The 57,671-nt window shown below is 55.8% G+C and carries 52 protein-coding genes and 1 pseudogene (2 of these 53 cut by a window edge); 21 read left to right on the top strand and 32 right to left on the bottom strand.

Going from position 1 to position 57,671, the window contains the following annotated elements:
* From K6958_RS10735 to K6958_RS10755, 5 genes are all read right to left on the bottom strand, one after another.
* A protein-coding gene (locus K6958_RS10735; RefSeq protein ID WP_249891107.1) for a LacI family DNA-binding transcriptional regulator crosses the window boundary here: on the bottom strand, positions 1–44 show its 5' portion. The gene continues 880 nt to the left of window position 1, outside the view; the window shows 44 of its 924 coding nt (coding positions 1–44); the start codon lies at positions 42–44; its stop codon lies off the left edge, out of view.
* Positions 45–64: 20 nt separating this feature from the next.
* Entirely contained in the window at positions 65–1,459 is a 1,395-nt protein-coding gene (locus tag K6958_RS10740) for a glycoside hydrolase family 1 protein (RefSeq protein ID WP_249891108.1), read from the bottom strand.
* An 11-nt stretch (positions 1,460–1,470) separates the two neighbouring features.
* Positions 1,471–2,799, bottom strand: coding sequence for a PTS sugar transporter subunit IIC (locus tag K6958_RS10745; RefSeq protein ID WP_249894665.1), 1,329 nt, complete (start codon positions 2,797–2,799; stop codon positions 1,471–1,473).
* Positions 2,799–3,119, bottom strand: coding sequence for a PTS sugar transporter subunit IIB (locus K6958_RS10750; protein WP_249891109.1), 321 nt, complete (start codon positions 3,117–3,119; stop codon positions 2,799–2,801). The genes K6958_RS10745 and K6958_RS10750 overlap by 1 nt, the downstream gene beginning before the upstream one ends.
* Before the next feature lie 271 nt (positions 3,120–3,390).
* Positions 3,391–4,977, bottom strand: a complete 1,587-nt coding sequence (locus K6958_RS10755) for an ABC transporter substrate-binding protein (RefSeq protein ID WP_249891110.1) — start codon at positions 4,975–4,977, stop codon at positions 3,391–3,393.
* Between the two features lie 124 nt (positions 4,978–5,101).
* Here K6958_RS10755 and pepT point away from each other — a divergent pair, with 124 nt between their 5' ends.
* Entirely contained in the window at positions 5,102–6,328 is a 1,227-nt protein-coding gene (gene pepT, locus K6958_RS10760; RefSeq protein ID WP_249891111.1) for a peptidase T, read from the top strand.
* A gap of 75 nt (positions 6,329–6,403) precedes the next feature.
* Here the strand turns inward: pepT and K6958_RS10765 are convergent, their stop codons facing one another.
* Together K6958_RS10765 and K6958_RS10770 are read right to left on the bottom strand one after the other, a co-directional pair.
* The gene (locus tag K6958_RS10765) at positions 6,404–7,186 is read right to left on the bottom strand and encodes a transporter substrate-binding domain-containing protein (protein WP_249891112.1); all 783 of its coding nucleotides are present in this window, start codon (positions 7,184–7,186) and stop codon (positions 6,404–6,406) included.
* An 18-nt stretch (positions 7,187–7,204) separates the two neighbouring features.
* Positions 7,205–8,374 carry a methionine aminotransferase gene (locus K6958_RS10770; protein ID WP_249891113.1) on the bottom strand — a complete coding sequence of 390 codons (1,170 nt, stop codon included), beginning with the start codon at positions 8,372–8,374 and terminating at the stop codon, positions 7,205–7,207.
* A 122-nt stretch (positions 8,375–8,496) separates the two neighbouring features.
* Here K6958_RS10770 and K6958_RS10775 point away from each other — a divergent pair, with 122 nt between their 5' ends.
* On the top strand, positions 8,497–9,348 hold the full coding sequence (locus K6958_RS10775) for a LysR substrate-binding domain-containing protein (protein WP_249891114.1): 852 nt from the start codon (positions 8,497–8,499) through the stop codon (positions 9,346–9,348).
* Positions 9,349–9,365: 17 nt separating this feature from the next.
* On the opposite strand, the gene K6958_RS10780 is transcribed toward K6958_RS10775, so the two are convergent.
* From K6958_RS10780 to K6958_RS10795, 4 genes are all read right to left on the bottom strand, one after another.
* Complete coding sequence (locus tag K6958_RS10780) at positions 9,366–11,033, bottom strand: methyl-accepting chemotaxis protein (RefSeq protein ID WP_249891115.1); 1,668 nt, start codon at positions 11,031–11,033, stop codon at positions 9,366–9,368.
* A gap of 238 nt (positions 11,034–11,271) precedes the next feature.
* A complete protein-coding gene (locus K6958_RS10785; protein ID WP_249891116.1) occupies positions 11,272–12,789 on the bottom strand; it encodes a carboxylesterase/lipase family protein in 1,518 nt (505 codons plus the stop codon).
* 287 nt (positions 12,790–13,076) lie between these two features.
* The gene (gene hglS / locus K6958_RS10790) at positions 13,077–14,414 is read right to left on the bottom strand and encodes a 2-oxoadipate dioxygenase/decarboxylase HglS (RefSeq protein ID WP_249891117.1); all 1,338 of its coding nucleotides are present in this window, start codon (positions 14,412–14,414) and stop codon (positions 13,077–13,079) included.
* Between the two features lie 142 nt (positions 14,415–14,556).
* Positions 14,557–15,867 carry an MFS transporter gene (locus tag K6958_RS10795; protein WP_249894666.1) on the bottom strand — a complete coding sequence of 437 codons (1,311 nt, stop codon included), beginning with the start codon at positions 15,865–15,867 and terminating at the stop codon, positions 14,557–14,559.
* A gap of 322 nt (positions 15,868–16,189) precedes the next feature.
* Here K6958_RS10795 and K6958_RS10800 point away from each other — a divergent pair, with 322 nt between their 5' ends.
* Positions 16,190–17,113 (top strand): LysR substrate-binding domain-containing protein, encoded by a 924-nt coding sequence (locus K6958_RS10800; RefSeq protein ID WP_249891118.1) that lies wholly within the window; start codon positions 16,190–16,192, stop codon positions 17,111–17,113.
* 63 nt (positions 17,114–17,176) lie between these two features.
* Here the strand turns inward: K6958_RS10800 and smrA are convergent, their stop codons facing one another.
* Positions 17,177–17,740: a DNA endonuclease SmrA gene (smrA, locus tag K6958_RS10805; protein ID WP_249891119.1), complete on the bottom strand. Its 564-nt coding sequence runs from the start codon at positions 17,738–17,740 to the stop codon at positions 17,177–17,179.
* A gap of 397 nt (positions 17,741–18,137) precedes the next feature.
* On the opposite strand from smrA, the gene fnr reads away from it, so the two are divergent.
* Entirely contained in the window at positions 18,138–18,890 is a 753-nt protein-coding gene (fnr, locus tag K6958_RS10810; RefSeq protein ID WP_038626046.1) for a fumarate/nitrate reduction transcriptional regulator Fnr, read from the top strand.
* Positions 18,891–19,008: 118 nt separating this feature from the next.
* On the top strand, positions 19,009–19,959 hold the full coding sequence (gene uspE / locus K6958_RS10815) for a universal stress protein UspE (RefSeq protein ID WP_249891120.1): 951 nt from the start codon (positions 19,009–19,011) through the stop codon (positions 19,957–19,959).
* Positions 19,960–20,042: 83 nt separating this feature from the next.
* Here the strand turns inward: uspE and pntB are convergent, their stop codons facing one another.
* Together pntB and pntA are read right to left on the bottom strand one after the other, a co-directional pair.
* On the bottom strand, positions 20,043–21,434 hold the full coding sequence (gene pntB / locus K6958_RS10820) for a Re/Si-specific NAD(P)(+) transhydrogenase subunit beta (RefSeq protein WP_249891121.1): 1,392 nt from the start codon (positions 21,432–21,434) through the stop codon (positions 20,043–20,045).
* Between the two features lie 11 nt (positions 21,435–21,445).
* Positions 21,446–22,975, bottom strand: a complete 1,530-nt coding sequence (pntA, locus tag K6958_RS10825) for a Re/Si-specific NAD(P)(+) transhydrogenase subunit alpha (protein ID WP_249891122.1) — start codon at positions 22,973–22,975, stop codon at positions 21,446–21,448.
* A 513-nt stretch (positions 22,976–23,488) separates the two neighbouring features.
* Here pntA and ydgH point away from each other — a divergent pair.
* Both ydgH and K6958_RS10835 read left to right on the top strand, forming a co-directional pair.
* Positions 23,489–24,442 (top strand): DUF1471 family protein YdgH, encoded by a 954-nt coding sequence (ydgH, locus tag K6958_RS10830; RefSeq protein WP_249891123.1) that lies wholly within the window; start codon positions 23,489–23,491, stop codon positions 24,440–24,442.
* 211 nt (positions 24,443–24,653) lie between these two features.
* Positions 24,654–26,045 carry a basic amino acid/polyamine antiporter gene (locus tag K6958_RS10835; protein ID WP_249891124.1) on the top strand — a complete coding sequence of 464 codons (1,392 nt, stop codon included), beginning with the start codon at positions 24,654–24,656 and terminating at the stop codon, positions 26,043–26,045.
* Here the strand turns inward: K6958_RS10835 and K6958_RS10840 are convergent, their stop codons facing one another.
* Positions 26,046–26,459 (bottom strand): hypothetical protein, encoded by a 414-nt coding sequence (locus K6958_RS10840; protein WP_249891125.1) that lies wholly within the window; start codon positions 26,457–26,459, stop codon positions 26,046–26,048. It lies immediately after the preceding gene.
* Between the two features lie 178 nt (positions 26,460–26,637).
* Between K6958_RS10840 and rstA the strand changes: the two genes are divergently transcribed.
* From rstA to K6958_RS10865, 6 genes and pseudogenes are all read left to right on the top strand, one after another.
* Positions 26,638–27,363 carry a two-component system response regulator RstA gene (gene rstA / locus K6958_RS10845; protein WP_249891126.1) on the top strand — a complete coding sequence of 242 codons (726 nt, stop codon included), beginning with the start codon at positions 26,638–26,640 and terminating at the stop codon, positions 27,361–27,363.
* Positions 27,360–28,664, top strand: a complete 1,305-nt coding sequence (rstB, locus tag K6958_RS10850; RefSeq protein ID WP_249891127.1) for a two-component system sensor histidine kinase RstB — start codon at positions 27,360–27,362, stop codon at positions 28,662–28,664. The genes rstA and rstB overlap by 4 nt, the downstream gene beginning before the upstream one ends.
* An 18-nt stretch (positions 28,665–28,682) precedes the next feature.
* Positions 28,683–30,173 (top strand): carboxypeptidase M32, encoded by a 1,491-nt coding sequence (locus K6958_RS10855; RefSeq protein ID WP_249891128.1) that lies wholly within the window; start codon positions 28,683–28,685, stop codon positions 30,171–30,173.
* 953 nt (positions 30,174–31,126) lie between these two features.
* Positions 31,127–31,405: pseudogene (gene asr / locus K6958_RS10860) on the top strand (acid resistance repetitive basic protein Asr); the annotation flags it as partial.
* Positions 31,406–31,545: 140 nt separating this feature from the next.
* Entirely contained in the window at positions 31,546–31,626 is an 81-nt protein-coding gene (ydgU, locus tag K6958_RS21375; protein ID WP_457920508.1) for a small membrane protein YdgU, read from the top strand.
* Between the two features lie 121 nt (positions 31,627–31,747).
* Complete coding sequence (locus K6958_RS10865) at positions 31,748–32,563, top strand: trypsin-like serine peptidase (RefSeq protein ID WP_249891129.1); 816 nt, start codon at positions 31,748–31,750, stop codon at positions 32,561–32,563.
* A gap of 18 nt (positions 32,564–32,581) precedes the next feature.
* Here K6958_RS10865 and hrpA read toward each other — a convergent pair whose 3' ends face one another.
* On the bottom strand, positions 32,582–36,484 hold the full coding sequence (hrpA, locus tag K6958_RS10870; RefSeq protein WP_249891130.1) for an ATP-dependent RNA helicase HrpA: 3,903 nt from the start codon (positions 36,482–36,484) through the stop codon (positions 32,582–32,584).
* 253 nt (positions 36,485–36,737) lie between these two features.
* On the opposite strand from hrpA, the gene azoR reads away from it, so the two are divergent.
* The gene (azoR, locus tag K6958_RS10875) at positions 36,738–37,337 is read left to right on the top strand and encodes an FMN-dependent NADH-azoreductase (protein WP_249891131.1); all 600 of its coding nucleotides are present in this window, start codon (positions 36,738–36,740) and stop codon (positions 37,335–37,337) included.
* Positions 37,338–37,387: 50 nt separating this feature from the next.
* Here the strand turns inward: azoR and K6958_RS10880 are convergent, their stop codons facing one another.
* The 3 genes from K6958_RS10880 to K6958_RS10890 are packed head-to-tail and all read right to left on the bottom strand — an operon-like array spanning position 37,388 to position 40,531.
* Positions 37,388–37,711, bottom strand: coding sequence for a YdbL family probable chaperone protein (locus K6958_RS10880; RefSeq protein ID WP_249894667.1), 324 nt, complete (start codon positions 37,709–37,711; stop codon positions 37,388–37,390).
* Positions 37,712–37,722: 11 nt separating this feature from the next.
* Complete coding sequence (locus K6958_RS10885; protein ID WP_249891132.1) at positions 37,723–37,908, bottom strand: YnbE family lipoprotein; 186 nt, start codon at positions 37,906–37,908, stop codon at positions 37,723–37,725.
* The gene (locus K6958_RS10890) at positions 37,898–40,531 is read right to left on the bottom strand and encodes a YdbH family protein (protein WP_249891133.1); all 2,634 of its coding nucleotides are present in this window, start codon (positions 40,529–40,531) and stop codon (positions 37,898–37,900) included. Before K6958_RS10890 ends, K6958_RS10885 begins: the two co-directional genes overlap by 11 nt.
* A 144-nt stretch (positions 40,532–40,675) precedes the next feature.
* On the opposite strand from K6958_RS10890, the gene K6958_RS10895 reads away from it, so the two are divergent.
* Entirely contained in the window at positions 40,676–41,668 is a 993-nt protein-coding gene (locus K6958_RS10895) for a 2-hydroxyacid dehydrogenase (RefSeq protein WP_249891134.1), read from the top strand.
* A 36-nt stretch (positions 41,669–41,704) separates the two neighbouring features.
* On the opposite strand, the gene K6958_RS10900 is transcribed toward K6958_RS10895, so the two are convergent.
* Both K6958_RS10900 and K6958_RS10905 read right to left on the bottom strand, forming a co-directional pair.
* On the bottom strand, positions 41,705–41,977 hold the full coding sequence (locus K6958_RS10900) for a putative hemolysin (RefSeq protein WP_249891135.1): 273 nt from the start codon (positions 41,975–41,977) through the stop codon (positions 41,705–41,707).
* Positions 41,978–42,118: 141 nt separating this feature from the next.
* Positions 42,119–43,462, bottom strand: a complete 1,344-nt coding sequence (locus tag K6958_RS10905) for a sensor domain-containing diguanylate cyclase (RefSeq protein WP_350355790.1) — start codon at positions 43,460–43,462, stop codon at positions 42,119–42,121.
* 292 nt (positions 43,463–43,754) lie between these two features.
* Between K6958_RS10905 and K6958_RS10910 the strand changes: the two genes are divergently transcribed.
* Both K6958_RS10910 and ttcA read left to right on the top strand, forming a co-directional pair.
* The gene (locus K6958_RS10910) at positions 43,755–44,084 is read left to right on the top strand and encodes a tyrosine-type recombinase/integrase (RefSeq protein WP_249891136.1); all 330 of its coding nucleotides are present in this window, start codon (positions 43,755–43,757) and stop codon (positions 44,082–44,084) included.
* A gap of 54 nt (positions 44,085–44,138) precedes the next feature.
* Complete coding sequence (gene ttcA / locus K6958_RS10915; RefSeq protein WP_249891137.1) at positions 44,139–45,074, top strand: tRNA 2-thiocytidine(32) synthetase TtcA; 936 nt, start codon at positions 44,139–44,141, stop codon at positions 45,072–45,074.
* Positions 45,075–45,127: 53 nt separating this feature from the next.
* Here the strand turns inward: ttcA and ynaL are convergent, their stop codons facing one another.
* From ynaL to K6958_RS10930, 3 genes are all read right to left on the bottom strand, one after another.
* Positions 45,128–45,283, bottom strand: a complete 156-nt coding sequence (gene ynaL, locus K6958_RS10920; protein ID WP_249891138.1) for a proline-rich small protein YnaL — start codon at positions 45,281–45,283, stop codon at positions 45,128–45,130.
* 274 nt (positions 45,284–45,557) lie between these two features.
* Positions 45,558–46,541, bottom strand: a complete 984-nt coding sequence (zntB, locus tag K6958_RS10925) for a zinc transporter ZntB (protein WP_249891139.1) — start codon at positions 46,539–46,541, stop codon at positions 45,558–45,560.
* A 179-nt stretch (positions 46,542–46,720) separates the two neighbouring features.
* Positions 46,721–48,337: a peptide ABC transporter substrate-binding protein gene (locus K6958_RS10930; protein ID WP_249891140.1), complete on the bottom strand. Its 1,617-nt coding sequence runs from the start codon at positions 48,335–48,337 to the stop codon at positions 46,721–46,723.
* 154 nt (positions 48,338–48,491) lie between these two features.
* Here K6958_RS10930 and mpaA point away from each other — a divergent pair, with 154 nt between their 5' ends.
* On the top strand, positions 48,492–49,199 hold the full coding sequence (mpaA, locus tag K6958_RS10935) for a murein tripeptide amidase MpaA (RefSeq protein WP_249894668.1): 708 nt from the start codon (positions 48,492–48,494) through the stop codon (positions 49,197–49,199).
* 27 nt (positions 49,200–49,226) lie between these two features.
* Here mpaA and ycjG read toward each other — a convergent pair whose 3' ends face one another.
* Complete coding sequence (gene ycjG, locus K6958_RS10940) at positions 49,227–50,204, bottom strand: L-Ala-D/L-Glu epimerase (protein WP_249891141.1); 978 nt, start codon at positions 50,202–50,204, stop codon at positions 49,227–49,229.
* Positions 50,205–50,369: 165 nt separating this feature from the next.
* On the opposite strand from ycjG, the gene tpx reads away from it, so the two are divergent.
* The 3 genes from tpx (at position 50,370) to K6958_RS10955 (ending at position 51,747) form a co-directional block, all read left to right on the top strand.
* Positions 50,370–50,873: a thiol peroxidase gene (tpx, locus tag K6958_RS10945; protein WP_249891142.1), complete on the top strand. Its 504-nt coding sequence runs from the start codon at positions 50,370–50,372 to the stop codon at positions 50,871–50,873.
* Between the two features lie 196 nt (positions 50,874–51,069).
* The gene (locus K6958_RS10950; RefSeq protein ID WP_434085215.1) at positions 51,070–51,363 is read left to right on the top strand and encodes a DUF3289 family protein; all 294 of its coding nucleotides are present in this window, start codon (positions 51,070–51,072) and stop codon (positions 51,361–51,363) included.
* A 60-nt stretch (positions 51,364–51,423) separates the two neighbouring features.
* Positions 51,424–51,747 carry a DUF943 family protein gene (locus K6958_RS10955; RefSeq protein WP_249891143.1) on the top strand — a complete coding sequence of 108 codons (324 nt, stop codon included), beginning with the start codon at positions 51,424–51,426 and terminating at the stop codon, positions 51,745–51,747.
* Between the two features lie 147 nt (positions 51,748–51,894).
* Here the strand turns inward: K6958_RS10955 and tyrR are convergent, their stop codons facing one another.
* The 7 genes from tyrR to pspA form a co-directional block, all read right to left on the bottom strand.
* On the bottom strand, positions 51,895–53,460 hold the full coding sequence (tyrR, locus tag K6958_RS10960; protein ID WP_249891144.1) for a transcriptional regulator TyrR: 1,566 nt from the start codon (positions 53,458–53,460) through the stop codon (positions 51,895–51,897).
* A 271-nt stretch (positions 53,461–53,731) separates the two neighbouring features.
* Complete coding sequence (locus K6958_RS10965; protein ID WP_249891145.1) at positions 53,732–54,763, bottom strand: YcjF family protein; 1,032 nt, start codon at positions 54,761–54,763, stop codon at positions 53,732–53,734.
* Positions 54,760–56,157, bottom strand: a complete 1,398-nt coding sequence (locus K6958_RS10970) for a YcjX family GTP-binding protein (RefSeq protein WP_249891146.1) — start codon at positions 56,155–56,157, stop codon at positions 54,760–54,762. The genes K6958_RS10965 and K6958_RS10970 overlap by 4 nt, the downstream gene beginning before the upstream one ends.
* 113 nt (positions 56,158–56,270) lie before the next feature.
* Positions 56,271–56,486 carry a phage shock protein PspD gene (locus K6958_RS10975; protein ID WP_249891147.1) on the bottom strand — a complete coding sequence of 72 codons (216 nt, stop codon included), beginning with the start codon at positions 56,484–56,486 and terminating at the stop codon, positions 56,271–56,273.
* Between the two features lie 55 nt (positions 56,487–56,541).
* Entirely contained in the window at positions 56,542–56,901 is a 360-nt protein-coding gene (gene pspC / locus K6958_RS10980) for an envelope stress response membrane protein PspC (RefSeq protein ID WP_249891148.1), read from the bottom strand.
* On the bottom strand, positions 56,898–57,122 hold the full coding sequence (gene pspB, locus K6958_RS10985; protein ID WP_249891149.1) for an envelope stress response membrane protein PspB: 225 nt from the start codon (positions 57,120–57,122) through the stop codon (positions 56,898–56,900). Before pspB ends, pspC begins: the two co-directional genes overlap by 4 nt.
* Before the next feature lie 90 nt (positions 57,123–57,212).
* On the bottom strand, positions 57,213–57,671 hold the 3' portion of the coding sequence (pspA, locus tag K6958_RS10990; protein ID WP_249891150.1) for a phage shock protein PspA. 207 nt of this gene lie beyond the right edge of the window; only the last 459 of its 666 coding nucleotides appear in the window; its start codon lies off the right edge, out of view; the stop codon is at positions 57,213–57,215.

Consider the following 57,671-nt stretch of genomic DNA (forward strand, 5'->3'; position numbering starts at 1 on the left):
TTTGATACTTTAGCCAGGCGCGAAACATCATTAATACTCGCCATAGGGGTACTTATCTCTCCGCTCAATCGCTGTTTTGCGTAAACCCACGCTCGCTGGCTACGCGTGCAAACCACTCACCGCTTTTTTTCACGCGGCGCTGCTGACTGTCAAGGTCAAGCTGCACAAAACCATAGCGGTTTTTATAAGCGTTGCTCCATGACCAGTTATCGATAAAGGTCCACATATGATACCCCAGGCAGTGCGATCCCTCCTGTAGCGCCCGATGCAGCCAAATTAAATGCTCGCGCACAAAGTCGATGCGATAGTCATCCTGAATCTGGCCGTTCTGCTCAAAGCGCTGTTCATCCTCCACGCCCATGCCGTTTTCAGAGATGAAACAGCGCGGGTTGCCATAATGCTGGCGTAGATTGCTGAGAATGTCATAGATGCCCTTTTCATAGATTTCCCAGCCGCGATACGGATTCATTTTGCGCCCCGGCATCGCATAGTGATCGAAAAACCACTCGGGCATAAACGGGCTGTGCGGATTGACCAGCGCATCGCGGCATTTTACCCGCCGCGGCTGATAGTAGTTGACGCCGAGCACATCGACACGCCCTTCCGCCAGTAACGCGCTATCACCGGGCTGGCTGACGGGCAACTGCTGATGCTCTTCCAGCAGCGCCACCAGCTCGGCCGGATAGTGGCCCAGCAGCGCCGGATCGAGGAAGCTGCGGTTAAAAAAGAGGTCGGCGATGTGCGCAGCCTGTTGATCGGCCGGATGCGTCGAGCGTGGATAAGAAGGCGTCAGATTAAGAATAATGCCGATTTCACCCGCATACTCCCCCTCGCGGAATAACTGTACTGCCCGCGCGTGCGCCAGCATCGTATGAAAAGCCACCGTGGCCGCCCGGCGAAAATCCACCACACAAGGGTAATGGAAATCATACAGGTAGCCGCCCTCTACCGGCACAATCGGCTCATTAAAGGTAAACCAGTGTTTTACCCGATCGCCAAACAGCCGGAAGCAGGTTTGCGCATATTGCGCGTACGCCTCCACCACCTCGCGATTTTCCCAGCCGCCTATTTGCTGCATCGCCATCGGCATATCGAAATGGAACAGATTGATAAAGGGCGTGATGCCCTGGCTGAGCATTTCGTCAATGACCTGATTATAAAAGCGTACCGCCTCCGGGTTCACTGCGCCGCGTCCGTCGGGAATCAAGCGCGACCAGGCTATTGAGGTACGAAAGGTGTTATGCCGCAACTGTTTTAGCAGCGCGATATCTTCACGCCAGTGCTGGTAGAACCCCGAGGTGTGCGCAGGTCCAACCTGACGATGAAAGCGGGTCGGTGATTCGGCAAACCAGCGATCCCAGATGGTTTCACTTTTGCCAAATTGCAGGCTGGCGCCCTCGGTTTGGGGCGCGCTGCTGGCGCTGCCCCACCAGAAGTCTGCGGGAAACTGATAATGCATGAAGTGGCTCCTCAGGGGGTTTGCAATCCGGCGCCGGGCGCCGCTGCGCTTTCATTCGCCTGCGCTTCCTGCTGCAACAGGCTGCGCTCCCACGCTTTCACGAATGGCAGATAGATCAGAGCGGAAAGCGCCATACAGAACAAACACATAATCACCGGACTGAACGCCCAGTTTGCCGCCCATGACGCGCCAATCGGCGCTGGCGTGGTCCAGGGGGCCATTGAGACCACCTGCGCCACCCAGCCCAGCTTGGTTGCGGTCCAGGCGAAGACGGCGTTAATCATCGGCACCAGGATAAACGGCAGGAAAAATAGCGGGTTCATAATGATTGGCATACCGAAAAGAATCGGTTCATTGATGTTAAAACAGCTCGGCACGATGCCCATTTTGCCGATGGTGCGCAGGTGCGCCGCCCGACTGCGCAGCAGCAGGAATGCCAGCGGCAGCGTAGAGCCAACGCCGCCAATTAACAGATAGAAATCCCAGAAGCCCATCAGATAGGTATGCGGCAAAACCTGCCCCGCTTCCAGCGCCGCCTGGTTGGCGGCCAGGTTGGTCAGCCAGAACGGATTCATAATGCCGGTGACGATCAGCGCGCCATGGATGCCGGCAAACCAGAGGATCTGGCAAATCAGCACTGAAAGCAGTACCGCCGGTAAGGAATCCGAAGCGGATACCAGCGGCTGCAGCAGATGCATAATCGCCTGTGGGATGATCATCCCGGTCCAGGAGGCGACCAGCAAATTCAGCGGATGCAGCGTGGCGACAATTACTATCACCGGGATCAAAATTTCAAACGAGCGCGCCACGCCGGTGGGCACCTCTTTCGGCAGGCGAATAGTGATATTTTTCCGCTTCAGCAGCGCATAGATTTCGCTGGTGTAGATAGCGGTGAGGATCGCGGTAAAAATGCCCTGGCCGGAGAAATAATCGGTAGCGATTTTACCGTCCTGATAAGGCGCGGCCACCAGCAGGAAGCCCATAAAGGCCAGCAGGCCGGTCATTACCGGATCGAGCTTATAGTGCCGCCCCAGGCTGGCGCCGATGCCAACCGAGATGAAAAAGGTCATCACGCCCATGCTGAGATAGTACGGCAGCATCAGCTGGTCACGATGACGCAGGGAAAAATCGAGCCAGCCGCGCGCGAAAGCCCACTGGCTGTCTGCGGCAAACGGCGGGAAGATAAATACCAGCATAAACGAGCCGATGATCATAAACGGCAATGCTGAGACAAAACCGTCGCGGATAGCGATAACATGCCGCTGCTGGCCGACAGCGCCGGCCAGCGGCGTAATTTTCCGCTCAATGATGTCAATTAAGCCCTGATAAAGTGATGCCATCATGCCCCCCCTTTCTGCTCAATCAGCTGTAGCGCATAATCCAGCACCTTATCGCCGCGCATGGTGCCGTAATCCATCATATTGATGGTGGCGACCGGAATGCCGATGCTGGCAGTTTTCGCCGCCAGACTCGCCTGCATATATTTCACCTGCGGCCCCAGCAGCACCACCTGGTAATCGGCAAAGCGCTCATCAAATTCGGTGGCGCTGAAAGCGGCGATTTCCGCTTCCAGCCCGCGACTGGCGGCTTCATCCTGCATTTTCTTTACCAGCATGCTGGTAGACATTCCGGCGGAACAGCAAAGCATTATTTTATACATGACCTTTACCTTCTCACGGTTTCGACCTGCCTATAGGAAACAATATGGAAACCGGTTTCCATAGCGAGCATATTATTTTGCGAGAGAGTTCATGAATTGCGGCAGGGAAAAAAGAGGCGCTGTGAGATTGTTCACGAATATTAATCAAACATCGCTGGTTGCGGCGCCGTAAAATCCTTTTTCCACAAGCCGAAGCCTGTTGCTGATCGTTTTCAAGGCGGCGCGGGCCTGGCCCGCGCCTGGCTTTAATCAATCTGATGCGGCCTGCCGGTCAGGGTTTAACATCCACCTGATAAAAGATGTGTTTGCCGAAAGGATCGATTTGGTAACCCGTCACTTCCTTACGCACCGGTTCAAACAGGGTTGAATGGGCGATCATGACCGCCGGCGCCTGATCATGCATGATCTGCTGCGCCTGCTGGTATAGCTGAATGCGCTGGTTGTGATCCTGCTCGGTGCGCGCCTGATTAATCAGCTTTTCAAACGGTTGATAACACCATTTAGACGAGTTGGAACCGCCGTTGGCGGCGGTGCAGCTAAACAGCGGGCTAAAGAAATTATCCGGATCGCCGGTGGCGGTGGTCCAGCCCATCAGCGCCGCCTGATGCTCGCCGTTTTTCACCCGCTTCAGGTACTCTCCCCACTCATAGCTGACAATGCGCGCCTTAATGCCCACTTTCGCCCAGTCCGACTGGATCATCTCTGCCATGCGCCGCGCGTTGGGATTATAAGGACGCTGCACCGGCATCGCCCAGAGATCGATGGTGGTACCCGGCGTAATGCCGGCCTGCGTCAGCAGCTGTTTCGCCTGTTCCGGGTCCCATGCATAGTCCTGCAATGCGCTGTCGGCACTCCAGACATCGGGCGGTAACAGATTTTTCGCCGCGCTGCCGGTGCCATGGAAGATCGCCTCAATAATAGCTGGCTTATTGATCGCCATGGTCAGCGCCTGACGCACTTTGACATTATCCAGCGGCGGCTTTTGCGTATTAAAGGCAAGGAAGCCGGTATTCAGACCCGACTTTTGCATCAGCACCAGATCGGGGTTTTGCCGCATTCGCGGCAGATCGGCCGGATTGGGAAACGGCATCACCTGGCATTCATTCTTTTCCAGCTTGGCATAGCGTACCGAGGCGTCAGGCGTAATGGTAAAAACCAGTCGATCCAACTTCGCTTTGCCCTGCCAGTAGCCGGGAAAGGCTTTATAGAGAATGCGCGAATCTTTTTGATACTGCATCAGTTGGAAAGGCCCAGTACCGATAGGCTCCTGGTCGACGCGCTCCGGCGTGCCCGCCTTCAACATCTTATCGGCATATTCAGCGGAATGAATAGAGGCGAAGTACCACGCCAAATCGGCCAGGAACGGCGCTTCAGCATGCGCCAGGGTGAAGCGCACCGTGTGATCGTCCACTTTTTCAATCTTCTTGATCAGCGTGCTGAATTCCAGACTTTCAAAATTGGCGTAGGTGCCGCCAGAGACGGTGTGGTAAGGGTTTTTACTGTCCATCTGTCGCATAAAGGAAAAAATCACGTCGTCAGCGTTCAGGTCGCGCGTCGGCTTAAAATATTTGTTGCTGTGGAAATGCACGCCCTGGCGCAGATGGAAGGTGTAAACCGTGCCGTCGGGGCTGATATCCCAGTGTTGCGCCAGGCTGGGTTCCAGTTCCGTGGTGCCGGTTTTAAACTCTACCAGCCGGTTAAAAATGGGCACGGCGCTGGCGTCAACGCTGGTGCCGGACGTATAGAGCTGGGGGTTAAAATTTTCTGGCGATCCCTCTGCGCAGTAAACCAGCGTTTTCGCCGCTGCCGCCGTGCTCAACAGCATCATTAGCGCCACGCCCGTTACGGTTTTTTTCATCTCCGTCCTCGCTTTTAGTTGACTTAATCCGCTGGCAATGTGTAAAACAATTTAACATCTGGTTAATAAATAACATGTTTTCTCCGTTCCCTGAACACTTAATCATCATGAATAAGGAAGCGCTATGAATGACAGGCTGGCCCGCCAGTTAACCGACCGCTTTTACCGCTATCTTGCCGTCAGCAGTCAGAGCAATGCCGCTGTGCAAACCCTGCCCAGCACGCCGGAACAGCATCAGATGGCGCGCCTGCTGGCGTCGGAGCTGGAGGCGCTTGGCCTGCAGCAGGTCACCATCGATCAGCACGCCACGGTCACCGCCGTGAAGCCCGGCAAGCGAGCCGGTGCGCCGCGCATTGGCTTTATCACCCATATCGATACCGTAGATGTCGGTCTGTCGCCGCATATTCATCCGCAGACGCTACGCTTTACCGGCGAGGATCTCTGTTTGAATACGCAGCAGGATATCTGGCTGCGCGTTAGCGAACATCCGGAGATCCTGCCCTACCGTGGCCAGGAAATTATTTTTAGCGACGGCACCAGCGTGCTGGGCGCCGACAATAAAGCGGCGGTTAGCGTGGTCATGACACTGATGGAAAACCTTAACGGCGATCATGGCGACGTGGTGGTGGCCTTTGTGCCGGATGAGGAGATTGGCCTGCGCGGCGCCAAAGCGTTGGATCTGGAAACGCGTTTCAACGTTGATTTTGCCTGGACTATCGACTGCTGTGAGCTGGGCGAAGTGGTGTATGAAAACTTTAACGGCGCGGCGGCGGAAATTATCTTTACCGGCGTGCCGGCCCACCCGATGTCGGCAAAAGGCGTGCTGGTGAATCCGTTGCTGATGGCGCACGACTTTATCGCCCTTTTCGATCGCCAGCAGACGCCGGAGCAGACCGCCGGGCGCGAAGGCTATATCTGGTTTAATGAAATCACCGCCAATGCCAGCGAGGCGCGGTTAAAAGCCTCAATTCGCGATTTTGATTTGGCGAGCTTCAATCAGCGCAAGCAGCAGATTCGCGACGCCGCGCAGCAGATTGCCGCGCGCTATTCCACCGGTAAGGTGGCGGTGACGCTGAGCGATATTTACAGCAATATCAGCAACGCCATTGGCGATGACCGCCGCGCTATCGATCTGATTTTTACCGCGCTGGCTGAACTGGATATTGAGCCGAAAGTGGTGCCGATGCGCGGCGGCACCGACGGCGCGGCGCTGTCGGCAAAGGGTTTGCTAACCCCCAACTTTTTTACCGGCGCGCATAACTTCCATTCGCGTTTTGAGTTTCTGCCGGTTCCCTCATTTGTGAAATCTTATCTGGTGGCGGAAAAGCTCTGCTACCTGGCGGCGCAATAAACAAAGGGTCACCCGCGGGTGACCCTTTCTGCTCTCTGACACGCCAGGTTAACGTCTGCAGCCTTCCATGGGCGCTTAAGGTTGAGTCACGCTGACATCGATGCCGGGAAAATATTTCTCCGCCAGTTTTTGCAGCGTGCCATCCTGCTGAACCTTAACGATCGCCGCATCCAGCTCGCTTTTCAGCTGCGCATCATCCTTACGCAGGCCAAAGCCGATACCGGAGCCGAGGATTTTATCATCCTCCACCGCCTTGCCGATAAAAGCGTATCCTTTGCCCTGAGGCTTATTCAGAAAGCCAGACTGGCCGGCGGCCGACATCACCAGCGTTCCGTCCAGGCGTCCGGCCAGCATATCGTTATACACCTGGTTTTGATCCTGATAAGCCGTCACGGTTACGCCGTTCGGCTCCCAGTGCCGCTTGGCGTAGGTTTCCTGAATCGAGCCCTGCAGCACGCCGATAGTTTTCCCCTTCAGCCCGGCGGCATCCGCCTGCAAGCCGGCATCTGCCTTGCCCACCAGCATGCTGGGAATGCGGTAGATCGGCTGGGTAAAGGCGATGCTTTTCATCCGTGCCTCGGTGATATTCATTGCTGAATTGATCGCGTCGAATTTTTTCGCCATCAGACCAGGGATCAGCGCGTCAAAGCTACTTTCCACCCAGCTGCAGGAGAAGCGCCCCGCCTGACAAATCGCCTGACCCAGTTCAATATCGAACCCTTCCAGCTCGCCCTGCGCGTTGCGACTCTCAAACGGCGGATATTGCGACTCTACACCAAAGCGCAGCGTACCCTGCGCCGCGACCTGCGTGGCGCTAAACAGGCCGAATGCCAGCCAAAGCCAGGCGTGTTTTTTCATGGTTTTTCCTCATGGTAATTAGCGTGCTTTAAGCAGACAGAGCGCCTGCGCGCCCGCCTGTAACGTCGTCTCATCTTTGGCGAATGAGAGCCGGATTAAACGGTTATCCGTTCCGTCGCTATAAAAGGCAGAGAGTGGGATGGTGGCCACGCCATGCTCGATGATCAGCCGTTTCACCATCTCGCTGTCGCTTTCGTCGCTAAAGTGGCGATAGCTTGCCAGCATAAAAAAGGAACCGGCGGTCGGCAGCAGTTCGAACGGCGATTCCTGCAGCAGCGACGCCAGCAGATCGCGCTTCTGCTGATAGAACCCCGCCAGCGAATGATAGTGAGACGGCTCGCGCAGCCAGTCGGCAAAAGCAACCTGCATGGGCGTGTCGGCGGCATACATTAAAAACTGATGCACCTTGAGCACCTCCTTCATCAGCTCGGCGGGCGCCAGACAATAGCCGACGCGCCAGCCAGTAACGTGAAAGGTTTTGCCGAAGGATGAGACAATAACGCTGCGCTGCGCCAGCTCAGGATGAGTCGCCATACTATGATGGCGGCGCCCGTCGAACAGGATATGCTCATACACCTCGTCGGAAAGTACGATAATGTCGCTGTTGCGCGTCAGCGCGGCGAGCTGCGCCAGATCGTCGGCGCTAAGCGCCTGCCCGCTGGGGTTATGCGGCGTATTGATAATGATCATGCGGGTACGCGGCGTTATAGCTGCGCGTACTTCATCCCAGTCGATAGCAAACTGCGGCACCTTGAGCTTTAATCCTACCGGCGTCGCACCCTGCAAACGGACTACCGGCGCATAGCTGTCAAAGGCCGGTTCAAAAAAGATCACCTCATCACCGGCATGCACCAGCCCGGCGATCGCCGCATAGAGTCCTTCGCTGGCGCTGGCGGTAATCAGCACTTCGCTGGCAACGTCATAAGCCTGGCCATACAGCGTGTGAACTTTTTCCGCCAGCGCCTCTTTTAACGCCGGGAGCCCGGTCATCGGGGCATACTGATTATGACCGGCGCGCATCGCCTGATTCACGCTGGCGATTAGCGCCTCATCACAGGGAAAGTCGGGGGCGCCCTGCGCCAGATTAATGGCGTGATGCTGTGCGGAAAGCTGTCCGATGACGCTAAAGATAGTGGTGCCGACATCCGGCAGTTTTGAGCGCAGCGTTACCGTCGAAGACAAAGTCATCCCATACCTCAGTGAATAAATATACATATTAATTATATATCCATTCAAACCGAGCCCACTTGTGACGGCAAGCGAATTGTTGTCATAATAGCTATGCGTAAAACTCATAGCTCAGGATGCTTATGGTTCATCAACCGCTGCCGCTGAATGCCGTTTATGCTTTTCTGGTTACCGCGCGCCACCTTAATTTAACCCGTGCCGCCGATGAGCTCTGTCTGACGCAGGGCGCGGTAAGCCGTAAAATCGCCGCGCTGGAAAAATGGCTGGGCTTTGCCCTGTTCGATCGTCACGCACGCGGCCTGCATTTGACCGCGCGCGGCGCGGCTATGCTGCCGCAGCTGAAACAGGGCTATGAATTGATGCTGAACGCGGCTGAACAGGCGCGTCAGCCCGATAATGCCCTGAGCCTGCGCGCGCCCAGCTGCGTTATGCGCTGGCTACTGCCGAAGCTGGTGCAGCTGGAGCAGCAGCATCCCGAGCTGCACGTTAAGCTGACGACCACCCTGGCGCATAATTATCAGCTGGAAAATTTCGATGCGGCCATCGTCTACGGCATCGCCCCAGTGGGCAGCCATCTATTGTTTGAGGAACGGCTGACGCCGGTAATGGCAGAGAGCCTGCTGGATAACCCGCCGCTAACCATCGCCGATCTCGCCCGCTTTACTTTTTTGCATCCCACCAATGACGAGCGCGACTGGCAGCTGTGGCTAAAGGCGCAAAAGGTTGAACTGCCTATGCGGCGTAATCAGCACTTCGCCACTATGGATCTGGCTATCGGCGCGGCGATTCAGGGATTTGGCGTGACCGTTGCGGATATCAAACTGGTGAAAAGCGACCTGGCGGCACAGCGGCTGATCGCCCCGTTCGCCCCTGCGGTGAAAACCGGCGCGGCTTATAGCTTAATCAGCCGCGAAGGAAAAGAAACGCCACCACATCTCGCGACGCTGGTGGCGTGGCTCTGTCAGCCCGACTGACAGCCGGGCGCGGACGCTTAGAAGGAGACCCACTCATCCGCCGCGCCGCTGGCTACCGGAGCAGGCTGGCGAGCGGGCGTGTTTTTCAGTACCGGCGTTTTTACCGGCTCCGGCTGCTGCCGATCGTTAGCAGAAAGGCGGAAGCGGGCGACCGAACGCTGTAAATCTTCGGTTTGACGCTCCAGCGCGGCAGCAGCGGCGGAAACCTCTTCCACCAGCGAGGCGTTTTGCTGCGTGACGCTGTCCATCTCTGCGACGGCGGTCCCTACCTGCTCGATGCCTTTGCTCTGCTCTTCTGAGGCGGCGGCAATCTGCTTCATGATTTCAGTTACGTCGCTGACCGCTCTGACGATGGCGCTCATGGTGCTGCCCGCTTCGTTCACCAGCTTCGAGCCGCTATCGACTCGCGCCACGGAATCGCCAATCAGAGATTCGATCTCTTTCGCGGCTCCGGCGCTGCGCTGCGCCAGATTACGCACTTCGCTGGCCACCACCGCAAAGCCGCGGCCCTGCTCGCCTGCACGCGCCGCTTCTACCGCCGCGTTCAACGCCAGGATATTAGTCTGGAATGCGATGCTGTTGATCACGCTGGTAATCTCAGCGATTTTTTTCGAACTGTCGGAGATGCCGGACATGGTCTGCACCACATCGTTCACCAGCTTGCCGCCCTGGCCTGCGGTCAGCGAGGCGTTATCCGCCAGATCGCTTGCCTGGCGCGCGTTATCGGCGTTCAGCTTCACGGTGGCGGTAAGCTGTTCCATGCTGGCTGCGGTCTGCTCCAGCGCGGCCGCCTGCTGCTCGGTGCGAGAAGAAAGGTCATTATTTCCCATCGAAATTTCTGCGGCGCCGCGATAGATATTTTCCGTACCGCTACGAATGGCGCTGACCGCCTCACGCAGGTTCTCCTGCATGGCGCGCAGCAACGGCACCAGTTTACCCACGCAGTTGCGGCCAATGTCATCAATCGGCTGGCTTAAGTCGCCCTCGGCTATTTTCCCGAAATGGCCGCGCAGCATTTCCAGCGGGCGTACCAGCATGGTCACCAAATAGCGATCGGTAAACAGCAGAATCAGCAGACCGCAGATCACGGCAACAATAATGGTTATCCGGGTGATAACGGTAATACGGTCAACGGTGACGCGGGTTTGATCCAGCATCAGGCCCGCCGCCGCGTTATATTTTTCCGCCACCGCGCCAAATTCGCGGCTGAGCGTCGGGGTTATGCTGTTGGCATGACGACGATAATCTTCCAGTGGCGCCTGCTGCTGCGCCAGCGCCATCTGCGGCTTAACGCCCTGCTCCAGCAGCTGGCTCCACTTTTCTTCTACGGCAGTTGAAATCTCAGCGTCCATCGGACCGGGCGCGGCGGCCTTAAACTGCGCCAGCTGCTCCGCCATACCATCCAACGCTTTTTGCACGTTGGCAAAGGCTGCCGCATCCGGCGTACCGCCGGTAGCGCGCACTTCCATCACCCGCGATAAGCGCGTAACGAAGCGAAAGTATTGATCGTTGCCTTTGCTCAGGATATTCATCTGCGACACCAGTTGTCGATCGACAGTGTTACCTTCGCTCAGCGCATTTAACGAGTGAACGCTGTACATGCCAACCGCAGACCAAAGCAAACAAAACAGGCCAAGGATGGAAAGCATGACGGCGCGTATGGTGTAGTTCTTTAATAGCTGCATAGCTGCCTCAGTTCGGTCAATAACCGTAGGATATTCCGCCAACTCTGGCGGGCTTATCGACGGTTATCGGCAGCAGCGGCGGAAATTATACTGTTTTATAACATCCGCCCCGCCCGATTTTCTGAAGCTACAGGAAAGGCAGTAAATATAACCTTTTGATAATGGTGGTTATTGCTGACACGTAGCGGTAAAAAAAGCCCAACAAACAATCACTAACGGTGACGGTTTTGTTAAGCAATTACTGAAGTTTTACCATTGCTCGCATTAACAAACGCAGCAAACGCAGGCGTACGCGCATAAAACGGTGCTGCAGAATAACCGCCGCCTCGCCTTTGACGCCAAAGCGCAGCGTGACATCATTGCCGGGATGCCAGGCAGGCCAGGTTGTTTCGCCCGCCAGTTGATGCGAGAACTCTGTCGCGTCATGAGCGAAACGCAGCCAGTATTCGCTGATGCGGCGAGCAAATTGACGATCGCCATCGGTAAACGGGCGATCCGCCAGCTGTGGGTTTTCCGCATTCATGGTCTCCATGACGTAAGGAATCTCGTTGCCGTGCCAGCTGCCGTAACGGCAGAGGTCGCGTGAATTTTCCGATACGTAATCAAAATAGTAGCGCCAGCCCGGTACGCCGCGTCGATGCTGCGCCTGTACCGCCAGCCAGGTAATGGTACCGAAAGCCATATCCCGCGCCACTTTGCGCCCCAGCCGATGGTCATCATGTTCGTCATACAGCGATTTGATCAGCTTTAACAACAGCGGACGGCGCTGGCGTAAACGGGTAATGGTGCTGGTGGCATCAACGCCAAAATATTCCAGCACGCTGGCTTCATCGCTGTTGTAACCGATCATCAACGGATGCCGATGCTGGCGAGCGGCGGCAAACACCTCGACCACCGGCTTCGGCAGCACCCGATCGCCGGCAATTGCGACCGGGCCGTTGCCCAGATGCGGTGGCAATGACCAAAAACTGTCGGCGGGCAACGCGCGCAGATCTGCCGCGCTGGCCTGTTCCAGCCCCAGATGATGCGCCACCGCCACGCCGTTGTTCAGCGCCTCATCACGCTTTTTATCCGGCAGGCTGTAAGCGCTTTGCACGATCCCTTTATGAAACAGCCCGTCCGCCAGCGGCGAGGCGAACAGCGACAGGACGCTGCGCCCGCCGGAGGATTCGCCGAAAAGGGTCACGTTGCGTCGATCGCCGCCAAACGAGGCGATATTGCGCTGCACCCACTGCAGCGCGGCGATCTGATCGAGCAGCGCGAAATTATTGATCGCTTCGCCAGGCGGAAACTCGGCATCCAGTGCCGGATGGGCAAAAAATCCCAGGTGGCCGAGGCGATAATTAAGCGTGACCACCACTACGCCGCGCGCCGCTAACGCTTTACCGTTGTAGGGGGTCAGGCTGCCAGCGCCGATGGTAAAGCCGCCGCCGTGGATCCAGACCATCACCGGCAGCGGGCTCGACGGTTGCACGTCGGGCGACCAGACATTGAGATAAAGGCAATCTTCGCTCAGGTTGCCTGGATCGCCGCCGCCCGCCAGTACGCAATATTCACGCTGCTGCCAGCTGGCGTTGCCCCACTGCGTGGCGTCCCGCACCTCCTTCCACGGAATGGCGGGTTTGGGCGCGCGCCAACGCAGCGGACCAACCGGCGGCGCCGCATAAGGAATACCTTTGAAAACAAAAATGCCGTCATCAACTGCGCCGCGCAATGCACCTTCTGCCGTGTGTATTCTTAAAGATTCATTCTTCATTATTTTTTCCAACGTGAAGCTCGGGCTTATTATTCGCAGGCGCGAATTTATTGTCTATGCTGACGGCGATTTTGCAGATTATGCCGAGGGTAAATTGGCTTTATAAGGTGAAATTCAGATAAACAGAGGGTTTTACCGCTGCGAATGAAGCGACGAGAGCGGTAAAAATAAGCGTATGCGGTAAGATGCTTGCCGTGTGCAGGCCTGGCAAAAGGCACCGGAATGATAAGAAATATGATTTCTTTGGCGCTGGACATTAACGTTCGCCAGCGCCACAGATTAATTATTTACCTTAATCCACAGCGTTGCAGGCTGGCGCTCTGCCGCGCCTCATACAAGGCCATTTCATCAATCACGGCGCTGCCCAATGCCGTTTCAAAGCTGGCCCGGCTGGCTAGCGCTGAAAAGGCTTCCTGCGGCTGACCGCCGAGATTGGACTGGAAGATACCGGCGGCGCTGACCGGCAAAAAATCCTCATAAACCTGCGGATCGGCAATCAGCAGTCCCTGGTCAATCAGGGATTCTTTATCAGCAGCGGGCGAGAACCCTTGCCGTTTGCCCTTTTCCGTTAACCGATACTCAAACCAGGCAAGCTGCTGCTGACGCAACAGCCGTTCATTATCGGGAAAGTCATGGAACACCTCGGCCAGATGCTGTTGATGCTGCTGGTTACTGACGCCGCTGCCCGCCAGCGCTAAAAGGCTATCGTAACGCTGCTGCCCCGCCGGCGTGAGCGCAACGCCACGCTGTTCGATCTCGCCAAAGCGTGCCGTGTGGCTGCCTTCGCCGCCATCGCAAAAGATAACCGGCTCTTCCAGCGCTTTAAAACTGGTCTGACGCAATAAAATCGGCACCTGACGGCGCGGCGGCCCCTCAATTATCGCTTTTGGCACTATCCCTCGCTCCGGCATCAGCGTCTGCACCCGATCGATATCCAGCGTGCGCGGCGTAAGATGATTGATATGACAACCGGGAAAACAGACCACGTCGGCAATCAGGCGATGCTGCTGATGCAGCGCCTGATAAGTGGCGCGATCGACGGTGGTCTGGCGATGCCAGCGAAAGGTCTCCAGCGCCTCGCGCACGAATTCGGCGGCAGTTGGCTCGTCAAAGCCCCCCTGCTGCTGGTGCTGCCTGATTAACGCCAGGCAGCGCGGAGTAAAAATCTGTCGGGCCGCCAGTATCGCCTGCGCTTTTTGTCGTAGCGCAGCATCCTCAATCAATTCCAGCCGCAGCAATGAGGTGAAGAGCCGAAACGGGTTACGGCGCAGAGCGTCGGCCGCTATCGGCCGAAAAGCCGTGGAGTGAACCGGTACGCCCGCCGGCGCCAGATCGTAATAGCCCACCGGATGCATACCCATAATGGCAAAAAGCTGCCGTAGCGTGTTCAGCTCCTGCGCGCTGCCAACGCGGATCGCGCCATGCCGCTCTACGCTCAAACGCGACAGCTCATCCGCCGCCGTTAGCCGCTCGGCCAGCACGCGATCCTGCGCCAGCACCTGCTGATTGACCTCCGCCACCAGCGTTAATAGAGTGCCGTACTGCGGCACTTCCTGCTGATACATCACGGACATTGCCTGAGAAAAACGTTCCCGCAGCGCGTCCGCGCTAACAAACTTTTGCATAACACCGCCTTTTTTTGCGTTTCTCTGCTGCCACTGTAGAGCAAGCAAAAAACGGGCGGAAAAAAGGTATTAAATTTGTGATCGCGATGGTGAAAGCGGCACGACGCTGGCTGTCACGCCCTCTTTACAAGCGCTACGCCTCTCAGCCCCAGCGCTGTTTCGCCAGCAGCATCAGCGAAGTAACAACCGCAGGCAAAGCCAGCAGCATAAAAATGTGGCTGAAGTGCCAGCCCAGCGCCAGCATTTCCGCCCCGGCAAAGGCGCTAAGGATAGCGCCGATGCGGCCGATGCCGTGCATCCAGCTGGAGCCGGTCGCGCGTGCCGCTGTGGGATAGTAACTGGCGGCCAGCGCATTCATTCCGGTATTGGCACCGTTAAAACAGAAGCCGCAGCAAAAAGCGATGATAGCCATCAGCAGCGGCTGGGCCGGCGCGCAGCCCAGCAGAATCGTCGCCAGCGCGCCGCCAAAATAGATGGCCGCCAGCGCCAGGTTGGCATTGACCCGATCCATTAACCAGCCGGCAAACAGCGATCCCAACGTGCCGCCCGCCTGATACATGGCGGTAATCAGCGCGGCGGCGGTGACGCCTAATCCCAGATCGCCTATCAGCGCAGGCATCCAACTGCCGATCAGATAGACCAGAAACAGGCCCATAAAGTAGCCGCCCCACAGCATCAGGCTGCCAAAGCGGTATTGCCCGGAAAGCACGGTGCGGATACCGCCCGCGCCCGGCAGCGGCGTGGGATAGACAAAGGTACTGCCGGGCGAAGTGCTGCCCGGCCACATTTTTTCTACGATAGCGCGAATGCGCCAGTGCGGCGCCTGCTGCGCCAGCAAAAAGCGCACCGATTCCGGCAGATAACGCAGCAGTAGCGGCAGCAGCAGCAGCGGTAAAATGCCGCCCAGCAACAGCACTGCATGCCATCCGTAGGTTGGGATCAGCCAGGAGGCGGCGAAACCGCCGCTGGCCGCGCCGAAGGTAAAACCGCAAAACACCACGGTAATCAGGAAAGCGCGCTGTCGCTCGGGCGCATATTCAGAGACCAGCGTGCCCACGTTCGGCATCGCGGCCCCCAGCCCCAGCCCGGTAAGCAGGCGGAACAGCATCATCTGCTCGATGTTTTGCGCCATCGCCGTCGCCAACGTCCAGAGGCCAAAAAAGAATACGCTGCTGATGATGATCCAGCGTCGTCCGTAACGATCGGCCAGCGGACCGGCAAACATCGCGCCTAAGGCCAGCCCAACCAACGCGGCGCCAATCGCCATACCAAGCTGATGACTGGATATTTGCCAGGCGCTGCGCAAGGCGGGCGCAATAAAGCCCATCAGCGCAATGTCCATGCCATCCAGCGCGACAATAATAAAGCAGAGAGCGATAATCCGGCGTTGAAATGCGCTTATGGCGTGCTGGTTAATGCGCTGGCGAACGTCAATGGCCTTTATGCTGTCCAGAAGTCTGCTCCCTGTGGCTGGTTAACGAATAAAGCGCCCGGTGAAGATAAAAACGCCTTATGATAGCGAAACGCTGTGCCCTGCCGCCATGACTTTGCGGCTAACTGAAATTTTCTCAACAATGCATTCTGTTTATCCATTAGCGCTGCGCTTAACCATGCAGAAAAGTTATGGTCTACAGCGCAAAGATTACCTTCGCAATGGCTAAAAACGGCTATTCCCTGTGCAAAGCGCAATAATGTTAAATTTAATTTGCAATAAAGTTAACAAAATTGCAGCCTGCTGCTTGCCTAAATTCTCACAGCCTCTCTACTCTTGCCCTATGGACAAAAACTATCTGTTTAATCAGCGCATTCGTCTGCGTCATCTTCATACGTTCGTCGCGGTCGCACAGCAGGGTACGCTGGGCCGCGCGGCGGAAACACTCAGCCTGAGCCAGCCCGCGCTCTCTAAAACGCTTAACGAGCTGGAAGAGCTGACCGGCGTACGTCTGTTTGAGCGCGGACGGCTGGGGGCGCAGCTTACTACCTTCGGCGAACAGTTCTTAACTCATGCCATTAAGGTACTTGATGCGCTTAACCATGCCGGCCAGTCGTTCGCCAATCCGGTTAACGACAGGCCGGTGGTGATCCGTCTGGGGGCGCTGACCACGGCGGCGATGGGCATGCTGCCGCAAATTCTTGACCGCTTTCATCAGCAGCAACCGCAGGCAACGGTGCAGGTCGCCACGCTACACAATAACGTGCTGCTGGCCGGGCTGAAAGCCGGTGAGTTTGATATTGGCATCGGCCGCATGGCGGATGCCGAGATGATGACCAGCCTGAACTATGAATTGCTATTTCTGGAGTCCTTACGCCTGGTCGTAAGGCCGGAACATCCGCTCTTAAGTGACAACGTCACGCTATCCCGTGCCCTGCAGTGGCCGGTAGTGATTTCTCCGGAGGGCACCGCGCCGCGCCGTATCGCTCAGGCGATGATGGATGAACAGGGTTGTAAGCTGCCGGCCAGCTGCGTGGAAACCTCATCCACCTCGCTGGCGCGTCAGCTGGCGCTACGTTACGACTATGTCTGGTTTGTTCCTTCGGGCGCGGTAAAGGAAGATCTGTCACACAGCGCATTGGCGGCGCTGCCTGTAGCTTCGCACGGGCCTGGCGAACCGGTGGGCATTATCACCCGCTCTGGCCATCCCCTCTCTCTTAGCGCGGAGATCCTGCTGGCGACAATTCGTAAATGCCATTCTGGGTAAAAGATGCTGAAGGCTTAGCCGTGAGGCGGGAAATTAACGGCTGGACAGCGCCAGCCGCAGAGATTAACGGCTACGTTTTGCGTGCCGTTCGCGGTTATCCAGCCGCGCCTGTTCTGTTTTACGCATGCCGACATAAATCGCACCGCTGCCGCCGTGCTGAGGCTGCGCAATGCAGTACGCCTGCACATCGTCAAACTGCTTAAGCCAGCGTGCCAGGTAGCTGCGCACGATATTGGCGTGCGACTCATCTTCCCGGCCTTTGCCATGCACAATCAGCAAGTTGCGCAGGTTATCTTTACGCGCTTCCATTATAAAGGCAAAGACTGCCTGGCGGCATGACTCCACCGGCTGACGCAGCAGGTTAAGGCTGGCATCAAGTTTATATTTTCCCAGACGCAGCTTATCAAGCACGCCCTGCTGAATGCCTTCGGCTTTATATTCCAGCGGCTCGCTGAGCGGAACAATATCGAGGTAGCCTCGGGTAAGGAAGTTTTCCACTTCCTCATTCACCGGCTGGCGCGGCGCTTTGGGCGTCGGTGCTTTTAGCCAGTGAATAGTTGCGCAATCTTTCAGCGGAGTGACATCTTCCATGGCGTCACGAAACAGATCTTTATCGTCAAGGTTCATGGGGCTTACCTCACGCCTGATATGTCGTGGCAATGCACGAAGAAGAAAATGACCGTGCGTCCCGGCAAGTTTACCTGATTGCCAGGGCATTGCCAAAAGCCAATGCCGTCGTCGGGCACAGCGTTAATCAAAGCATATTTATTGACCAGTTAGCAGGCTATTTTTTGTCAGGTTAGTTAAGTGTTAAAAATAGATTTCTACGTAGCAACATACTAAAAAGTGCTTTGCCGTCATTAATTAACAAAAATATGCATAATTTTTACCCATGAAGTTACATTGATGCTATTAATCGATAACGTCCCTGTTTTTTATGCGGTTAAAAGTGCGCTTATGCATTCCATTTCGCTCACGAAGAATGTTAAAATTGACCTCAGTCAATTATTGTCGAGGATGTATTATGATCCCGGAAAAACGCAGCATTCGTCGTATCCAGTCTGGTGGATGTGCCATTCATTGCCAGGACTGTAGTATTAGTCAACTTTGTATTCCTTTCACCCTGAATGAGCACGAGCTGGACCAGCTGGACAACATTATTGAGCGTAAAAAGCCGATTCAGAAAGGTCAGGCGCTGTTCAAGGCGGGTGATGAACTGCGTTCATTGTATGCGATTCGCTCCGGGACCATCAAAAGCTACACCATTACCGAACAGGGCGATGAGCAAATCACCGGCTTTCATCTGGCGGGCGATCTGGTCGGCTTCGACGCTATTGGCTCCGGTCACCATCCCAGCTTTGCCCAGGCGCTGGAAACCTCAATGGTGTGTGAAATCCCATTTGAAACATTAGATGATCTTTCCGGCAAAATGCCTGCCCTGCGTCAGCAGATGATGCGTCTGATGAGCGGCGAAATCAAAGGCGATCAGGATATGATCCTGCTGCTGTCTAAGAAAAATGCCGAAGAACGCCTGGCCGCCTTTATCTGGAATCTGGCGCGTCGTTTCGGCCAGCGCGGCTTCTCGCAGCGTGAGTTTCGCCTGACCATGACCCGTGGCGATATCGGTAACTATCTGGGCCTGACGGTGGAAACCATCAGCCGTCTGCTGGGGCGCTTCCAGAAAAGCGGCATGCTGGCGGTGAAAGGCAAATATATTACTATTGAGAACCATCCTATGCTGGCCGAGCTGGCCGGTCAAAGCCGCGGCGCTGCCTGATGAGTTGGCCGGATCACTAATTGTTATTTTATTGATCCGGCTAGAACTTTTCCTCTTTTTCCTGACCTGTTAATGGGCTATCTTTAGCTAACACGCTCTGGTGTTTGGAGAAGCCGTTATGGTTAAGTATCAAAATATTCTGGTGGCGATAGATCCTGAACAGGACGACCAGCCTGCATTGCGCCGGGCCGTTTATCTCAACCAGCGTATCGGCGGGAAAATTAAGGCTTTTTTGCCTATTTATGATTTTTCCTACGAGATGACCACCCTTCTTTCACCCGATGAACGCACAACTATGCGCCAGGGGGTGATTAGCCAGCGGACAGAATGGATTCGCGAGCAGGCACACGCTTATCTGGAAGCGGGTGTAGATATCGATATCAAGGTGGTGTGGCATAACCGTCCTTTTGAAGCGATTATCCAGGAAGTTCTTGCCGGTCAACACGACCTGGTATTAAAAATGGCCCACCAGCACGATCGGCTGGAGTCGGTTATTTTTACCCCTACCGACTGGCATCTGTTACGTAAATGTCCCTGCCCGGTGTGGATGGTGAAAGATCAGCCCTGGCCGGAACAGGGTAAAGCGGTGGTGGCCGTAAACCTTGCCAGCGAAGAACCCCACCATGACGGCCTTAATCAAAAGCTGATCCGTGAAACGACCGAACTGGCCGCGATGGTTAACCATACCGAGGTGCATCTGGTGGGCGCCTATCCGGTTACGCCAATTAATATCGCTATTGAGCTGCCCGATTTCGATCCCAGCATCTATAACGATGCGATCCGTGGTCAACATCTGGTGGCGATGAAAGCGCTGCGCCAGAAATTCTCTATTGATGAAAAATTTACCCACGTGGCTAAGGGGCTGCCCGAAGAAGTCATCCCGGATCTGGCGGATCACCTGAACGCCGGCGTAGTGGTGCTAGGCACCATCGGACGCACCGGACTTTCCGCCGCGTTTTTGGGCAATACAGCTGAACAGGTTATCGACCATTTGCGTTGCGATCTGCTGGTGATCAAGCCGGACAACTTTGCTTCGTCCATTGAGCTGGACGATGATGAAGATGATTAAAACGCTCCGGTAATGTTAGCGTAAACAAAAGCCGCTGTTGGCCTGACGTCAACAGCGGCTTTTTTATGGCTTTACGGCCGGCCTTACAGCGCTTTAAGTATCGCCTCTACGCTGGCTTTGGCATCGCCAAACAGCATCTGCGTATTCTCTTTAAAGAACAAAGGATTCTGCACGCCGGCGTAACCGGTATTCATCGAGCGTTTGAATACCACCACGTTTTGCGCTTTCCAGACTTCCAGCACCGGCATACCGGCAATCGGGCTGCGCGGGTCGTCCTGTGCCGCCGGGTTAACGGTATCGTTGGCACCGATCACCAGCACCGTATCGGTATTGGTGAAGTCATCGTTAATTTCATCCATCTCCAGTACCACGTCATACGGCACTTTTGCTTCAGCCAGCAGTACGTTCATATGCCCCGGCAAACGACCGGCCACCGGATGAATGCCAAAGCGCACATTAATACCACGTGCGCGCAGCTTTTCCGTGATTTCCGCTACCGGATACTGCGCCTGCGCCACTGCCATACCGTAGCCCGGCGTAATGATCACCGTGGAGGAATTTTTCAGCAGGTCTGCTGTCTCCTGCGCGTTGATTTCACGATACTCACCGCTCTCCTCATCCTCGCCTGAGCCCGCGCTACTGTCGGTGCCGAAGCCGCCGGCAATCACGCTAATAAATGAACGGTTCATCGCCTTACACATAATGTAAGAGAGGATTGCGCCCGAAGAGCCCACCAGCGCGCCGGTCACGATCAGCAAGTCATTGCTTAGCATAAAGCCCGCCGCCGCCGCCGCCCAGCCGGAGTAAGAGTTCAGCATCGACACCACCACCGGCATATCCGCGCCGCCGATCGAGGCAACCAGATGCCAGCCGAAGGCCAGTGCTATGACTATCATGATCAACAGCGCGAAGATTTGCAGCCCCACGCTGTCGGTGCTTACGAAGGTCCACAGCAACAGGAAGGAAACCACCAGCGCCAGCAGGTTAAGCTTATGGCGATGCGGCAGCATCAGCGGGCTTGAAGAGATTTTCCCACGCAGTTTGCCAAACGCCACCAGCGAGCCGGTAAAGGTCACCGCGCCGATAAAGATGCCGAGGAAAATTTCCGTCAGATGAATATTTTCCATCACCGGCTCAAGGCCGGGGCCGTGATCGATAAAACTGTTTACCCCTACCAGCACCGCCGCCAGACCCACAAAGCTATGCAGGATCGCCACCAGCTCCGGCATTTCGGTCATTTCGACTTTTTTCGCCAGATGAATGCCGATTGCGCCCCCGATAATCATCGCCAGCAGGATCCAGGCGATATTGCCGGTATCCGGGCCAAAAATGGTAGCGAAGAGCGCGATGCCCATCCCAGCCATGCCGAAAATATTTCCCTGTTTCGAGGTTTCATGCTTTGAAAGCCCCGCCAGGCTACAGATAAAAAGGATTGCGGCAACAATATATGCTGCAGTAACTAATCCGCCAGACATGTTGTTACCCCTTAGTTCTTACGAAACATTTTCAGCATGCGCTGAGTTACGGTAAAACCGCCAAAGATGTTAATGCTGGCAATCAACACGGCAATAAAGGCCAAAAAGGTGACCCAGCCGCCATGACCTATTTGCAGCAGCGCACCTACCACGATGATCCCGGAAATAGCGTTGGTCACCGACATCAGCGGCGTATGCAACGAATGGCTGACATTCCAGACCACGTAATAACCCACCACGCAGGAGAGCGCGAAAACAGTAAAGTGCGAAAGGAAGGCCGCCGGCGCCACGTTAGCCAGGCAGGCAAACAGCACAATCGCCAGCGCCAGCAGCAGATATTTTCGCCACGGCGAGGCGGGCTTCTCCGGCACCGCCTGCGGCGCGGCGGCGGCTTGCGCGGCTTTGGGCGCGGCGGAAACCTGAATCGGCGGTGCCGGCCAGGTCACTTCGCCAGCGCGCACCGTGGTTACGCCACGGATCACGACGTCATCGAAGTTGATATCGATTTCGCCATTTTTCTCTTTGCACAACAGTTTTAACAGATTGACCAGGTTAGTGCTGTAGAGCTGAGAAGACTGGGTGGGCAAACGGCTGGGCAGATCGGTATAGCCAATAATTTTGACGCCGTTCTCAGTAGTGGTCACCTGGTCGGCGACGGTAAGTTCACAGTTGCCGCCGGTTTGCGCCGCCAGATCCACTACCACGCTGCCGGGTTTCATGCTGGCGACCATATCGCGGGTAATCAGACGCGGCGCAGGTTTGCCAGGGATAAGCGCCGTGGTAATAATAATATCCACCTCTTTCGCCTGCGCGGCGAACAGCGCCATTTCCGCCTCAATAAAGGCTTCCGACATCACTTTGGCATAGCCGTCGCCGCTGCCCGCCTCCTCTTTAAAATCAAGCTCAAGGAATTCGGCGCCCATGCTTTTGACCTGCTCTTTTACTTCAGGACGAGTATCAAAAGCGCGCACAATAGCGCCCAGGCTACGGGCGGCGCCGATAGCAGCTAACCCGGCGACGCCCGCGCCGATAACCATCACTTTGGCCGGCGGCACTTTCCCGGCGGCGGTGATCTGGCCGGTAAAGAAGCGTCCGAATTCATGCGCCGCTTCCACGACTGCGCGATAGCCAGCGATGTTAGCCATGGAACTCAGGGCGTCCAGCGACTGGGCACGGGAAATACGCGGCACCGCATCCATCGCCATCACGTTAATCTTACGCGCGGCGAGTTTTTCCATGAGTTGTGGATTCTGCGCAGGCCAGATAAAGCTAATCAGCGTACTGCCTTCCCGCAGCAGTGCGATCTCTTCGTCATCAGGCGCGTTCACCTTCAGCACAATATCCGCCTGCAATACCTGCTGGCGATCGACCAGCGTCGCACCGGCCTGCTGATAAGCGCTATCGGCAAAGCTGGCCGCAGCGCCCGCCTGCTGTTCGATTGCCACGCTAAAACCCAGTTTCAGCAGCTGTTCCACCGTTTTCGGCGTTGCTGCCACCCGGGCTTCCTTCGGCAACCGCTCTTTGGGTACTCCAATTAACATAGTTTTCCCTTTCATCGGTTAGTGATGATATTAAAACGCCGCGGCAGCGCCGCTATACGTTTCAGACTTTGTATCAAAGTGTTTATAACCTACTGAATATATGTCTCGTAATCTACCCGCTCTGGACGGTGCTAAAAGTTTTTACGCAAATATCCCTCTTCAATTTGCTGGTTCACTATTTTCCCCGCATTAACCGACCGTATTCAGCCATAATCTGCTACGGAAAAGGCGATAAAAAAGCATATAAAACGCCACATTATTCTTAATTAACAACTATTTAACTAAATTAGTTGTATCATTAACCGCTTTAACTGATAACACCCGCTTAAATCCGATCAAAATGCTCTCATTGCCGGGACGCTTTTTGCTGCTAAAAGCTGGTCGCCTGAATGGCATAAATTGACTGAGACAGCGGCCATTATTACATGCAATAATCCACAGCTAATCTGTTACACATCAAGAGTCCAGCACGTTTTCGTACTCAATTTTTGCGTAAGGCGAAGGATTATTTTTATGAAGCTGAAGAACACTCTTCTGTTGACCGCTCTGCTGTCATCACTGACGCTGACCGCCCAGGCGGCGCAGGAGCTGTCACCGGAAAAAGCGGCCGCGTTAAAACCATTCGAACGTATTAATATTAGCGGTCGTTTCAATTCTATTGGCGATGCCAGCGAGGCGGTCTCCCGTCGTGCAGATAGCCTGGGCGCATCCGCCTTTTATATTCAGGGCATAAACGACGCCACCGGCAACAGCGGCAACTGGCGCGTCACCGCCGATCTCTATCACGCCGATGCGCCTGCGGCGGAAAAAAGCGCTAGCTACCGCTACTTTAGCGGCGTGAAAGAGCTGCCAAAGGCGGAAGCCTATCAGCTGGAACCGTTTGATACCGTTTCAGCCAGCGGCTTTTTCCGTAACCAGCCTGAGGTCAATGAAGCGATCGGTAAAGCCGCTAAAGAAAAAGGCGCCGCCTCTTTCTTTATTGTGCGTCAGATTGATGCCAACAACGGCGGTAACCAGTACATCACTGCTTATGTCTATAAGGCCGATGCGGCGAAACGTCAGGTACAGAGCCCAAATGCGATTCCGCGTAACTCTGAAGCAGGTAAAGCCGCGCTGGCGACCGGCGGCGCCGCTGCGAAACAGGTTGAGCTGCCTGGCGTAGCCTCTTCGGAAACGCCAAGCAATAAAGTCGGCCGCTTCTTCGAGACCCAAAGCTCTACCGGCGAGCGTTATACCGTGCGCCTGCCGAACGGCAAAGAGATTCAGGAAGTAAACGCGATTACCGCTGCGCAAATGCAGCCGTTTGATACCGTTACTTTCACCGGTCACTTCGGTACGCCAACGGAAATCTCCGAAGCTGTCGCCAAGCGTGCTGCGGATAAAGGCGCCAAGTTCTATCACGTGACGCGTCAGTGGCAGAACCAGAGCGGCGGCAACCTGACGGTGACTGCCGATCTGTTTAAATAATTCCCTTTCCGGAGCGGCATCCCTGCCGCTCCGTCATATTCTGAATAATCTGTAGCGCTTTTTGCATAGACACGCATTGCACGACGCCTCCGCACTCCGTAAAATCCCCGCCTTATTTCAGCGGAAAAGAGGGATTTCACCTCTGCCTGCCTGATTAAAAGTCAACCGCTACGCGGTTCCGTGGTTATTTATTCTGTTTCAGGACGGTTTCTTGGACAAAAAATTAGGCCTTAGCGCACTGACTGCGCTGGTACTCAGCTCAATGCTGGGCGCAGGCGTTTTCAGCCTGCCGCAAAACATGGCGGCCGTGGCCAGTCCCGCCGCACTTCTTATCGGCTGGGCCATTACCGGCGCGGGTATTCTGTTTCTTTCGCTGGCGTTGCTGCTGTTAACGCGCCTTAAACCGGAACTGGACGGCGGTATTTTCACCTACGCCCGTGATGGCTTCGGCGAGCTGGTGGGCTTCAGCTCCGCCTGGGGTTACTGGCTGTGCGCCGTGATCGCCAACGTTTCCTATCTGGTTATCGTTTTCTCTGCGCTGAGCTTTTTTACCGACTCGCCAGGACATGTGATCTTTGGCGATGGCAATACCTGGCAGGCGATGCTCGGCGCTTCATTGCTGCTGTGGCTGGTGCACTGGCTGGTCTTACGCGGCGTTCAGACGGCCGCCAGCATCAATATGCTCGCTACGCTGGGTAAACTGGTGCCGCTCGGCCTGTTCGTGGTGCTGGCGATCATCGCCTTTAACTTCGATCGTTTCCGTTTCGATTTTACCGGTGTTGAGCTGGGCCAACCGGTCTGGGAGCAGGTGAAGCAAACCATGCTGATTACCCTGTGGGTGTTTATCGGCGTAGAGGGCGCCGTGGTGGTGTCAGCCCGCGCGCGTGATAAGCGCGATGTTGGCAAAGCGACGCTGCTGGCGGTGTTGGCGGCCCTGACCGTCTACCTGCTGGTAACTCTGCTCTCGCTGGGCATCGTGCCGCGTGCCGAGCTGGCGGAGATGCGTAACCCTTCAATGGCCGGGCTGATGACCAAACTGATCGGCTCCTGGGGCAATGCGGTTATCGCGCTGGGGCTGGTGGTCTCGGTATGCGGCGCCTATCTGAGCTGGACAATTATGGCGGCCGAAGTGCCGTTAATCGCCGCGCAACAGGGCGCGTTTCCGCGCAGCCTGAGTCGACAGAATCGTCATAATGCGCCCTCGGCCTCGCTATGGCTCACCAACGGCAGCGTGCAGGTTTGCCTGATTCTGATCTGGTTAACCAACTCGGATTACAACACGCTGCTGACCATCGCTTCGGAAATGGTGCTGGTGCCCTATTTCCTGGTGGGTGCCTATCTGCTGAAGCTGGTGTGGAATAAAGGTGAAATCTGGATGACGGCGGTAGCGCTGGGCGCCTGCATCTATGGCCTGTGGCTGCTCTACGCCTCCGGCCCGTTGCACCTGCTGCTGTCGGTGATCCTGTATGCGCCGGGGATGCTGCTGTTTCTGTTTGCCCGCCGTGGCGGTCGGGCACTCAGGGCGCTGAGCGTGGTCGAACGTGTCGCCATCGCTCTGCTGGTGGCTGGCGCCTTCCCGGCGACCTGGATGCTGATGAAGTGATTAATGCGGGGCGGCTGGGAACTGAATAGTCAGCCGCTCCTCCTGCTGCGACAGCGATAACGGCTTGCGATATTCGTGATGAATAGCATCAAGCTGATCGCTGGAAAGCGGGTAAGGCAATAAAATATCAAACTGCACGATATGCTGCTGTTCGGCTAAGGTAATCAGCCGGGCGATATTAATTTCATCGCTAACCTGGGTCGAAATGATTTGCAGCGCTAATTCTTTTAACCGTTCTGACGGTGGGCGTTGCGAATCTGCAGGATTGCGCGTCACCATACCAAAGATCGGCATTACGCCATAAATCGCATCGACAAAGCTCCAGCGCTTTTTACAGGATGCAGCAAGAAAATCGGTATAATTGAAGCAGATGCGGTCACTCAGGCCCGCAGACGCCAGCTGTTTATCTGACACCCTCACTCTCCTCCTGGCCAGAAAAAAAGGGTTACAAGCGACATTAACAACCCTGCAGATATAATGGCATAGTTTACCCGACTTGTAACAGACATCTTGCGTCATTTAACTGACGTTGATGGTTGTTATTAACTGAAAAGGTTAAGCTGCTGCCATCCGCAGCCTGAATTATCCCATCATGAATAAAATAGTTTTCGTTGAAGATGATCCTGAGGTAGGCGAGCTGATCGCCGCCTGGCTAAGTCGTCATGGTCTGGAGGTGATTGTCGAAGGCCGCGGCGATCGTGCTGAAGAGGTAATTGCGCGTGAGCAGCCTGACCTGGTGATGCTGGATATTATGCTGCCGGGCAAAGACGGCATGACCCTGTGCCGCGACCTGCGCGCCAGCTGGCCCGGCCCGATTGTGCTGCTGACCTCGCTGGACAGCGATATGAATCATATCCTGTCGCTGGAGATGGGCGCCAATGACTATATTCTGAAAACCACGCCGCCGGCTGTGCTGCTGGCACGCCTGCGCCTGCATTTACGTCAGGCGAGCGTGGCGCAGCAGGATGAGATCGCCCCGGTGATCAATAGCCAAAAGGCGCTGCGCTTCGGCTCTTTAACTATTGATCCGCTTAATCGTCAGGTCACGCTGGGGGATGAAGTGATCGCCCTTTCCACCGCCGATTACGATCTGCTCTGGGAATTGGCCATTCACGCCGGGCAAATTCTTAACCGCGACGCTCTGCTGAAAACTCTGCGCGGCGTCAGCTATGACGGCATGGATCGCAGCATTGACGTAGCCATTTCGCGCCTGCGGAAAAAGCTGCACGACAGCGCAACTGAACCTTATCGCATCAAAACCATCCGCAACAAAGGTTATCTGTTTGCGCCGCACGCCTGGGATACTCACACGCAATGAGAAAACTTTTTATCCAGTTTTATCTGCTGCTGTTTGTCTGCTTCCTGGTAATGACCATGTTGGTGGGGCTGGTGTATAAATTTACCGCTGAGCGCGCCGGACGGCAGTCGATGGATGATTTAATGAAAAGTTCGCTCTACCTGATGCGCAGCGAACTGCGGGAAATTCCGCCGCGCGACTGGAACAAAACCATCAACAATCTGGATCTTAATCTCTCTTTTAAGCTGCATATCGAGCCGATCAATAAATATCAGCTGGATACGGGCAGTATGCGGCGTCTGCACGCCGGAGAAATTGTCGCGCTGGACGATGAGTACACCTTCTTGCAGCATATTCCCCGCAGTCATTACGTGCTGGCGGTGGGCCCGATTCCCTATCTGTTTTTCCTGCATGAAATGCGGCTACTGGATATCGCGCTGCTGGCCTTTATCGGCATGTCGCTGGCGCTGCCGGTATTTATCTGGATGCGGCCCTACTGGAAAGATATGCTGAAACTGGAGTCGGCGGCGCAGCGCTTCGGTAAAGGCCATCTTGATGAACGTATCCATTTTGATAACGCCTCCAGCCTGGTAAGGCTGGGCGTGGCCTTTAATCAGATGGCGGACAATATCAATACGCTGGTCGCCAGCAAAAAACAGCTGATTGATAACATTGCCCACGAGCTGCGCACGCCGCTGGTGCGGCTGCGCTACCGGCTGGAGATGAGCGATAATCTCAGCGCCGCCGAATCCACCGCGCTGAATCGCGATATCGGTCAGTTGGAGTCGCTTATCGAAGAGTTATTAACCTATGCGCGTCTCGATCGTCCGCAGGTAGAGCTTTTCCTGCAGCCGGTGGATCTCGCCAACTGGCTCGGCGAGCGTATTGCTGATATTCGTTCGGTTCATCCTGAATATGAGATTGCGCTGGACCTGCCCCAGCGCGAAAATTTTGGCGTTTCCGATACGCGCCTGATGGAGCGGGTGTTGGATAACCTGGTGAATAACGCGCTGCGCTATGCGCAGCAGCGGCTGCGAGTGGGCCTGTGGTTCGACGGCAATCTGGCCTGTTTACAGGTGGAGGATGACGGTCCGGGCATCCCGGCAGCAGAGCGCCAGCGCGTACTGGAACCGTTTGTTCGTCTCGATCCCAGCCGCGATCGCGCCACCGGCGGCTGTGGGCTGGGTTTGGCGATTGTACAATCCGTAGCGCTGGCGCTCGGCGGTCACGTGATGATCGACAGCAGCCCGTTAGGCGGCGCCAGCGTTCGCTTTTGCTGGCCGGTTGATTTACCCTTGCGAGGTACGGCGAACCGCCCTTAACTGAGCAAGGAGATCTGCGTGTCATCCGCTTATCAACAACTTACCCAAACTTTTCAGCGCCTGTCGCGCTTTGGTCATCTTTCCGCTATTGCCGGCTGGGATATGCAAACCATGATGCCGCCAGCCGGCAGCCAGGCGCGCGGCGAAGCGCTGGCGGAACTTAGCGTATTACAGCATCAGCTGCTTACCGACAGCCGGGTTAAGACGTGGCTGGAGGCGGCGCAGCAGGAATCGCTGAATGATGTCGAGCAGGCTAACCTGCTGGAGATGCGGCGCGCCTGGCAGCAGGCGGCGCTGCTGCCCGCGGCGCTGGTGGAAGCGAAATCGCTCGCAGGTTCGCGCTGCGAACATGCCTGGCGACAACAGCGTCCGGCTAACGACTGGCAAGGGTTTGCCGCGAATCTGAAAGAGGTGGTGCGCCTGAGCCGCGAGGAGGCGGAAATCCGCGCGCAGGCGGCGGGCTGTTCACGCTATGACGCCCTGCTCGACCTCTATGAGCCTGGCATGACCAGCGCCCGACTCGACGCCACCTTCGGCGATCTTATTCAATGGCTACCGGACCTACTGACGCGCGTAGTGGAAAAACAGGCCGCCGAGCCGGTTGATACGCCCGTCGGCCCTTTCCCCATCGAGGCGCAGCGTCAGCTGGGCTTAGCACTGATGAAGCTACTTGGATTCGATTTTAACGCCGGTCGCCTCGATGTTAGCGCGCATCCATTCTGCGGCGGCGTGCCGGATGACGTGCGCATCACCACGCGCTATAACCAAAATGAGTTTGTCAGCGCCATGATGGGGGTGATTCACGAAACCGGACACGCCCGCTATGAACAAAATCTGCCGAAAACCTGGCGTGGTCAGCCGGTCGCGCTGGCGCGTTCTACGGCAGTTCACGAGTCGCAAAGCCTGTTCTTCGAAATGCAGCTGGCACGCAGTGCGCCGTTCCTGCAGCATATTCTGCCGCAGGTGATCGCGCAGATGGGCGATCAACCCGCTTTAACGCCAGCTAATTTTGTCCGCCTCAACCAGCGCGTGAAACGCGGTTTTATTCGCGTCGATGCTGATGAGGTGAGTTATCCACTGCATGTAATCCTGCGTTATGAAATCGAACGCGCGCTGATTGGCGGGGATATCGAGGTAGAGGATATTCCTGCGTTGTGGGACGAGAAAATGCAGCGCTATTTAGGGCTGGATACCCAGGGCAACTACCGTGACGGCTGCATGCAGGATATTCACTGGACCGACGGCGCCTTCGGCTATTTCCCCACCTATACGCTGGGCGCAATGTATGCGGCGCAGCTTTTCCAGGCGCTGAAGCGCGCCCTGCCGCAGCTGGAGACACAAATTGCCGGCGGCGAGCTGGAGCCGATCTTTAACTGGCTTTCCCAGAATATCTGGCAGCACGGCAGCCGCTTCCCTACCGCCCAGCTGATTACCCAGGCGAGCGGCGAAGATCTTAATCCGCTACATTTCCGTCGTCATCTGGAACAGCGCTACCTTGCTACTAACTGATCCTTACCCCGCTGGCCTGCTTCCCCCGCAGGCCAGATCCTTCCTTGCACTTTTGATGACGCGCCTGGGCGTGGCGATGTCGCAATCCAGCGCGCTGAAGATTAGCGTTCAGGTAATAATCGACAATGATATTTTGGTCCATGCCAGCGTTCGCGTTTGCCGTTCGATTGCTAAATCTATTCCGCTTTAACTTGTCGAAGGTGATTATTCATGTGCAATCGACGCTAATAACGTTTTATATGTGGCTTAATTAATTAATTAATTGCATTAACAACCATTCATACTGACATAACTTTGCAATATTCATTATTAAACTTAAGTTATATGGCTTATAAATGTTTCGCAACCTAATGAAAAAACCACGGAAACTGTTTAATTAAGGATATTTATTATGACCAACATATTAAAAGTCACGTTAAGCTCTTTGTTACTTTCAGGCATGCTATTATCAGCTTCTGCTTCAGCCTTTGAAAAAGTGGCTGCCAGAGAGTGCGCCAAAATCTGCAACTCCAAAGGAGTTTGCGTTAATATATGTGATCCTGGCGTCCATCCATAACATCCTGCCGTCAATCGACCTGCGGGATGATTTCTTATTTTTTAGCAAGATAATTAAAGACGCCATCCTAAAATATCTGGTCTTTTCTTTTCATTGTTCAAACATAAATAGAATACAGCCTGAAAAGTAAAAAGCCACCTCCAAAGGAGGTGGTTTAAAGCTGAAAATAAAAAGCAGGCGTAATTAACGTCTGCTTTTCCCCTGTACCGGGAGTTTTTTCTTTTTAAATTGTCATTTAATCAAAAGCGCTACATGCTTCTGGTTTATATGGATGGCTGCGTTGTACATTCAGTTACACGCCGATACCAATCACTCACGGAAAACGCGATCGCCTTTCTCTATAGTCTTTTCACCGGCCCCGCAGTGGGCTAATGATGAAGAAATAGAGGGTTTTGCAATGAAAAAATTATTTGCTCTGGTTGTAGCCGCTGCTATGGGTATCTCTTCCGTGGCTTTCGCAGCGGATACTGCCGCCGCGCCGGCCGCACCGACTGCTGCTACAACCGCCGCTCCGGCGAAGACTACGCACAAAGTTGCGCATCACAAGCATAAAAAAGCTGCCGCACAGAAAGCGCAGGCCGCAAAAAAGCACCACAAACACGCCGCCAAGCCGGTAGCACAGAAAGCACAGGCAGCGAAAAAGCACCACAAGAAAGTGGTTAAGCCTGCAGCAAAATAAGCACTGAAGCACATTTCTGGCGATAGCCGCCGGCCAGGGTGTGGCAAAACGCTGCCCCCTGGCACGGGCAGCGCGGAGGCTGTTTTATCCATCTCAAACACCCGGTTTACCGGGTGTTTTTTCCTGGAGTAGCAGAAATGGTACGTCGCTATCGTTTCGAAATTATTCTCTTTGTGATGATCCTCTGCGGTGCCATTGCGGCCTGCTTCTACGTTTGATGCACGTAGCGTACTGATATTCCGAATTAAACTCCCTTTTTTGCTGCTCAACGTCTATAGTTACGCATGACGCGTGTTAACCCTTTATATTCTTATAATTCTCCCCTTTTTTGAGCGAGATATGCGCATAACGGCTGTGTTAGTAGTGGGTTTGCTCTGTTTTTCCTGCTTTTCTCATGCGGATGATGACAGCGAGGACGGCCCAGGGCCGGAAGAGCTTAAGACGCTGTTCTTTGGTCACGACGATCGTAAGCCCATCGAACAGGCTGCCAGCGTGCCCTGGGAAGCGATTGGCCAGCTGGAAACCGCCAGCGGCAACCTCTGTAGCGCAACGCTGATTTCCACGCATCTGGCGCTAACTGCCGGGCACTGCCTGGTGACGCCGCCGGGCAAACTGGATAAGCCGGTCGCGCTGCGTTTTATTGCCAGCGATAGCGGTTGGCGCTATGAAATTCATGATATCGAAGGACGCGTCGACCCCAGCCTGGGCAAAAAGCTCAAGGCGGATGGCGATGGCTGGATTGTTCCGGCAGCGGCGGCACCGTATGACTATGGCCTGATTGTGCTGCGCAACCCGCCCTCCGGCATTACGCCGGTACCGCTATTCAGCGGCTCGCGCAGCGATCTGACCGCCGCCTTAAAAACCACCGGCCGTAAAGTTACCCAGGCGGGCTATCCGGAAGATCATCTTGATGCCCTCTGGTCACACAGCGACTGTCTGATCACCGGCTGGGCGCAACGTTCGGTGCTGTCGCATCAGTGCGATACCCTGCCGGGCGACAGCGGCTCGCCTTTACTGCTGCAAACCGCCGACGGCTGGCGGCTGATTGCGGTACAAAGCTCGGCCCCGGCGGCGGCGGATCGCTGGCGCGCCGATAACCGGGCGATTGCCGTAACCGCTTTCCATGACGATCTGGAGGCGCTGGCCGCTGAATAACGTAGCGGCCAGCGTTATTCAGGCCGCTATCTGTTCCATGGTTTGCAGGATGCGCTTGTCTGAAATAGGATACGGCGTGCCGAGTTGCTGAGCGAAGTAGCTGACACGCAGCTCTTCAATCATCCAGCGCACCTCCTGCACATCCTCATCATCACGGCGGGCGGGCGGCAGCTTATTCAACCAGCTTTGCCACGCCTGCTGTACCTGCTCCACTTTCAGCATCCGCGCCCGATCGCTATGCGGATCAACCGGCAGCTTTTCCAGACGACGCTCAATGGCCTGCAGATAACGCAGTGTATCGGGTAGACGTTTCCAGCCGTTCTGGGTGACGAAACCGCGGTAAACCAGGCCGCTCATCTGCGCTTTAATATCCGACAGCCCCAGCGCCATGGTCATATCCATGCGCCCCTTAAGCCGTTTGTTGATATTAAATACCGCCGTCAGGATCTGCTCGACCAGCTTAGCGATTTCCACTACCGTGTCGTTCAGCCCGGCACGTACTTTCTCATGCAGCTGTTGATACGCTTCCTCTTTCCAGGCCGGTCCGCCATTTTCCGCCATCAGCTTATCAATACCACAGGTAATGCAGTCATCAATCAGCTCCAGTACCTTGCCATAAGGGTTAAAGTAGAGTCCCAGCTTGGCTTTATTCGGCAGTTTTTCATGCAGATATTTTATCGGCGACGGAATGTTCAGCAGCAGCAGACGGCGCTGCCCACGCCACATCATTTTCTGCTGCTCGTGCTGGCTGTCAAACAGACGAATCGCGACGCTATCTTTTTCATCCACCAGCGCCGGCCAGGCCTTCACGCTGTAGCTGCCGCGCTTCTGCTCAAACTGACTGGGCAGATCGCCAAAGCTCCAGATATGCAGGCCGCTCTGCTCCAGCCCGTCGTCGGCCACTTTTGATAACGTCTCCTGCACCTTGCCTTTCAGCGCCGTCTTCAGCGCCGCCAGGTCTTTGCCCTCTTTCAGCTTGCGGTTGTGCTCGTCCAGCACGCGGAAGGTAATTTTCAGGTGATCGGGCACCTGATCCCACTGCCAGTCCTCGCGGTCGATGGTCACGCCGGTCATACGGCGGAACTCACGCTCCAGTGCATCCAGCAGCGGCATCTCGGTATGGGTGACGCGCCCTAAAAACGCTTCTGCGTAGTTGGGCGCCGGCACGAAGTTACGTCGCACCGGCTTCGGCAGCGATTTAATCAGCGCCACAATCAGCTCGCGGCGCAGGCCGGGGATTTGCCATTCAAAACCGGCCTCTTCCACCTGGTTTAACAGCGGCAGCGGAATGTGCACGGTCACGCCATCGGCATCCGCGCCGGGCTCAAACTGATAGCTAAGACGCAGCTTAAGGTTACCCTGCTGCCAAAAGTTGGGATAATCAAGTTTGCTGACCTTATCCGCGCCCTGTTTGATGAGCATCTCTTTATCGAAGCTGAGCAGATCGGGCGTTTGCTGGCTGACCGCTTTCCACCAGCTGTCAAAATGACGGGCGGAGACCACCTCATGACCGATGCGGCTGTCATAGAAAGCAAACAGGGTCTCATCGTCCACCAGGATGTCGCGGCGGCGCGATTTATGCTCCAGATCTTCCACTTCGCTGCGCAGCTTCTGGTTGGCCTTAAAGAAGGCGTGGCGCGTTTGCCAGTCGCCTTCCACCAGCGCATGGCGAATAAACAGCTCGCGCGATAGCTGCGGATCGATTTTGCCGTAGTTCACCTTACGCGCGTTAACAATTGGCAAGCCGTAGAGCGTCACCTTCTCCATGGCCATTACTGCGCCCTGCGCTTTTTCCCAGTGTGGCTCGCTGTAGCTGCGCTTCAGCAGATGCTGGGCAATCGGCTCGATCCATTCAGGATCGATGCGGGCGGCGATACGTCCCCAGAGGCGGCTGGTTTCCACCAGCTCTGCCACCATGGTCCATTTGGGCGGCTTTTTAAACAGCGCCGAGCCAGGAAAAATAGAGAAGCGGGCGTTGCGCGCGCCGCTGAATTCCTGCTTTTCCACATCCTTCAGGCCGATATGCGACAATAAACCGGTGAGCAGCGCAGTATGAACTTCACGATACGGCGCCGGTTCGCTGTTGACCGGCATTCCCAACTCACGCACCACTTGACGCAGCTGGGTATAGATATCCTGCCATTCGCGCACGCGCAGATAGTTGAGATAATCGGTTTTACACTGACGACGGAAGGCGTTGCCGGAGAGCGCTTTCTGTTGCTCCTGCAGGTAGTTCCACAGGTTAACGAAAGCGATAAAATCGGACTCTTTATCGGCAAAGCGACGATGCTTTTCATCGGCGGCCTGCTGTTTCTCTACCGGACGCTCGCGCGGATCCTGAATAGAGAGCGCCGCGACGATAATCATCACTTCACGCACGCAGCCATATTTCTGCGCCTCCAGCACCATCCGCGCCAGACGCGGATCGACCGGCAGCTGCGCCAGCTGGCGGCCCGACGGCGTCAGGCGATAGCGGCCGTTTTCCTCTTCGGTGATGGCGCCCAGCTCCTCCAGCAGGCGCACGCCATCCTGAATATTGCGCTTATCGGGCGCTTCGACAAACGGGAAGGCGCTGATATCGCCCAGGCCGAGCGCGGTCATCTGCAAAATAACCGACGCCAGGTTGGTGCGCAGAATCTCCGGATCGGTAAATTCCGGGCGGCTTAAAAAATCCTCCTCGGAATAGAGGCGAATACAGATCCCTTCGGAGACACGGCCGCAGCGCCCTTTACGTTGGTTGGCCGATGCCTGCGACACCGGCTCGATCGGCAGACGCTGCACTTTTGTGCGGTAGCTGTAACGGCTGATGCGCGCCGTGCCGGGGTCGATAACATATTTAATTCCGGGCACCGTGAGCGAGGTTTCCGCTACGTTGGTCGCCAGTACGATGCGCCGTCCGCTGTGTGACTGAAACACCCGGTTTTGCTCGGCGTTCGACAGGCGCGCGTAAAGCGGCAGGATTTCGGTATGCGGCAGGTCACGCTTGCTTAACGCATCGGCGGTATCGCGGATCTCGCGCTCACCGCTCATAAAGATCAGGATATCGCCGCTGCTCTCTTGCCCCAGCTCATCAACCGCATCAAAAATCGCCTGCAGCTGATCGCGATCGCTCTCCTCAACATCGTTCACCACCGGGCGATAACGCACTTCTACGGGGTAAGTACGCCCGGAAACTTCCACGATCGGCGCGTTGTTGAAATGACGGGAAAAGCGCTGCGGGTCGATGGTCGCCGAGGTAATAATCACTTTTAAATCAGGACGGCGCGGCAGCAGCTCACGCAGATAGCCCAGCAGAAAATCGATATTCAGGCTACGCTCGTGCGCTTCATCGATAATGATGGTGTCGTACTGCATTAGCAGCCGATCCTGCTGAATTTCCGCCAGCAGAATACCGTCCGTCATGAGTTTGATTTGGGTATTGTCGCTGACCTGATCGTTAAAGCGCACTTTATAACCCACGCAGCCGCCGAGCGAGGTTTCCAGCTCATCGGCAATTCGGTTGGCGACGGTACGCGCCGCCAGACGACGCGGCTGCGTATGACCGATCAGCCCTTTTACGCCGCGCCCCAGCGTCAGGCAAATTTTCGGCAGCTGGGTGGTTTTACCGGAGCCGGTTTCCCCCGCTACGATAACCACCTGATGGTCGCGAATAGCCTCGGCGATCTCCTGCTGTTTCTGGCTAACCGGCAGATTTTCCGGAAAGCGAATGGTTGGCGTCGCCGCCTGCCGCTGCAGTAAACGCTGTTCGGCCAGCGCAAACTCTTTCTCCAGCTCTTCGGCAATATTTTGCTGAGCCGTGGGGCTTTTGACCTTTTTCGCGCCGTGCAGGCGACGTTGCAGACGCTGGCGGTCCCGCAGCGTCATGTTATCCAGCCGCTCCCAGAATGGGGCCAGCGGCGATGTGTTTGATTCGACAGACATAGTAATTACCTTATTAACACAGCGGCTTTTGATTGCTGTTATGGCCGCCGCGTGGTCGGCCCTGGCCGACATAATATTTATTGATTGCGGCGTATGGTAACACAGGCCGCCTGTGGGCAAAGATCGCCTCTACGCTTGTTCAGGAATTTTGAATATAGGACTCGAAATATTGCGCTTTCACTGTTGCGATAAACTCCCTACAGTGTAAACCATTGAGCGGACAGACTTCCCTATTAGCAGACAGGAAACAATCATGAGCAAAGTATTAGTATTAAAATCCAGTATTCTTGCCGGTTATTCGCAGTCAGGCCAGCTGGCCGATTTTTATGCCGCCCAGGCGAGTGAGAAAGGCGATCGGGTAACGGTACGCGATTTGGCAGCAAACCCGATTCCGGTACTGGATGGCGAACTGGTTGGCGCGCTGCGTCCTTCCGATGCGGAGCTGACGCCGCGTCAGCAAGAAGCGCTGGCGCTCTCTGATGAGCTGATCGCCGAGCTGAACGCGCACGACGTGATTGTTATTGCGGCGCCGATGTACAATTTCAATATCCCGACCCAGCTGAAAAACTATTTCGACCTGATCGCCCGCGCCGGCGTCACCTTCCGCTATACCGAAGCGGGCCCGGAAGGTCTGGTGAAAGGGAAACGTGCTATCGTTATCTCCAGCCGCGGCGGCATCCATAAAGATACGCCGTCCGATCTGCTGACCCCATACGTGCAGCTGTTCCTGGGCTTTATTGGCATTACCGACGTGAACTTCGTGTTCGCTGAAGGCATCGCCTACGGCCCGGAAGTGGCGACAAAAGCCACCGCTGAAGCGAAAGATGCCCTGCAGCAGCTGGCGACCGCCTGATGACTGCGCTGGCCGCTGTCGCAGCGGCCAGCATGCAATGGTTTATCCGGCTACGGCTTTCTTACCCATCTGCCGTTAATGCCCTGCACATATTCCCCAGCGGCGGCGCGCTGCACCAGTTTTTCTCCAGCGATGCGCGCAACCTCAGCGGTAGAGAGCTGATTACGCTGCGCCACTTCCCGATAGCGTTGTTCCCGTTGCTGATTAATCTGCGCGATAAGCGCCGCTGTTTCCGCGTCCTGCTGACGCGGCGCCAGATAGCCGCTTAGCGTTTCGCCGACGCGCCCCTGTTGACGCGCTTCATTCAGCGTTAGCGCCTGCGCTGGCGAAGCGGCCAACAGGCACAGTAAAGAGAAGGTGACCCAGCCTTTCATCATGCCGTCCCTTAAAAGAGATTTTGATCTTTCAGCAGCGCTTCCACATCTTTATCAACCTTGATATGGATTTCATGCTCGATTTTTACATTCATATTGATGGTAATTGGCTCTTTGGGCGCAGCGACCTCAATACGCGGTACGCAGCCGCCTAAGCCCAAACAGCAGACCAGCAGCAGCATCCGATTAATTCTCATGCTTTGAGTCCTTTTGTGAAGGCAGAGTCGCGTTTTGCTCTACCCAGGATTGCAAATTATCGCCAAACCGCAGGCTACGCCACAGCTGAAATAGATTCTCCTGATGGCGATAGTTCAGGTTCACATGCTGATTGCGGTTGCTGAAACGGCTGGTGCCGTTAACCTCCGCCTGTAGGGTAAGATCGCCGATGGTATTCAAATTCAGCGTGGCCCAGCTGCGCGAGATCTCCATATAGCGCAGCCAGTCCAGCGCGGCCCCGGCGGCCATATTATTCCGTGTGATGGCGTCCGCCATCTGTTTATCCAGCCGCAGCGTCAGGTTGCCGCTATTGGCGATCCAGCCATCCTTCACCAACCACGGGGAATTATCCAGCCACAGCGGCAACTCGCCGTTGATGCGCCCGGACATGGCGATCTGCTTTGGCTTCAGGGCGGTGATCAGCTCGCTCAGGCTAAGATCGCGTAGACGAATAATTGCCGGCTGATGCTGCGGCAAACGCAGCTGCGACAGGCTCAGCGTGCCGCCCAGCAGCGCCAGGCTGACGTTGCTTAGCGTAAGCGGTTCACTCTCTTGCCACGGCCAACTGCCCCGTAGCTGCGCGGTGACGTCGTGGATCAGGAACTGGTTGTTGATGCTTTTGATACGCAGCGAAACCGGACCGTGCGTGCCCAGCGACCAGCGGCTCTGATGCAGACGAAACGGCAGCGAGAAATCCACGCCTTCGATACTGTTGTCCGGCATCCACAACGCGCCATTTTGCACCACCCAATGGCCGCCAGCGGTAAAGCCCTGTTGTTCGGCGGCGGAAAAGGCCACCTGCGCGCGCAGGCTGCCGCCGGTAATGTTCATTTTCAACTCGGGACTGAGCAACGGCTGGAAAACCGTTAGCGACTGCTCCGGCCACCAGGCCTGTCCGCGCAGCCGTTCGCCATCCCAACGGCCATTCACGCGCACCGGTCCGATCGGTTGCGCCTGCAGGCTGCCGTTAAACAGAAAATGCGCCGGATCGCGGCCTTTGAGCGCCAGCGTCAGACGTGACGGCGGCAGATATCCGCCGCTGTCGAAACGGGTAGCGGCGGCATCCAGACTCATCTCGCCGTAAAAGGCGGCCTGCCCGGCATCACGCTGCCAGACCAGTGGCTGCGCCAGCCGCAGCCGGGGCTGATTCACCGTGGTCATGCCGTAGTGAAGTCTGTCGAACCCGGTAGAAAGCGTCGCCAGCGTCAGCGCGCTATCTTGCCAGCTTCCGCTGCCCTGCACATCCCATTTTGCATCCAGCGGCGCCAGATAGCCGTTGCCCCAGTAGCGCCAGGCCCAGCGTCCGCGATCGGGCCAAAATTCTTTGGCACGGCCATCAAGATGCAGCGTAAAACGCCCTTTCTGCCTGTCGTGCGCACTAAGAATCGCCTGCAAGCGACCATTAATCCCCGACGCCGAGAGGCTAACGCCCGCCAGCGGCCAGCGCGCCTCATCAACTTCCAGCGTGGAAAGCAGGCGACCGCGCATACGCAGCAGCGCGCCCGGCGCGATATGCAATTGAGGATTTAGCAGCGAGCCCTGCAGCGTGCCGGGTAATGAAGCATAAAACTGTAGCGCCGCCAGCTTGCTTTCACCGGTAAGGCGCAGCGGCAGCTGACTGTCGGTCAGGGAGAGACGCCCCGGTCCAAGGCTCAGCACAATATTGCCTTTGCCGCCGCGGCCCTGCGTCAGCATATTCAGCCGCCCGCTGATTTCGGTCGTCTCCAGCCCCTGTTGCCAGTGAGAGAACGCCAGCGCGACGCCGCCCGCCAGCGGTTGCGCCGCCCACGGCCAGCGCCAGCGGCCGCCCTCAATGCGGATCTGCTGCGGCGTAACCTGCCAGGGCAAATCCACCAGCGGCTCGTCATTCTGCGGCGTTTGCAGCATTAGCCGGCCCTGCTGTTGCTGCCATACCAGCGCAAAACGCAGCGGATGCGGCACCTGCGTCAGGGTGAAATCGCCGCCCAGCTCGCCGCTTTCCGGCACCCCATTAGCAAATTCCGTCAACTTTAGCGTACCGTGCAGGCTGACCGGTTCGCTAAGCGCGGGCGCCTGCAGCGTCAGCTGACGCAGCGCAAGCTGCTGTCCGTGTAAGTCAGCCCGCAGGCGCAGGTTATCGCCCTGATAGTCGAGCTGCTGCGCGTCGGGGTCCAGCGTCAGACGCAGCGCGCCGGCCCAGCTCTGGTAAGGATTAACCATCAGCCGATCGATCGTCACATCGGCGGGCGGCAGCAGCGCCTGCCATTGCGCCAGCGAACGCGGCGCGCCGGCGGCCTCTTTTTCGGCGGGCAAGCGGCTCAGGCAGGCCGAATCCAGCGCCAGACGCTGCGCTCGCGCCTGCCAGCGCCCGTTCTGATAGCCCAGGGAGAGATGCTGTAGCTCGGCCAGCAGGCAGTCAGCGGCCAGATAGCGTACCGCCGGAAACCAGAGCGCGCCCTGCCGCCAGCGCGGCGCGGCGTCCAGCGCGATGCGCGTACCCGCAGGCAGCCAAATGCCGGCTAGACGCGGCAGCCAGTGCGTTACGCTGCTCACCAGCGCCAACACCAGCAGAACCAGCGCCAGTAGCGAGGCCAGAACAAAAGATAAGCGCCGACGCTTTGCCATAACGGTCCTGTTCTGTAAAAAATCCTGGCGGCTATGATGGCATGTTCATTACAGAGGGTGAAGAGGCGTCGGCAACAGATTAAAGGTTACGCTGTAGGGCTGCCGGTCTAGAATGAATGAAGAGACAATAATAAGGAGTCGACAATGAAACTTGCGGTCTACAGCACCAAACAGTACGACAAAAAATATCTCGATAGCGTCAATCAGCGCTTCAGTTTCGATATTGAGTATTTTGACTTTCTGCTTACCGAGCGGACTGCGATTAACGCCGTCAATTGTGAAGCCGTATGTATTTTCGTCAATGATGACGCCAGCCGTCCGGTGCTGGAGATCCTGAGCGCCCAGGGCGTAAAGATTATCGCGCTACGCTGCGCTGGTTTTAATAATGTAGATCTGGCGGCAGCGGCGGAGCTGGGGATGAAAGTGGTGCGCGTACCGGCCTATTCGCCGGAAGCGGTGGCGGAACATGCGGTAGGCATGATGATGACGCTTAACCGACGTATTCATCGCGCCTGGCAGCGTACCCGCGACGCGAACTTTTCTCTGGAGGGGTTAATCGGGTTCAATATGCATGGCCGCACTGCTGGCGTGGTGGGCACCGGCAAAATCGGCATCGCAACGCTGCGTATTCTGAAAGGTTTCGGCATGCGGCTACTGGCGTTCGATCCTTACCCGAATCCGCAGGCGCTGGATCTGGGCGCGGAATATGTCGATATTAAAACCCTGTTTAAAGAATCGGATGTGATCACCCTGCACTGCCCGCTGACGGCGGATAATCATCATCTGCTGGATGCTGCCGCCTTCAGCCAGATGAAGGATGGCGTGATGATTATTAATACCAGCCGTGGCGGACTGGTGGATTCGCAGGCGGCGATTGAAGCGTTAAAACAGCAGAAAATCGGTTCGCTTGGTATGGACGTGTATGAAAATGAGCGCGATCTGTTCTTCGAAGATAAATCCAATGACGTGATTCAGGATGATGTTTTCCGTCGCCTCTCCGCCTGCCATAACGTGTTGTTTACCGGACATCAGGCATTTTTAACCGCTGAGGCGCTGATTGCCATTTCTGAAACCACGCTTTCTAACCTGCAACAGCTGGCAAAAGGCGAAGCCTGCCCGAATGAGGTCAACATTTAGTTAACCTGGCGGGTGCGCCCTGCGCGGACCCGCCAGTTAAAAGCGCGCGCAGCTTCCGCTTTCCAGCGCGCTTTCACTACAGCGACGACCGTTCGCTAACTGACACATCCCCGTGCTGCTGCCATCCAGCTGACGTGAAAACGCTAAAGTTCCTCCCGCGCTGGCACAGTTGCTTTCTGCCAGAGAAGACATGCTGACTCTGGGCTGAACGTGAGCGGCGGTGGCCTGTTGCGGCGGTTCATTGTCGCTATTGCTGCATGCGCTAAGCAGCAGCGCAGCGCCGGCCAGCAGAAAGGGGGCTGCTTTCATTCGTCGGGCTCCGGGAATTGTTGAGGTGAAGGCTTTGCCAGCATAAGCGACGTTTATACGGGCGTCGAGAGTTGAAACATCTTTTTACCTTATTTTTTCATTAGAAAGTCACCAGGAATACTCTCGTTTCGCTTACGGAATTTACTGAATTAACCCCTCTACCCGATTGCGTCCATTACTTTTGGCCTTATACAGCGCCTTGTCGGCCCGCTCTTTTAGCCGTTCTGCTTCGCCCTGCTGGCCGCTGGCGATAAGGGTGCAACAGCCTGCGCTAATGGTCACCACCTTATCAGGTAGCTCACTGCTCAGGTGCGGGATATGTGCGTCATGGATCGCTTTTACGGCGCGTTCAGCAAACTGCTTTACATCAAGTGAGTTAGTAAAGGGCAGAATAATGGCAAACTCCTCACCGCCGTAACGGGCCACCAAATCAGTATGTCGATGAGGAAGCCCTTTTAATATGCCGCCGACTTTGCGCAAACAGTTATCCCCTTCCACGTGTCCATTGGTATCGTTGTAGCGTTTAAAAAAGTCGATATCGATCATAATCAACGACAGCGGTTCGCCAGATTTATGCGAGCGTTGCAGGCTCTGCTCCAGCATCGCATCAAATTGTCGGCGGTTGGCGAGGCCGGTGAGTCCATCAACTAACGCCATCGCCTGCAGCGTATGGTTAATGGTTGTTAATTCATCTCTTACCAGCGTCAGTTCAAGTTGATTTCGCAGATTCGCATTTACCTGACGCAGAATAAACCATCCCATGATGGTTATCATGAGGAGCAAAATCAGGTTAAGAATCACATCCGTAAGGTTTGCGGTTAGCCAGCTGTGCCAAATGGCTTCCCGGTCGTAACCTGCCGTCACTACCAGCGGGTACCGCTCCAGCCGCGCGTAACCATAAATCCTTTCAACGCCGTCCAGCGCCGAGCGCCAGGTCGCGCTTCCGCTGGCTGAATTTTTCAGTACGGTTTTAAATAAGGGGCTGGAAGAGAGGCTTTTATTAATAACCGAGTCAGGCATTGGTCGAATATAGACTACCGAGGTATCAGATAAAATCAGCCCCAGGACGTCGCGTTCGCCGAGAATATAGTAATTATAAAACTGCCTGAAATAGTCGATTTTGACCGTAGCCAACGCCACGCCGGCAAACTTACCCGCGCGGTCGTTCAGACGCACTGATACCGGAATGACCAGGTCGCCGGTGGAGCGGCTGCGGATAACGTGGTTGATATGAACGCCTTTCTCGTTATGCGTCTGGTGCCAGATAAAATATTCCCGGTCGGCATTGCTGGCCTTCGCCGGAATATAGTTACCCGATGTGGTTATCCAGTTCCCCTGAACATCATAAATAAACAGGCCGTGCAACTGCGGCAGCTTGCCGTGCTGTTCTTTTAACTGCCGTGAAAATGCTGCGGATGAAGCATACTCAACGCCATGCTGGTTAAGCTGGCGGACCACATCAGAGAGGGTAATGTCTATTTGCAAAAACGCATCCTCAGCCTGTTTTGCCAGCGAAACAGAAAGGTTATGCGCCCCGCTCTCCTGCTCAATAAGTTTCTGATGCCATGAAAACCACAACGACAGGCGTTAATCGCGATGACCGCCAGGCCTGTCAGCAACAGAAAAAAGGCCATATTTCTGCCCAAAGGGGTTCGTAATAAAGAAGGGAGCGAAGTAGCGGCTTTAGTCTTCACGTGCTTTATTTCCCGACAGTCCAGATAATTGTAAAGCATAACTTATCAATCAAGGGCCGGAAAGGACGTTTAAGCCCTAAAAAGTGACCGCGCAGGCAAAAAGCGCCTCTGTCGGTTCCGGCAAGGCTGCGCAACAGACGGAACTGCCGATTTTGCATAAAAAGACGAACAGAAACCGTACTTTTGCTGTTCAGTTGCAGGTCGTAAGGGATACAGCTGTAAAACGTACTGGAATTCGGCGGCGTAATCCGTACCATACGCGCCATACTTACGCATACCGGCTGCTGGCTTTCGGAGCTAATCCGCTATTGCTGGCGAACCAGATGGGGCATGAGAACACGCAAAGCGTATATATATACTCCACCTGGATTAATGGAATGGCGACCGGACAGATATGCTGCATGCGCGACTGATACAGTAAAAACGTTACCCGGCGTATGCCCTTTTGGTTCCCGAGATAAGATCAAATGCAAGAAAATCAACCAGCTAACAAGAAAGAACAATACAACCTGAACAAGCTGCAGAAACGTCTGCGCCGTAACGTGGGCGAAGCGATCGCTGATTTCAATATGATTGAAGAAGGCGATCGCATTATGGTTTGCCTTTCCGGCGGGAAAGACAGCTACACCATGCTGGAGATCTTACGCAACCTGCAGCAGAGCGCGCCGGTTAATTTCTCTCTGATTGCGGTTAACCTCGATCAGAAACAGCCTGGCTTCCCGGAACATGTGCTGCCGCAGTATCTGGAATCTATTGGTGTTGAATATAAAATCGTCGAAGAAAATACCTACGGCATCGTTAAAGATAAAATCCCTGAAGGGAAAACCACCTGCTCGCTCTGTTCGCGTCTGCGTCGCGGCATTCTTTACCGTACCGCGACGGAGCTGGGCTGCACCAAAATCGCGCTGGGGCATCACCGCGACGATATTTTGCAAACGCTGTTTTTAAACATGTTCTATGGCGGGAAAATGAAGGGCATGCCGCCGAAGCTGATGAGCGATGACGGTAAACATATTGTCATTCGTCCGCTGGCCTACTGCCGTGAAAAAGATATCGAGCGCTTTGCTATTGCCCGCCAGTATCCGATTATTCCGTGCAACCTGTGCGGTTCGCAACCTAATCTGCAGCGTCAGGTTATTGCGGATATGCTGCGCGACTGGGATAAGCGCTATCCAGGACGGATTGAAACCATGTTCAGCGCGATGCAAAACGTGGTGCCTTCCCATCTGGCGGATACTTCGCTGTTTGATTTTAAAGCGATTCAACACGGCAGCGAAGTAGTGGATGGCGGCGATCTCGCCTTCGATCGCGAATCTTTGCCGTTACAGCCGGCTGGCTGGCAGCCGGATGAAGAAGATGATGCGCCGGTTGGAGAGCGGCTGGATATTCTTGAGATAAAATAAGCTCGCTGGCGCCATTGCGGGGACATCCGCTATGGCGCCCGACTTGCGGTTAGCTATTTCATATGCGGCGGCGGATCAAGGATGGGTTCTGGATCCGGCATAGGGTCAGGAACTGGCTGCGGCTGTGGGATAGGCTCTGGTACCGGCACCGGATCGGTCGGTATTGGGTCGGAAGCGGAGATCCGGTTAGTCATTCTCGAAGTCGACATAATGTCCTCCTTATTTTGCCTGGTTTTTTTAAGCTTAGGAGAAATTATGCAAGGATGGCGAAGCGGCAAAAAAAAAGCCGGCTTTAAGGCCGGCGTCGTACGAATCAATTGTGCTATGCAGTAATTCAAAAAAAGGAAGTAAGACAATATGGAGCGCAACGCCCATCGCTTGACGTTGCATTCACCTGCGAGAGAGAGTTTGCCCCAGCCCCGCTGAGGGTTTATTGACGTCGATCAGCTTTTTCCCCCTTTTCCGCTTGTCTGTTTGCTTTCCCTATAGCCACTTACGTTTGTGTAACCACAGGGCAACGCCTGCCACCAGCAACACTAACATCAGGCAAAAAATCGCAAAGCCATAGTGACTTTCTGCGCCCGGAATGCCGCCGAGGTTCACGCCGAACAAGCCGGTAAGAAAGGTTGTGGGCAGGAAAATCATCGCCAGCAGCGACATGGTATAGGTGCGTCGGTTCATCGCCTCCTGCATTACCGAGGCAATCTCATCCGCCAGCACCGCCGTGCGCGCCACGCTGGCGGCTAAATCATCCAGGCCGCGTCCAAGGCGATCGGCAATCTCCTGCATGCGGCGCCGTTCGTCATCATCCATCCAGCCCAGCTTTTCGCTGGCCAGCCGCGCATAGACATCACGCTGCGGCGTCATATAGCGACGCATCACAATCAGCTGCTTGCGCAGCAGCGCCAGTTCGCCACGGGCCGGTACGCGCTGATCCATTAACGCATCTTCCAGCTCGATAATTTTATCCTGCAGGTCCTCAATGAATTCGCTGGTGTGATCGGTCAATACATCGCACAGCTCCACCAGCCAGCTGCCGCCATCGACCGGGCCATTACCGTTTTGCAGCTCAGCCAGCACTTCATCGATAGCGTTAACCTTGCGCCGCCGCGTAGAAACAATCAGCTTATCGTTGATAAAAACCCGAATGGCGACCAGCTGCTCGGGCCGAGAGTCGCTGTTGCGGTTCACGCTGCGTAGCGTAATCATAAAGCCGTCGCCCAGTCGGCTCACGCGCGGCCGCAGACTGTCTCCTGCCAGCGCATCGCGCACCGCATCCGGAATAAGCGGCGTAGAAGAGAGCCACTCGGCGCTTTCGCGATGGGTATAGTTCAGATGAAGCCAGCAGGGGCGCTCGCAATGAATCACATCTTTATCTTCAATCGGGATCAGTCCGCCCTGCCCGTCAAGCTGACAGGCGATAATCGCATCTGACACCTGTAGCGCTTTTCCTTCAATGACGTTCACGTCATGCCTCATAATCAGCTGAATGCAAACGATACAGTCTAGCCTGACGCCAGGCAGAATCAATCCCGTGCAGCGACAGACGTACCGCAGAATGAATCGCAGCGCGGCCTGCGCGCCAGATAAGCGAGCAACGAGGCGGCCATTGCGTCTGTGATAACGCTATGGTCGCCCCGCCGGTTTTAGTGCTTGAGGATATAGAGCTGACGACTGTAGGCGACGTCTTCGGGGTTGTTGATGGGGTAACCCTTCACCCAGGGCTTGATTAAACGCCCGTTGGTATATTGATAAATCGGTGCGATCGGCGCCTGCTCATCAAGGATTTGCTCGGCGCGATTGTAATCTTCATTGCGCGCCTGCTCGTTGTTTTCACGGCTCGCCTTGGCCAGCACGGCATCGTAATCCGTATGGTGAAACTTAGCGATATTGCCGCTGTGGCTGGAGGTCAGCAGGCTCAGGAAGGTGGAAGGCTCATTATAATCCCCAATCCACGAGGCGCGGATAACATCGAAATTGCCGCTGTTGCGGCTGTCGATGTAGGTTTTCCACTCCTGATTTTGCAGCTTCACCTCAACGCCCAGATTTTTCTTCCACATTGAGGCTACGGCGATAGCAATCTTTTGATGGTTTTCCGAAGTGTTATACAACAGGGTTAGCCGCAGCGGCCGATTCGGGCCATAGCCAGCCGCAGCCAGCAGCGCTTTCGCCTGGGCATTCAGCTCCGCCTGCGAATGCTGCTGCAAAACAGAGGGTTTGGGATGAAAACCGGCCACTACTTCCGGGGTAAGATGCCAGGCTGGTTTCTCACCGGTGCCCAACACTTTCTCGGCAATAATACGACGGTCAATGCTCCAGGAGAGCGCCCGGCGTACGCGCGCATCGGCGGTGGGCCCGCGCTGCGTATTAAACGCATAATAGTAGGTGCCCAGTTGATCGGGGGTATACACCTCATCCGGCAGGGTTTTCTTCAGCATGCCGTAAAGGTTTTTCGGGAAGGACTCGGTAATATCGATATCCCCGGCGCGATAGCGCTTGGTGGCGCTGGACTCTTCATTAATCGGCAAAAAAGTTACCTGATTCAGTACTGAGTGGGCGTTATCCCAGTAGTGCTGATTACGCACCAGCACGATTTTTTCATTGACCACGCGCTGCTGTAGCTGATAAGCGCCGTTGCCGACCAGGTTGCCCGGCCTCGTCCAGGCATCGCCCCATTTGGCAATCACTTTTTGCGGCACCGGATACAGGCTGACATGCGCCGTCAGGCTGGGGAACCAGGCGACGGGCCGATCCAGCGTCACCTTAAGATGCGTGTTATCCAGCGCGATGACGCCCAGGCTTTCCGGCGGCTGTTTCCCCTGGGTAATCGCTTCTGCGTTATGAATCGCCGCCAGCCCGGCAAACCAGGCAAAAGGCGACCCATTTTTACTGTCTACCAGCCGCCGCCAGCTATAGACGAAATCATGGGCCGTTACCGGCGAGCCGTCTGACCAGCGCGCATCCGACCGCAGGGTAAATACCCAGCTTTGGTTATCATTACTCTGCCAGCTTTGCGCCACGCCCGGCACGATTTTTCCCTGTGCATCTTGGTTAGTAAGCCCTTCAAACAGATCGCGCATCACCTGAATTTCCGGCAGCCCCACCGCTTTCAACGGATCGAGCGACGCCGGTTCATCTTTAATATGACGCACAATGTTTTGACGTTCTGCCAGCTGGGTGCCGGGCGGTACCTGCGCGGCCTGCGCCGCGCTTATCAGCGTGGCGGTTAAAAAGGCTCCCAGCGCTATGCGAAATGATTTCATCTTGTCCTACCCTTAAAGCTGCCGGTTTGGCAAAGCGTTTTCGTCTCTTATGCTAACCGGCACTCTAACGCAAATAATTGATCCTGAACCAGCTGTTTTGCTTATTGCGGAGGCCGTACCGCCGGTTCTGCGACCTTTTTCACAGGAGCGAATGATGACTATGCAACAGCCGCGTTCACAACGCGGCGCGCTGAAGGCGGAAATGAGGCATTACGGTTTGTCGGTGCTGGGCGCGCCGCTGCTGTGGTTCCCGGCGCCGCTGGCGCAACGCGACAGCGGGCTAATTCTGGCCGGCACCCACGGCGATGAAGGCGCCGCGCTGGTTACCCTCTCCTGCGCGCTGCGTACGCTACCCGCACAGCTGCGACGGCATCATCTGGTGCTGGCGGTTAATCCCGACGGCTGCCAGCTCGGCTTACGCGCCAATGCCAACGGCGTCGATCTGAACCGTAACTTTCCAGCGGCGAACTGGCAGTCTGGCGATACGGTCTATCGTTGGAACAGCATAGCCGAACAGCGCGACGTGCGGCTCTCTACCGGCACGCGGGCGGCATCGGAGCCGGAGACCGCAGCGCTCTGCCAGCTGATTCATACACTGCACCCCGCCTGGGTGGTTTCCCTGCATGAGCCGCTGGCCTGTATTGAGGATCCCCAGCATAGCCCGCTCGGCGGTTGGCTGGCTGAACAGATGGGGCTGCCGCTGGTCTCCAGCGTCGGCTACAGCACGCCCGGATCGTTCGGCAGCTGGTGCGCGGATATCGGCCTGCCCTGCATCACCGTCGAACTGCCGCCGATTTCCGCCGATGAGGCGACGGAACGTTATCTGCCCGCCTTAACGGGATTGCTTCACTGGCAGCCCTGAAACCTGAACGCGCCTCGGGAAAAGACGCTAGCTCGCGGCGGTAAGATCGATTTCACCGCTGCTAAAGCGCAGACCCGGCTCCACATCCGCCGCCAGCCAGGTCGGGCCGTCGAGATCGATTAGGCTGGCGCGCGGTACCAGCGGCAGCGCGGCGCCGATCGCGCGCGATGTGCAAAGCATACAGCCCAGCATCAGCGTAAAACCCGCCTCTTCCGCCGCTTTAGCCAGCGCCAGCGCTTCGGTCAGGCCGCCGGTTTTATCCAGCTTGATATTGATCATTTCATAGCGCTGACGCAGAGCCGGCAGGCTGCTGCGCGTGTGGCAGCTTTCATCAGCGCAGACTGGCAAAGGATGAATAAAATTCGCCAGCGCCTCGTCCTCACTGGCCGGTAACGGCTGTTCCAGCATTTCAACACCCAGGTCCGCCAGTAGCTGGCAGCGCGCCGCCAGCCCTTCGCTATGCCAGGACTCATTAGCATCGACAATCAACCGCGCCTCAGGCACCGCGCTGCGGATCGCCATCAGCCGTTCGGTAATCAGGTGATCGTCCAGCTTAATTTTTAATAGCCTGGCGCCGTTTTCCCAGAGCGCCAGCGCGCTGCTGGCCATAGATTCCGGCGTATCCAGCGTCACGGTTTGCGCCATGCTCACCCGACCAGGCAGCGTGACAGCCAGCTGCTGGCAGAGCGTTTGCTTCTGCTGACGGGCGGCGAGATCCCACAGTGCAGAGTCAATCGCGTTGCGTGCCGCGCCTGCCGGCAAGGCTTCCTGTAACGCTTCCCGCGTCAGGCCCCGCTCCAGCTGCGGCAGCAGCAGGCTAATTTGCGCCAGTACTGATGCCTCGCTTTCGCCATAGCGGCGATAAGGCGTACATTCTCCCACGCCTTTGACGCCATTTTCCTCCAGCTCTACCACCACCACGCCAGCCTGCTCACGGCTACCGCGTGAAATAACAAACGGCTTATTAAGCGGCCAGGCTTCAGGATAAACTTTAACCGTCCTCATATTTTTCTCTCGTTAGTCAGAAGAGGCGTTCAGCGCCAGGTACTGCGAAAAACAGCGGGCGCTGCTGGCGATAACCGGTTTTGTCTGCTGTATAATTTCACTGTCTCACCTTTGCTCGTTCCTTTACACTGTTAATCTTGTTAAGCAAAAGTAAAAGGATAGATTATGTCTCAGACCGTTCATTTTCAGGGTAATCCGGTTAGCGTAGCAGGTCAGCTACCGCAGACAGGCGAAAAAGCGAAGCCGTTCACATTAGTTGCCAAAAATCTGGCTGATGTTTCCCTTGCTGAGTATGCTGGTAAGCGCAAAGTACTGAACATTTTCCCCAGCATTGATACCGGCGTATGTGCCGCGTCGGTGCGTAAGTTTAATCAGCTGGCAGGCGAAATGGAAAACGCCGTGGTGCTGTGTATTTCTGCCGATCTGCCTTTTGCCCAGTCGCGCTTTTGCGGCTCCGACGGCCTGTCAAACGTGGTGACCCTCTCCACTCTGCGCGGCGGCAACTTTAAAGACGACTACGGCGTAGCGATTGCTGATGGTCCGCTGCAAGGCCTGACGGCGCGTGCGGTTGTGGTGCTGGATGAAAACGATACGGTGCTGTATAGCCAGCTGGTCAATGAAATTACCACCGAGCCAGATTACGATGCTGCGCTGGCCGCGCTGAAATAAGCCAAAGATAACGTTATCGCCCCCGCCGGGGCGATATTTTTAATAGCGCCACGCGCCTTACCTTTATCAAGCCATCTTTATTCCACACGTCATTTAATTAACGTATCATATTACCGTTAATTCTACTTAGTAATAAATTATATATATTATTGAAAACAGTACGCTTATAAAAATAAGCAATACCCTGACTGAAAATATTAACTGGGAAAACGGCTGTTTTCCATCGGGACTTAAATACAAACTTGAAGAGAGCATTCAGGAAGGGCGTCTGCCTAAGTTTAACAGATTACAGGACAGCTTTAACGGAATGGGCATTAGCGTTCACGATACCTGGGCTACCCATATTACGCTAAAGTCCTTACTTATTGAGAAAAATCGCTACTATGCACGAGTGCATTATCAGGTGCAGGATCACTTTGGCTTTAAGCCTTTTATGACCAATATGAGTGCCGATATTGAAATTACCGGAGGGCCCAATGCAGATAAGTAAAAACGCGCTGTTCTGCTGCTGGCTGCTGCCGCGCTGCTGGTTTACCTGCTCTGGCTCTTTTTGCGTCCGGTAGAAATTATCGCGGCTCATCATAAAAACGGTTTCACCGATATTTTAGTTAAAAACTTCCCTTTTACCGATAGGGGGAAAATCAACTGGTGGCTGGAAAATCGCGCTATGCTAAAAGAGAAGTATAACGCCCCCTATCTTGATGAGGATGGCACTTTTTGGGCCACCATTTTTCTGTTTGGTGAGGGTTATCAAAAAGATATAATTGATGAGCGGCTCTGCTTTGATGAAATAAAAAGCGAGCTGCGCTGCATCGATAAGAATGCCGTAATGACCGTTTTCAGCAACCGGGACAAACAGGTTTTTTCAGTGTAGGTAAGGGAAAATAGATATTAAGAAACAATGATGAAATTAATAAGCTTGAATAAACCTCTGCCATCCATTCCTGTATAACCATAGCAAGCACCCCGATATCGCCAGCGGGCGCCGGAAGCGCCCGAGACTTATCTAATAACGCCGCGTTTAGCTTTCCGGCTCGCCCTTTTTCTGACTCAGTCCATATTCACGCAGCTTATTAGCGATAGCGGTATGAGAAACCCCCAGTCGTTTCGCCAGCTTGCGCGTGCTGGGATAGGAAAGATAGAGGCGCGTCAGCACCGAACGTTCGAAGCGGCTGGTGATCTCGTCCAGCGAGCCCTCCATCGCCTGCTCATCCAGCGCCAGCTGTTCGGTAAATTCCGGCAGCATGATGTCCTGCGGGCGCAGTTCATACCCTTCCAGCTGCGCCAGCGCGCGATAAATGGCGTTTTTCAGCTGGCGCACGTTGCCCGGCCAGTTATAGCGCGCCAGAAAAGCGTTCAGCTGCGGCGACAGGCGCGGACGCGCTACGCCCTGCTCGTCGGCGAAGCGCGCCACAAACAGCTCGGTTAATGGCAAAATATCCTGCGGCCGATCGCGCAGCGGCGGCAGATTCAGCGTCAGCACGTTCAGGCGATAGAACAGATCTTCACGAAACTCGCCGCGCTGCACCAGTTCGGTGAGGTTACGCTGCGTGGCGCAGATCACCCGCACGTCAACATGCACCTCATGCTCTTCTCCGACGCGGCGGAAAGTGCCATCGTTCAGAAAGCGCAACAGCTTGGTCTGCATGCGCGGCGACATTTCACCAATTTCATCCAGCAGCACCGAGCCGCCGTTAGCCTGCTCAAAGAACCCTTTTTTGCCTTCCAGCGCGTTAGGGTAAGCGCCCGGCGCATGGCCAAACAGCTCGCTTTCCGCCACGTCATCCGGCAGCGAGGCGCAGTTCAGCGCCAGAAAAGGTTTTTTACCGCGCGCGCTGCGCAGATGACAGGCGCGCGCCAGCATATCTTTACCGGTGCCGGTATCACCGACTATCAGCAGCGGAGCATCCAGCATGGCCAGCTTGCGCGCCTGTTCAATAACCTGACGCATTTTTGGACTTACCGCGACGATATGCTGAAATTCGCTGTCATCGTTAACCGCCAGATTTTGCAGCTGGCGTCCCATCCGCGCGGTTGATTTTAGCATTACCATCGCGCCGACCGGCAGCGTGGCGCCCTCTTCTTCCGCGGTATAGACCGGACGCGCCTCCAGCAGGAAGTCGCGGCCATGGATCACCACGTGCTGGGTCTGCGCTTCAATCCGCTCGCTTTCCAGCCAGCGGGTAAAGTTAAAGCCGGAAATCAGCGAGGTGATGGTATGGTTGCGTATTTTATGCTCATCCAGATCGAACAGGCTGTGCGCCGCCGGGTTCGCCAGCTCTACTTTGCCTTTCATATCAATGGAGACTACCGGCTCCGGCATGGCGGTGAGCAGCGCGCTCAGCGCCCGGTGCTCGCGCTCGGAGGGCATATAAGAGATAGTGCGAACGTCCGTCACCCCAGGGATGCGGCGAATTTCCGCCATCAACTGGCTAAATTGCTCAAAGGCGATAGCGGAAAAACTAAGGTAAATGCGGCCTATCGGCGCAATTTCGATACCCCGTAAATCGATGCTGCGTTCTACCAGCAGATCGAGCAATTCACGGGCGAGACCAATTCGGTCCTGACAAAAGACTTCCAAACGCATTGGGTGGCCTTATTGAGTTTGGTAACAGCGAATTAGGAAATAATACGCCAACTTGCGATAAGCCAGAAGCGATCTGTCAGGATAAGTTGACAGAGACCGGCAACGGCGAACAGGAGTGTAGCGGAAGTGTTAGAGATAATCATGCGCTTCCGCCATTTTTTAGAGGTTTATAACAAATTCTCTACAACTGACAGAACAGTACCATGTTAATGCTCTGTTTTGTGGTTTTATGCCGCTGAGGGCTCAGCGGCAGAATGACTACGCGTCGGGATCAGGACTTTTTAAGCTGATTAAGCAGCTCACGACGGAAATCGGCGAGTTTGGGGCGATCGTCGATCCACGGCAGCGGCCGACACAGCTCCATCGCCTTAATGCCCAGCCGGGCCGTCAACAGGCCCGCACCAATCCCCTGCGCGGCACGGGCGGAAAGCCTGGCGGCCAGATCCTGCGACAGCCAGTCCATTCCCACTTCGCGCACCAGTTCAGAGGCGCCGGCAAAAGCGATATTCAGCAAAACCAGGCGAAACAGGCGGATACGGCTGAAATAGCCAAGCTGGATGCCGTACACCGCCGCAATACGGTTGATCATGCGCAGGTTGCGCCAGGCGATAAAGGCCATATCCACCAGCGCCAGCGGGCTGACGGCAATCATTAATGTCGCTTCGGCGGCGTTTCGCCCGATTTCCGCGCGGGCCTGGCGATCAAGCACTGGCTGCACCAGTTGAGCATAAAGCGCGACCACTTCCCGGTCATTATGCGTTTCATGCAACGCAGCCTGCCAACGCTGTAATGCAGGATGCCCCTGATCCAGCCCCGCCTGCTGCGCCAGCTTTTCACAGAATGCACGGCCGCGCCCCATTCCGTGGCTGTTTAGCAGCTCGCGGCCAACTTCACGCTCTTCGGCGCGCTGACGCAGCTGATACAAATGCCGCCATTCCGTCACCAGCGCGCCGACGCCCGCCAGGATAATCAGCAGCCCGGCCGCGCCAGCGCCCAGCGCAAACCATGCCTGACTATGCCAGGCATCCAGCATCCACTGCACGCCCTGCGCGACCGTGCTGGCCACAAACAGACCAACGCCGGCCATGGCGATGCGCCGCCAGATACTGCGCTTCGGCCGCAGGGCGGCTTCAACTGCCTGCTCGCCGCGCGGCTCTTCCAGCAGCGGATCGTTCTCCTGCTGTAGGGTAAAGTGAAGATCGTCCGCAGCGTCAAAATGCTGTGCGGGCTTCACCACGCTTTCCTTTTCGCTTTCCAGCGGCTGTGCAAAATCGATGCGCGTTTTTAACGGCGGTTGACTCATCGCAGTTTATCTCCCAGTAAAAATTCCAGCGCGGCATCCATACGAATATGCGGCAGCGGCCGATCAACATTCAACTGCTGCGGCCGGAATTGTTCAAAATGAAATCCCTGCTCCTGCCAGAAGCGCTGTTCCGGCAGGCGCGACGGCACCTCGCCGGGAAAGACCGTCAACGGCGCGCCGTCGCTCAGCCGATGCCCGCGCAGGGCGGGAATTTTTTCACCCTGGTGATCCACAATGCCGCTTTGCGTCGCCTGCACCGAGGCCAGGCCGATGCAATCCATATTAATGCCTTCAAATGCCGCATTTTGCCAGGCGTCCTGTACCAGCTGCTGTAGCAGCGATACCAGACCAGCATGCTGGTCGGCGGTGATATGGTCCGCTTTGGTCGCTGCGAACAGCAGCTTGTCGATCACCGGCGAGAACAGACGGCGGAACAGTGTGCGCTGGCCGTAATGAAAGCTTTGCATCAGCTGCGTCAGCGCCAGGCGCATATCGTTAAATGCCTGCGGCCCGCTGTTGAGCGGCTGAAGACAGTCCACCAGCACGATTTGGCGATCGAAGCGCAGGAAATGGTTTTTATAAAAACCTTTCACCACATGCTGACAGTAGTAGTCATAACGAGCGCGCAGCATGGCAAGGTTGCTGCCTTTATCCGCCTGCGCCAGCCGCGCCTCGTCAACCTCATTGAGTTGTGGCCAGGGAAAAAACTGCAGCGCGGGCGCACCCGCCATCTCGCCCGGCAAGACAAAACGCCCCGGCTGGATAAAGTGCAGTCCTTCCTGCTTACAGCGCAGCAGATAAGCGGTCCAGGCGGCGGCAATCTCCGCCAGTTGGTTTTCATCCGCCGGTGCCAGCGGATCGAGCTTAGCGCACAGCCGTTTCCACTCTGCGGCCCACGCCGCACGATCGCCCTGCAGTAAACCGTTCATCTGACGCGACCAGCTTAAATAATCCTGCGCCAGCATCGGCAGATCGAGCAGCCACTCGCCGGGATAGTCCACAATTTCCAGATAAAGGGTGGCGGTTTGTTTGAAGTGACGCAGCAGCGAATCCTGCGAACGGAAGCGCAGCGCCAGCTGCATCTCACTGACGCCGCGCGTCGGCGTCGGCCACGCGGGCGGGCTGCCGTAGAGCTGCGCCAGCCCTTCATCGTAAGTAAAACGCTGAATGCCCATATCACGCTGCGGCACCCGCTTGACGCCCAGCAGGCGATCTTCGCGTACCACGGAGAATAGCGGCAGACGTGCGCCGCCGTGCGTGTTCAACAGTTGATTAACCAGCGAAGTAATAAAGGCGGTTTTACCGCTGCGGCTCAGGCCGGTTACCGCCAACCGTAAGTGCCGATCGACGCCGCGATTTACCCATGCCGCCAGTTCATTTTGAAGTCGTTTCATCAGGCTCGTCCCTGCTGCAGCAAAAACAGGCCGGGATAACAGCAGGCATCCCGGCAGATTGACCATCAGTGTAATGCAAAAAGAACGGATAATGTGAGAGGCGCCGCGCCGGATCAGCGCAGGCGAGAGGCGAGACGGGTGGCGACCTTTTTCAGCAGCGGCTCCAGCGCAAAGGCGATCAGCAAACGTAGCGGCTTACGCGCGACGGCTTTTACCGCCCAACCACTGATGCCGACCGGCGCCAGCATCAGGCCATGAATCAGAAGCTGTTTGCCTGCGCGTTTCAGCACGGGCGTAGCGCGGATTGCGCGCTGACGAAAATTCGACATACCACTCCTTATCGTGATAACTGGCTGCCCGGACCGTAGCGGACGCAGCCCGGTTTTAAAGCTGACGGAAACGACTGCGCACGCTAAAGGTTTCTGAGGTGACATAACGCTCAAGCTGACGCAGCTTGTGTTCGTTCTGCGCCATTTCATCGCTTAGCGCGTCGAGCAGCTCATCCGCCCGCAGCGGCGTTGCCTGTTCCGCATGAGGCGGCATCGGCTCCAGCACGTAGCTGAGCGCGATGTAGGCGATCAAGGTAAACATAAACAGGCCGAATATCATCGACAGCACCACAATCACCCGGACCAGGGTAACTGGAATATCCAGATAATGGGCGATGCCGGCGCAGACGCCTTTAACCTTCCCCTGCTGCGGAATACGCCACAGTTTTTTTCCACTGAATCGGCTTTTATTCATGGCTGCCTCCATTTCGGATGCTCTGCGTCGAGGATCTCTTCCAGCGTCTGAATGCGTTCACGCATGCGCTGCGCATCCTGCGTCAGCTGTTGCAGACGCTGCATATCGCCGGAAGAGAGGCTGGCGCCGTTCTGACGATTGCTGTAATGCAGCCACAGCCAGACCGGTGCAACAAACAGCACAAAAATAGTCAGGGGTATGGCAAGAAATAGTGAGCTCATTCTCTCTCCTTGAAGGTGTCGCCCTCTCAGGGCACATCGGCTTAAACGGTAAAGCGTGCCCTGCCATCAGCAGGGCGTGACCGCCCGGCGTTATTCGCTGCGGTTCATTTTCGCTTTTAATGCCGCCAGCTGTTCGCCGATTTCATCGTCCGCTTTCAGTTCGGCAAACTGCTGATCCAGCGTTTTGCTTTTACCAAAACGATGGCTTTCCGCTTCCGCTTCCATATGGTCGATACGGCGCTCAAAAGATTCAAAGCGCGCCATGGCATCATCCAGCTTGCCGCTATCCAGCTGACGGCGCACATCGCGAGAAGAGGAAGCCGCCTGGTGACGCAGCGTCAGCGCCTGTTGGCGCGCACGGGTTTCACCCAGCTTTTTCTCCAGTTCGGCAATTTCGCCTTTCATCCGTGCCAGAGTTTCATCAATCTGCGTCACTTCCTGCTGCAGTGAAGCAACCAGTTCGGTGAGCTTCTGTTTTTCAATCAGCGCGGAGCGTGCCAGATCGTCTTTGTCCCGACGCAGCGCCAGCTCAGCCTTTTCCTGCCATTC

It is taken from the genome of Mixta hanseatica (assembly GCF_023517775.1).
GTDB classification, from domain to species: Bacteria; Pseudomonadota; Gammaproteobacteria; order Enterobacterales; family Enterobacteriaceae; genus Mixta; species Mixta hanseatica.

Coding starts and splice junctions, on each gene's coding strand:
- K6958_RS10740 (WP_249891108.1), bottom strand. CDS start 1,459: ATGCATTATCAGTTTCCCGCAGACTTCTGGTGGGGCAGCGCCAGCAGC.
- K6958_RS10745 (WP_249894665.1), bottom strand. CDS start 2,799: ATGGCATCACTTTATCAGGGCTTAATTGACATCATTGAGCGGAAAATT.
- K6958_RS10750 (WP_249891109.1), bottom strand. CDS start 3,119: ATGTATAAAATAATGCTTTGCTGTTCCGCCGGAATGTCTACCAGCATG.
- K6958_RS10755 (WP_249891110.1), bottom strand. CDS start 4,977: ATGAAAAAAACCGTAACGGGCGTGGCGCTAATGATGCTGTTGAGCACG.
- pepT (WP_249891111.1), top strand. CDS start 5,102: ATGAATGACAGGCTGGCCCGCCAGTTAACCGACCGCTTTTACCGCTAT.
- K6958_RS10765 (WP_249891112.1), bottom strand. CDS start 7,186: ATGAAAAAACACGCCTGGCTTTGGCTGGCATTCGGCCTGTTTAGCGCC.
- K6958_RS10770 (WP_249891113.1), bottom strand. CDS start 8,374: ATGACTTTGTCTTCGACGGTAACGCTGCGCTCAAAACTGCCGGATGTC.
- K6958_RS10775 (WP_249891114.1), top strand. CDS start 8,497: ATGGTTCATCAACCGCTGCCGCTGAATGCCGTTTATGCTTTTCTGGTT.
- K6958_RS10780 (WP_249891115.1), bottom strand. CDS start 11,033: ATGCAGCTATTAAAGAACTACACCATACGCGCCGTCATGCTTTCCATC.
- K6958_RS10785 (WP_249891116.1), bottom strand. CDS start 12,789: ATGAAGAATGAATCTTTAAGAATACACACGGCAGAAGGTGCATTGCGC.
- hglS (WP_249891117.1), bottom strand. CDS start 14,414: ATGCAAAAGTTTGTTAGCGCGGACGCGCTGCGGGAACGTTTTTCTCAG.
- K6958_RS10800 (WP_249891118.1), top strand. CDS start 16,190: ATGGACAAAAACTATCTGTTTAATCAGCGCATTCGTCTGCGTCATCTT.
- smrA (WP_249891119.1), bottom strand. CDS start 17,740: ATGAACCTTGACGATAAAGATCTGTTTCGTGACGCCATGGAAGATGTC.
- fnr (WP_038626046.1), top strand. CDS start 18,138: ATGATCCCGGAAAAACGCAGCATTCGTCGTATCCAGTCTGGTGGATGT.
- uspE (WP_249891120.1), top strand. CDS start 19,009: ATGGTTAAGTATCAAAATATTCTGGTGGCGATAGATCCTGAACAGGAC.
- pntB (WP_249891121.1), bottom strand. CDS start 21,434: ATGTCTGGCGGATTAGTTACTGCAGCATATATTGTTGCCGCAATCCTT.
- pntA (WP_249891122.1), bottom strand. CDS start 22,975: ATGTTAATTGGAGTACCCAAAGAGCGGTTGCCGAAGGAAGCCCGGGTG.
- ydgH (WP_249891123.1), top strand. CDS start 23,489: ATGAAGCTGAAGAACACTCTTCTGTTGACCGCTCTGCTGTCATCACTG.
- rstA (WP_249891126.1), top strand. CDS start 26,638: ATGAATAAAATAGTTTTCGTTGAAGATGATCCTGAGGTAGGCGAGCTG.
- rstB (WP_249891127.1), top strand. CDS start 27,360: ATGAGAAAACTTTTTATCCAGTTTTATCTGCTGCTGTTTGTCTGCTTC.
- ydgU (WP_457920508.1), top strand. CDS start 31,546: ATGGTACGTCGCTATCGTTTCGAAATTATTCTCTTTGTGATGATCCTC.
- K6958_RS10865 (WP_249891129.1), top strand. CDS start 31,748: ATGCGCATAACGGCTGTGTTAGTAGTGGGTTTGCTCTGTTTTTCCTGC.
- hrpA (WP_249891130.1), bottom strand. CDS start 36,484: ATGTCTGTCGAATCAAACACATCGCCGCTGGCCCCATTCTGGGAGCGG.
- azoR (WP_249891131.1), top strand. CDS start 36,738: ATGAGCAAAGTATTAGTATTAAAATCCAGTATTCTTGCCGGTTATTCG.
- K6958_RS10880 (WP_249894667.1), bottom strand. CDS start 37,711: ATGAAAGGCTGGGTCACCTTCTCTTTACTGTGCCTGTTGGCCGCTTCG.
- K6958_RS10885 (WP_249891132.1), bottom strand. CDS start 37,908: ATGAGAATTAATCGGATGCTGCTGCTGGTCTGCTGTTTGGGCTTAGGC.
- K6958_RS10890 (WP_249891133.1), bottom strand. CDS start 40,531: ATGGCAAAGCGTCGGCGCTTATCTTTTGTTCTGGCCTCGCTACTGGCG.
- K6958_RS10895 (WP_249891134.1), top strand. CDS start 40,676: ATGAAACTTGCGGTCTACAGCACCAAACAGTACGACAAAAAATATCTC.
- K6958_RS10900 (WP_249891135.1), bottom strand. CDS start 41,977: ATGAAAGCAGCCCCCTTTCTGCTGGCCGGCGCTGCGCTGCTGCTTAGC.
- ttcA (WP_249891137.1), top strand. CDS start 44,139: ATGCAAGAAAATCAACCAGCTAACAAGAAAGAACAATACAACCTGAAC.
- ynaL (WP_249891138.1), bottom strand. CDS start 45,283: ATGTCGACTTCGAGAATGACTAACCGGATCTCCGCTTCCGACCCAATA.
- K6958_RS10930 (WP_249891140.1), bottom strand. CDS start 48,337: ATGAAATCATTTCGCATAGCGCTGGGAGCCTTTTTAACCGCCACGCTG.
- mpaA (WP_249894668.1), top strand. CDS start 48,492: ATGACTATGCAACAGCCGCGTTCACAACGCGGCGCGCTGAAGGCGGAA.
- ycjG (WP_249891141.1), bottom strand. CDS start 50,204: ATGAGGACGGTTAAAGTTTATCCTGAAGCCTGGCCGCTTAATAAGCCG.
- tpx (WP_249891142.1), top strand. CDS start 50,370: ATGTCTCAGACCGTTCATTTTCAGGGTAATCCGGTTAGCGTAGCAGGT.
- tyrR (WP_249891144.1), bottom strand. CDS start 53,460: ATGCGTTTGGAAGTCTTTTGTCAGGACCGAATTGGTCTCGCCCGTGAA.
- K6958_RS10965 (WP_249891145.1), bottom strand. CDS start 54,763: ATGAGTCAACCGCCGTTAAAAACGCGCATCGATTTTGCACAGCCGCTG.
- K6958_RS10970 (WP_249891146.1), bottom strand. CDS start 56,157: ATGAAACGACTTCAAAATGAACTGGCGGCATGGGTAAATCGCGGCGTC.
- K6958_RS10975 (WP_249891147.1), bottom strand. CDS start 56,486: ATGTCGAATTTTCGTCAGCGCGCAATCCGCGCTACGCCCGTGCTGAAA.
- pspC (WP_249891148.1), bottom strand. CDS start 56,901: ATGAATAAAAGCCGATTCAGTGGAAAAAAACTGTGGCGTATTCCGCAG.
- pspB (WP_249891149.1), bottom strand. CDS start 57,122: ATGAGCTCACTATTTCTTGCCATACCCCTGACTATTTTTGTGCTGTTT.